This is a genomic window from Erwinia sp. L03-1, from assembly GCF_058686115.1.
Genome location: NZ_CM178762.1, coordinates 2813977 through 2869743, shown reverse-complemented (window position 1 = coordinate 2869743; position 55767 = coordinate 2813977). Strand labels below are relative to the sequence as shown.

Annotated in this window: 59 protein-coding genes and 5 tRNA genes (2 of these 64 cut by a window edge); 31 read left to right on the top strand and 33 right to left on the bottom strand. The window is 53.7% G+C overall.

What is annotated here, in order from left to right; all coding sequences use genetic code 11:
* The 5 genes in view from ssuB to ssuE are tightly spaced (at most 48 nt apart) and all read right to left on the bottom strand, a layout consistent with a single transcriptional unit that may run on beyond the window.
* Positions 1–323: the 5' portion of an aliphatic sulfonates ABC transporter ATP-binding protein gene (gene ssuB / locus AC4PCC_RS13295; protein ID WP_067702906.1), read on the bottom strand. The gene continues 466 nt to the left of window position 1, outside the view; 323 of the gene's 789 nt are visible here — the first part of the coding sequence; it begins with the start codon at positions 321–323; the stop codon falls past the left edge of the window.
* A complete protein-coding gene (ssuC, locus tag AC4PCC_RS13290) occupies positions 320–1111 on the bottom strand; it encodes an aliphatic sulfonate ABC transporter permease SsuC (RefSeq protein ID WP_067702910.1) in 792 nt (263 codons plus the stop codon). The genes ssuB and ssuC overlap by 4 nt, the downstream gene beginning before the upstream one ends.
* 7 nt (positions 1112–1118) lie before the next feature.
* A complete protein-coding gene (gene ssuD, locus AC4PCC_RS13285) occupies positions 1119–2264 on the bottom strand; it encodes an FMNH2-dependent alkanesulfonate monooxygenase (RefSeq protein ID WP_492124833.1) in 1146 nt (381 codons plus the stop codon).
* Positions 2265–2279: 15 nt separating this feature from the next.
* The gene (locus AC4PCC_RS13280) at positions 2280–3203 is read right to left on the bottom strand and encodes a sulfonate ABC transporter substrate-binding protein (protein WP_492124832.1); all 924 of its coding nucleotides are present in this window, start codon (positions 3201–3203) and stop codon (positions 2280–2282) included.
* Between the two features lie 48 nt (positions 3204–3251).
* Positions 3252–3803, bottom strand: coding sequence for an NADPH-dependent FMN reductase (gene ssuE / locus AC4PCC_RS13275; protein WP_492124831.1), 552 nt, complete (start codon positions 3801–3803; stop codon positions 3252–3254).
* A gap of 283 nt (positions 3804–4086) precedes the next feature.
* Between ssuE and pyrD the strand changes: the two genes are divergently transcribed.
* Together pyrD and AC4PCC_RS13265 are read left to right on the top strand one after the other, a co-directional pair.
* Positions 4087–5097 carry a quinone-dependent dihydroorotate dehydrogenase gene (pyrD, locus tag AC4PCC_RS13270; RefSeq protein ID WP_345831283.1) on the top strand — a complete coding sequence of 337 codons (1011 nt, stop codon included), beginning with the start codon at positions 4087–4089 and terminating at the stop codon, positions 5095–5097.
* 320 nt (positions 5098–5417) lie between these two features.
* Positions 5418–5960: a cell division protein ZapC gene (locus tag AC4PCC_RS13265; protein WP_492124830.1), complete on the top strand. Its 543-nt coding sequence runs from the start codon at positions 5418–5420 to the stop codon at positions 5958–5960.
* Between the two features lie 19 nt (positions 5961–5979).
* Here AC4PCC_RS13265 and AC4PCC_RS13260 read toward each other — a convergent pair whose 3' ends face one another.
* Positions 5980–7098, bottom strand: a complete 1119-nt coding sequence (locus tag AC4PCC_RS13260; protein WP_492124829.1) for a YcbX family protein — start codon at positions 7096–7098, stop codon at positions 5980–5982.
* A gap of 146 nt (positions 7099–7244) precedes the next feature.
* Here AC4PCC_RS13260 and rlmKL point away from each other — a divergent pair, with 146 nt between their 5' ends.
* The 6 genes from rlmKL (at position 7245) to rmf (ending at position 15218) form a co-directional block, all read left to right on the top strand.
* Positions 7245–9362, top strand: coding sequence for a bifunctional 23S rRNA (guanine(2069)-N(7))-methyltransferase RlmK/23S rRNA (guanine(2445)-N(2))-methyltransferase RlmL (gene rlmKL, locus AC4PCC_RS13255; protein ID WP_492124828.1), 2118 nt, complete (start codon positions 7245–7247; stop codon positions 9360–9362).
* Between the two features lie 5 nt (positions 9363–9367).
* Positions 9368–11278 carry an ABC transporter ATP-binding protein gene (locus AC4PCC_RS13250; RefSeq protein ID WP_492124827.1) on the top strand — a complete coding sequence of 637 codons (1911 nt, stop codon included), beginning with the start codon at positions 9368–9370 and terminating at the stop codon, positions 11276–11278.
* 22 nt (positions 11279–11300) lie between these two features.
* Positions 11301–12575 carry a membrane integrity-associated transporter subunit PqiA gene (pqiA, locus tag AC4PCC_RS13245; RefSeq protein WP_492124826.1) on the top strand — a complete coding sequence of 425 codons (1275 nt, stop codon included), beginning with the start codon at positions 11301–11303 and terminating at the stop codon, positions 12573–12575.
* Positions 12562–14205 carry an intermembrane transport protein PqiB gene (pqiB, locus tag AC4PCC_RS13240; protein WP_492124825.1) on the top strand — a complete coding sequence of 548 codons (1644 nt, stop codon included), beginning with the start codon at positions 12562–12564 and terminating at the stop codon, positions 14203–14205. Before pqiA ends, pqiB begins: the two co-directional genes overlap by 14 nt.
* Entirely contained in the window at positions 14202–14768 is a 567-nt protein-coding gene (gene pqiC / locus AC4PCC_RS13235) for a membrane integrity-associated transporter subunit PqiC (protein ID WP_492124824.1), read from the top strand. The genes pqiB and pqiC overlap by 4 nt, the downstream gene beginning before the upstream one ends.
* 282 nt (positions 14769–15050) lie before the next feature.
* Entirely contained in the window at positions 15051–15218 is a 168-nt protein-coding gene (gene rmf, locus AC4PCC_RS13230) for a ribosome modulation factor (protein WP_073980969.1), read from the top strand.
* Positions 15219–15276: 58 nt separating this feature from the next.
* Here the strand turns inward: rmf and fabA are convergent, their stop codons facing one another.
* Together fabA and AC4PCC_RS13220 are read right to left on the bottom strand one after the other, a co-directional pair.
* Positions 15277–15795, bottom strand: coding sequence for a bifunctional 3-hydroxydecanoyl-ACP dehydratase/trans-2-decenoyl-ACP isomerase (gene fabA, locus AC4PCC_RS13225; RefSeq protein ID WP_067702941.1), 519 nt, complete (start codon positions 15793–15795; stop codon positions 15277–15279).
* Positions 15796–15863: 68 nt separating this feature from the next.
* Positions 15864–17621: an AAA family ATPase gene (locus AC4PCC_RS13220; RefSeq protein ID WP_492124823.1), complete on the bottom strand. Its 1758-nt coding sequence runs from the start codon at positions 17619–17621 to the stop codon at positions 15864–15866.
* A 184-nt stretch (positions 17622–17805) separates the two neighbouring features.
* Here AC4PCC_RS13220 and matP point away from each other — a divergent pair, with 184 nt between their 5' ends.
* Positions 17806–18261: a macrodomain Ter protein MatP gene (gene matP / locus AC4PCC_RS13215; RefSeq protein WP_345831289.1), complete on the top strand. Its 456-nt coding sequence runs from the start codon at positions 17806–17808 to the stop codon at positions 18259–18261.
* Positions 18262–18325: 64 nt separating this feature from the next.
* Here matP and ompA read toward each other — a convergent pair whose 3' ends face one another.
* Together ompA and sulA are read right to left on the bottom strand one after the other, a co-directional pair.
* Positions 18326–19396 (bottom strand): porin OmpA, encoded by a 1071-nt coding sequence (ompA, locus tag AC4PCC_RS13210; protein WP_067702950.1) that lies wholly within the window; start codon positions 19394–19396, stop codon positions 18326–18328.
* Positions 19397–19744: 348 nt separating this feature from the next.
* Positions 19745–20260, bottom strand: a complete 516-nt coding sequence (sulA, locus tag AC4PCC_RS13205) for an SOS-induced cell division inhibitor SulA (RefSeq protein ID WP_492124822.1) — start codon at positions 20258–20260, stop codon at positions 19745–19747.
* Between the two features lie 214 nt (positions 20261–20474).
* On the opposite strand from sulA, the gene AC4PCC_RS13200 reads away from it, so the two are divergent.
* Complete coding sequence (locus AC4PCC_RS13200; RefSeq protein WP_492124821.1) at positions 20475–21083, top strand: TfoX/Sxy family DNA transformation protein; 609 nt, start codon at positions 20475–20477, stop codon at positions 21081–21083.
* Positions 21084–21097: 14 nt separating this feature from the next.
* Here the strand turns inward: AC4PCC_RS13200 and yccS are convergent, their stop codons facing one another.
* Positions 21098–23242 (bottom strand): YccS family putative transporter, encoded by a 2145-nt coding sequence (gene yccS, locus AC4PCC_RS13195; RefSeq protein ID WP_492124820.1) that lies wholly within the window; start codon positions 23240–23242, stop codon positions 21098–21100.
* Positions 23243–23244: 2 nt separating this feature from the next.
* Entirely contained in the window at positions 23245–23691 is a 447-nt protein-coding gene (locus AC4PCC_RS13190; protein ID WP_067702959.1) for a YccF domain-containing protein, read from the bottom strand.
* Between the two features lie 133 nt (positions 23692–23824).
* Here AC4PCC_RS13190 and helD point away from each other — a divergent pair, with 133 nt between their 5' ends.
* On the top strand, positions 23825–25879 hold the full coding sequence (gene helD, locus AC4PCC_RS13185; protein ID WP_492124819.1) for a DNA helicase IV: 2055 nt from the start codon (positions 23825–23827) through the stop codon (positions 25877–25879).
* Positions 25880–25915: 36 nt separating this feature from the next.
* Here helD and AC4PCC_RS13180 read toward each other — a convergent pair whose 3' ends face one another.
* Complete coding sequence (locus AC4PCC_RS13180) at positions 25916–26374, bottom strand: methylglyoxal synthase (RefSeq protein ID WP_492124818.1); 459 nt, start codon at positions 26372–26374, stop codon at positions 25916–25918.
* A gap of 79 nt (positions 26375–26453) precedes the next feature.
* Positions 26454–27098 carry a YccT family protein gene (locus AC4PCC_RS13175; protein ID WP_067702976.1) on the bottom strand — a complete coding sequence of 215 codons (645 nt, stop codon included), beginning with the start codon at positions 27096–27098 and terminating at the stop codon, positions 26454–26456.
* 188 nt (positions 27099–27286) lie between these two features.
* On the opposite strand from AC4PCC_RS13175, the gene AC4PCC_RS13170 reads away from it, so the two are divergent.
* Positions 27287–27703, top strand: coding sequence for a CoA-binding protein (locus AC4PCC_RS13170; protein ID WP_067702979.1), 417 nt, complete (start codon positions 27287–27289; stop codon positions 27701–27703).
* 78 nt (positions 27704–27781) lie between these two features.
* On the opposite strand, the gene hspQ is transcribed toward AC4PCC_RS13170, so the two are convergent.
* Together hspQ and rlmI are read right to left on the bottom strand one after the other, a co-directional pair.
* Positions 27782–28099, bottom strand: a complete 318-nt coding sequence (gene hspQ, locus AC4PCC_RS13165) for a heat shock protein HspQ (protein ID WP_067702981.1) — start codon at positions 28097–28099, stop codon at positions 27782–27784.
* Between the two features lie 60 nt (positions 28100–28159).
* Positions 28160–29350: a 23S rRNA (cytosine(1962)-C(5))-methyltransferase RlmI gene (gene rlmI, locus AC4PCC_RS13160; protein WP_492124817.1), complete on the bottom strand. Its 1191-nt coding sequence runs from the start codon at positions 29348–29350 to the stop codon at positions 28160–28162.
* Positions 29351–29436: 86 nt separating this feature from the next.
* Between rlmI and yccX the strand changes: the two genes are divergently transcribed.
* Positions 29437–29715: an acylphosphatase gene (gene yccX, locus AC4PCC_RS13155; RefSeq protein ID WP_345831294.1), complete on the top strand. Its 279-nt coding sequence runs from the start codon at positions 29437–29439 to the stop codon at positions 29713–29715.
* A gap of 49 nt (positions 29716–29764) precedes the next feature.
* Here the strand turns inward: yccX and AC4PCC_RS13150 are convergent, their stop codons facing one another.
* Positions 29765–30091, bottom strand: a complete 327-nt coding sequence (locus AC4PCC_RS13150) for a TusE/DsrC/DsvC family sulfur relay protein (protein ID WP_492124816.1) — start codon at positions 30089–30091, stop codon at positions 29765–29767.
* A gap of 346 nt (positions 30092–30437) precedes the next feature.
* On the opposite strand from AC4PCC_RS13150, the gene AC4PCC_RS13145 reads away from it, so the two are divergent.
* The 3 genes from AC4PCC_RS13145 to agp all read left to right on the top strand — a co-directional run bounded on the left by AC4PCC_RS13145 (position 30438) and on the right by agp (position 33001).
* Positions 30438–30525: transfer RNA gene (locus AC4PCC_RS13145), tRNA-Ser, on the top strand.
* Between the two features lie 299 nt (positions 30526–30824).
* A tRNA-Ser gene (locus tag AC4PCC_RS13140) sits at positions 30825–30912 on the top strand.
* A gap of 322 nt (positions 30913–31234) precedes the next feature.
* Entirely contained in the window at positions 31235–33001 is a 1767-nt protein-coding gene (agp, locus tag AC4PCC_RS13135) for a bifunctional glucose-1-phosphatase/inositol phosphatase (protein ID WP_492124815.1), read from the top strand.
* A 111-nt stretch (positions 33002–33112) separates the two neighbouring features.
* Here agp and AC4PCC_RS13130 read toward each other — a convergent pair whose 3' ends face one another.
* The 3 genes from AC4PCC_RS13130 to wrbA all read right to left on the bottom strand — a co-directional run bounded on the left by AC4PCC_RS13130 (position 33113) and on the right by wrbA (position 35514).
* On the bottom strand, positions 33113–34489 hold the full coding sequence (locus AC4PCC_RS13130; RefSeq protein WP_492124814.1) for an NAD-dependent succinate-semialdehyde dehydrogenase: 1377 nt from the start codon (positions 34487–34489) through the stop codon (positions 33113–33115).
* Between the two features lie 172 nt (positions 34490–34661).
* Entirely contained in the window at positions 34662–34892 is a 231-nt protein-coding gene (locus AC4PCC_RS13125) for a YccJ family protein (RefSeq protein ID WP_067702997.1), read from the bottom strand.
* Between the two features lie 22 nt (positions 34893–34914).
* Positions 34915–35514: an NAD(P)H:quinone oxidoreductase gene (gene wrbA, locus AC4PCC_RS13120; protein ID WP_067703001.1), complete on the bottom strand. Its 600-nt coding sequence runs from the start codon at positions 35512–35514 to the stop codon at positions 34915–34917.
* Between the two features lie 442 nt (positions 35515–35956).
* Between wrbA and AC4PCC_RS13115 the strand changes: the two genes are divergently transcribed.
* Positions 35957–36145: a con-10 family general stress protein gene (locus AC4PCC_RS13115; protein ID WP_067703003.1), complete on the top strand. Its 189-nt coding sequence runs from the start codon at positions 35957–35959 to the stop codon at positions 36143–36145.
* A gap of 62 nt (positions 36146–36207) precedes the next feature.
* Here the strand turns inward: AC4PCC_RS13115 and rutG are convergent, their stop codons facing one another.
* The 7 genes from rutG to rutA are packed head-to-tail and all read right to left on the bottom strand — an operon-like array spanning position 36208 to position 41812.
* Complete coding sequence (gene rutG, locus AC4PCC_RS13110; protein WP_492124813.1) at positions 36208–37536, bottom strand: pyrimidine utilization transport protein G; 1329 nt, start codon at positions 37534–37536, stop codon at positions 36208–36210.
* Between the two features lie 48 nt (positions 37537–37584).
* Positions 37585–38109, bottom strand: coding sequence for an NADH-dependent FMN reductase RutF (rutF, locus tag AC4PCC_RS13105; protein WP_345831298.1), 525 nt, complete (start codon positions 38107–38109; stop codon positions 37585–37587).
* 45 nt (positions 38110–38154) lie between these two features.
* Positions 38155–38745 carry a malonic semialdehyde reductase gene (locus AC4PCC_RS13100; RefSeq protein ID WP_492124812.1) on the bottom strand — a complete coding sequence of 197 codons (591 nt, stop codon included), beginning with the start codon at positions 38743–38745 and terminating at the stop codon, positions 38155–38157.
* An 11-nt stretch (positions 38746–38756) separates the two neighbouring features.
* Positions 38757–39554 carry a pyrimidine utilization protein D gene (gene rutD, locus AC4PCC_RS13095; protein WP_492124811.1) on the bottom strand — a complete coding sequence of 266 codons (798 nt, stop codon included), beginning with the start codon at positions 39552–39554 and terminating at the stop codon, positions 38757–38759.
* Entirely contained in the window at positions 39544–39948 is a 405-nt protein-coding gene (gene rutC / locus AC4PCC_RS13090; protein ID WP_492124810.1) for a pyrimidine utilization protein C, read from the bottom strand. The genes rutD and rutC overlap by 11 nt, the downstream gene beginning before the upstream one ends.
* Positions 39949–39974: 26 nt before the next feature.
* Positions 39975–40721 carry a pyrimidine utilization protein B gene (rutB, locus tag AC4PCC_RS13085; protein ID WP_492124809.1) on the bottom strand — a complete coding sequence of 249 codons (747 nt, stop codon included), beginning with the start codon at positions 40719–40721 and terminating at the stop codon, positions 39975–39977.
* Positions 40721–41812 carry a pyrimidine utilization protein A gene (rutA, locus tag AC4PCC_RS13080; protein WP_492124808.1) on the bottom strand — a complete coding sequence of 364 codons (1092 nt, stop codon included), beginning with the start codon at positions 41810–41812 and terminating at the stop codon, positions 40721–40723. Before rutA ends, rutB begins: the two co-directional genes overlap by 1 nt.
* A gap of 301 nt (positions 41813–42113) precedes the next feature.
* Here rutA and rutR point away from each other — a divergent pair, with 301 nt between their 5' ends.
* Positions 42114–42761 carry an HTH-type transcriptional regulator RutR gene (rutR, locus tag AC4PCC_RS13075; RefSeq protein WP_492124807.1) on the top strand — a complete coding sequence of 216 codons (648 nt, stop codon included), beginning with the start codon at positions 42114–42116 and terminating at the stop codon, positions 42759–42761.
* Positions 42762–42791: 30 nt separating this feature from the next.
* Here rutR and cycA read toward each other — a convergent pair whose 3' ends face one another.
* Complete coding sequence (gene cycA, locus AC4PCC_RS13070) at positions 42792–44189, bottom strand: D-serine/D-alanine/glycine transporter (RefSeq protein ID WP_492124806.1); 1398 nt, start codon at positions 44187–44189, stop codon at positions 42792–42794.
* 951 nt (positions 44190–45140) lie between these two features.
* Here cycA and AC4PCC_RS13065 point away from each other — a divergent pair.
* Both AC4PCC_RS13065 and AC4PCC_RS13060 read left to right on the top strand, forming a co-directional pair.
* Positions 45141–45863 carry an autoinducer binding domain-containing protein gene (locus tag AC4PCC_RS13065; RefSeq protein ID WP_492124805.1) on the top strand — a complete coding sequence of 241 codons (723 nt, stop codon included), beginning with the start codon at positions 45141–45143 and terminating at the stop codon, positions 45861–45863.
* Between the two features lie 129 nt (positions 45864–45992).
* Positions 45993–46613 (top strand): autoinducer synthase, encoded by a 621-nt coding sequence (locus AC4PCC_RS13060; protein ID WP_492127521.1) that lies wholly within the window; start codon positions 45993–45995, stop codon positions 46611–46613.
* On the opposite strand, the gene AC4PCC_RS13055 is transcribed toward AC4PCC_RS13060, so the two are convergent.
* Positions 46610–46948, bottom strand: coding sequence for a GlpM family protein (locus AC4PCC_RS13055; RefSeq protein ID WP_492124804.1), 339 nt, complete (start codon positions 46946–46948; stop codon positions 46610–46612). The genes AC4PCC_RS13060 and AC4PCC_RS13055 overlap by 4 nt on opposite strands.
* An 82-nt stretch (positions 46949–47030) precedes the next feature.
* On the bottom strand, positions 47031–47255 hold the full coding sequence (locus tag AC4PCC_RS13050; RefSeq protein ID WP_067703031.1) for a DUF2594 family protein: 225 nt from the start codon (positions 47253–47255) through the stop codon (positions 47031–47033).
* A gap of 239 nt (positions 47256–47494) precedes the next feature.
* Between AC4PCC_RS13050 and uvrY the strand changes: the two genes are divergently transcribed.
* From uvrY to AC4PCC_RS13020, 6 genes are all read left to right on the top strand, one after another.
* Positions 47495–48154 (top strand): UvrY/SirA/GacA family response regulator transcription factor, encoded by a 660-nt coding sequence (uvrY, locus tag AC4PCC_RS13045; RefSeq protein ID WP_067703034.1) that lies wholly within the window; start codon positions 47495–47497, stop codon positions 48152–48154.
* Positions 48147–49979, top strand: coding sequence for an excinuclease ABC subunit UvrC (gene uvrC, locus AC4PCC_RS13040; protein ID WP_492124803.1), 1833 nt, complete (start codon positions 48147–48149; stop codon positions 49977–49979). Before uvrY ends, uvrC begins: the two co-directional genes overlap by 8 nt.
* Before the next feature lie 71 nt (positions 49980–50050).
* Complete coding sequence (gene pgsA / locus AC4PCC_RS13035; RefSeq protein ID WP_067703040.1) at positions 50051–50599, top strand: CDP-diacylglycerol--glycerol-3-phosphate 3-phosphatidyltransferase; 549 nt, start codon at positions 50051–50053, stop codon at positions 50597–50599.
* Positions 50600–50757: 158 nt separating this feature from the next.
* Positions 50758–50833 (top strand) — tRNA-Gly (locus AC4PCC_RS13030).
* A gap of 43 nt (positions 50834–50876) precedes the next feature.
* Positions 50877–50950, top strand: a tRNA-Cys gene (locus tag AC4PCC_RS13025).
* Positions 50951–50961: 11 nt separating this feature from the next.
* A tRNA-Leu gene (locus AC4PCC_RS13020) sits at positions 50962–51047 on the top strand.
* Between the two features lie 125 nt (positions 51048–51172).
* Here the strand turns inward: AC4PCC_RS13020 and AC4PCC_RS13015 are convergent.
* Complete coding sequence (locus AC4PCC_RS13015; RefSeq protein WP_492124802.1) at positions 51173–51628, bottom strand: tyrosine-type recombinase/integrase; 456 nt, start codon at positions 51626–51628, stop codon at positions 51173–51175.
* Positions 51629–51756: 128 nt separating this feature from the next.
* Between AC4PCC_RS13015 and AC4PCC_RS13010 the strand changes: the two genes are divergently transcribed.
* Positions 51757–52068, top strand: coding sequence for an antiterminator Q family protein (locus AC4PCC_RS13010; protein WP_492127520.1), 312 nt, complete (start codon positions 51757–51759; stop codon positions 52066–52068).
* A gap of 36 nt (positions 52069–52104) precedes the next feature.
* Here AC4PCC_RS13010 and AC4PCC_RS13005 read toward each other — a convergent pair whose 3' ends face one another.
* Positions 52105–52431 carry a contact-dependent growth inhibition system immunity protein gene (locus tag AC4PCC_RS13005; RefSeq protein ID WP_492124801.1) on the bottom strand — a complete coding sequence of 109 codons (327 nt, stop codon included), beginning with the start codon at positions 52429–52431 and terminating at the stop codon, positions 52105–52107.
* The gene (locus AC4PCC_RS13000) at positions 52400–53005 is read right to left on the bottom strand and encodes an RNase A-like domain-containing protein (protein ID WP_492124800.1); all 606 of its coding nucleotides are present in this window, start codon (positions 53003–53005) and stop codon (positions 52400–52402) included. Before AC4PCC_RS13000 ends, AC4PCC_RS13005 begins: the two co-directional genes overlap by 32 nt.
* A 291-nt stretch (positions 53006–53296) precedes the next feature.
* Between AC4PCC_RS13000 and AC4PCC_RS12995 the strand changes: the two genes are divergently transcribed.
* The 4 genes from AC4PCC_RS12995 to AC4PCC_RS12980 all read left to right on the top strand — a co-directional run.
* Positions 53297–53935, top strand: coding sequence for a hypothetical protein (locus tag AC4PCC_RS12995; protein ID WP_492124799.1), 639 nt, complete (start codon positions 53297–53299; stop codon positions 53933–53935).
* A gap of 2 nt (positions 53936–53937) precedes the next feature.
* Positions 53938–54159, top strand: a complete 222-nt coding sequence (locus AC4PCC_RS12990) for a hypothetical protein (protein ID WP_492124798.1) — start codon at positions 53938–53940, stop codon at positions 54157–54159.
* A gap of 813 nt (positions 54160–54972) precedes the next feature.
* Positions 54973–55407: a MarR family winged helix-turn-helix transcriptional regulator gene (locus AC4PCC_RS12985; protein WP_067703054.1), complete on the top strand. Its 435-nt coding sequence runs from the start codon at positions 54973–54975 to the stop codon at positions 55405–55407.
* Position 55408: 1 nt separating this feature from the next.
* Positions 55409–55767, top strand: the 5' portion of a protein-coding gene (locus tag AC4PCC_RS12980) for an MFS transporter (RefSeq protein ID WP_492124797.1). 1342 nt of this gene lie beyond the right edge of the window; the window shows 359 of its 1701 coding nt (coding positions 1–359); it begins with the start codon at positions 55409–55411; its stop codon lies off the right edge, out of view.

The window sequence follows — 55767 nt, the reverse complement described above, 5'->3', positions numbered from 1 at the left end:
AGCCCGACGTTATCAATTACGCTTTTCCACGGCAGCAGGCGCGCATCCTGAAACATCAGCCGGGTGTCGTCTTTCGCCTGGCTAAGCGGCGCGCTACCCGCTAACAGTGCGCCGGTCGAGGTCTTTTCCAGTCCGGCCAGCAGGCGCAGCAGGGTGCTTTTACCGCAGCCGCTGCGTCCGACTACCGCCACAAACTGGCCGGAAGGGATATGCAGATTAATGTCATTCAGCACCGTACGACCATTGTACTGCTTGCTTACGCCGTTAATCGCCAGAGGCGTTCCGGCATTAAGACGCGCGGGAGAGGTGTTAACGTCACTCATGCGAAATCCTCCTTCAGTTGGTAAGCGGGATGCCAGCGCAGCCACCAGCGTTCAAGCAGCAACGCGCTGACGTCGGCCAGCTTGCCAAGCAGGGCGTATAAAATAATGGCGACCACCACCACATCGGTTTGTAAAAACTCACGGGCGTTCATGGCCAGATAGCCAATGCCGGAGTTCGCTGAGATGGTTTCAGCCACGATTAGCGTCAGCCACATCAAACCCAGCGCGAAGCGTACGCCAACCATAATTGACGGCAGCGCGCCCGGCAGCACCACCTGAATAAACAGACTCCAGCCAGAAAGCCCATAGCTGCGTGCCATCTCCACCAGCCCCCGGTCAATGTTGCGGATGCCGTGGTAGGTGTTGAGATAAATGGGGAACATGGTGCCGAGGGCCACCAGGAAAATTTTGGCCGATTCGTCGATGCCGAACCAGAGGATAACCAGCGGGATCAGCGCCAGATGCGGAACGTTACGCAGCATCTGAATTGAGGTGTCCAGCAGACGCTCCCCCAGGCGGGACATGCCGGTTATCAGGCCAAGAATCAGCCCGATGGATCCGCCGATGCCGAAGCCAACGGCGGCACGCCAGCTGCTGATGGCCAGGTGCTGCCACAGTTCACCGCTGACCGTCAGGTGCCAGAAGGTCACCACGATCGCCTCCGGCGAGGGTAAAATCCGGTTGGAGAGCCAGCCGGTTTGTGAGGCAATCTGCCACACCACCACCAGCGCGATCGGCAGCGCCCAGGGAATAAGCTGATTGTTGATACGCTTAAGCTGCTTGTTCATGGCTACCTCAGCTCTGGGAGACTTTTTGTGGGGCAAAATCATGGGCTACCGCTTCGCCGTGAGCGACAACGGCCCGGGGCTGCGGGATCTCAGGCACCGCTAAATCCAGATGCGGGAACAGCAGTTCCCCCACGCGGTAAGCTTCCTCAAGATGCGGGTAGCCGGAGAGAATAAAGGTTTCAATGCCCAGGTCGGCATACTCCTGCATCCGGGCGGCAACCGTTTCGCCATCGCCCACCAGTGCCGTTCCGGCACCGCCGCGCACCAGTCCAACGCCGGCCCAGAGGTTGGGGCTGATTTCCAGCTTGTCCCTGCGCCCTCCGTGCAGGGCCGCCATACGCTGCTGGCCGACGGAGTCCGTTCGCGCCAGCGCGGCCTGCGCTCTGGCGATGGTGGCATCATCCAGATGGGAGATCAGGCGGTCGGCGGCGCGCCAGGCTTCTTCATTCGTCTCGCGAACGATCACATGCAGGCGAATGCCAAATTTAACGCTACGGCCCTGCGCCGCCGCTTTGGCGCGGACCTGCTCAATCTTCTCTTTAACCTGCGCGGGGGGCTCGCCCCAGGTCAGATAGACATCGACCTGTTCGGCGGCCAGATCCTGGGCTGGCGCTGAGGAACCGCCAAACCAGAGTGGAGGACGCGGCTGCTGTACTGGCTTAAACATCAGGCGCGCACCGCGCACCCTGACGTGTTTACCTTCATAGTCCACCGTCTCGCCCTCCAGCACGCGACGCCAGATGCGGGTAAATTCCGCCGATTCTTCATAGCGCTCACGATGATCGAGGAACACGCCGTCACCGGCCAGCTCGTCGGCATCGCCGCCGGTGACCAGGTTGAACAGCGCACGACCATTCGATAAACGGTCAAGCGTGGCGGCCTGACGGGCGGCCTGGGTGGGTGAGACCACGCCGGGGCGCAGCGCCACCAGAAAGCGCAGCCGCTGGGTGACCGGGATCAGTGATGCCGCGACCAGCCAGGCATCTTCACAGGAGCGTCCGGTAGGGATCAATACCCCGCCAAAACCCAGCCTGTCCGCAGCCTGCGCAACCTGTTGCAGATAGCCGTGGTCGACCGGGCGTGCCCCTTCGGCGGTACCCAGATAGTGACCATCACCGTGGGTAGGAAGAAACCAGAAAACGGAAAGACTCATCGCGTAACTCCTTAATCAGTTCACGGTGGGGGCGTGCCAGATGCGGCTGGAAATATCCACCTTCACCGGCATTAAATGGTTGGCATAGAATAAATCGGCGGTCTGCTGCTGCGTTTTTTCCGTTTTGTCGCTGACGGGGGTAATGGTCGTTGGCGGACGGTGATCCAGATAGCTGGCGATGACCGCTTTAGGCAGGCCCATGGTGCTGGACAGCAGGGCGATACTGTTATCGCGGTCGCTTTGGGTCAACGCATCTGCCTGGCTGAACGTCTCCAGCACCTGGCTGATAAACGCGCCGTGGGCCTCGGTAAATGAACGCGTAGCCAGATAGAACGAACCGGTTTGATTAAGCTGGCTGCCGTCGGTAAGCACCCGCACGCCGCCCTGCAACAGCGCGGCGGAGTAGTACGGATCCCAGATGGCCCAGGCATCGACATCGCCCTGCTGGAAAGCCGCGCGTGCATCGGCGGGCGTTAGCCAGACGGGTTTAATGTCGCTGAATTTCAGGCCGGCTTTTCCCAGCGCCCTGAGCAGCAGATTGTGCGAGCTGGAGCCTTTCTGTAGCGCCACTTTATGGCCTTTCAGATCGGCAACAGTTTTATAAGGGCTGTTTTTCGCCACCAGAATCACTTCAGCCCTGGGCTTGGGGGGTTCCTGGCCGACGTAGAGCAGGTCGGCCCCGGCGGCCTGGGCAAAAATGGGTGGAATATCGCCGGTACTGCCGAGATCGATACTGTTAACGTTAAGCGCTTCCAGCATTTGTGGCCCCGCAGGGAATTCGACCCATTTGAAGTGCGTGTCAGGGAAGCGCTTTTCCAGCAGCTGGTGCGATTTTGTCAGCACCATACTGACCGACCCTTTCTGATAACCAATCCGGAAGGTTTCAGGGGCAGGGGAGTCGGCCGCCAGCGCGCTATGCAATATTATGACGACGAGCATCAAGGTGCCCGTTACTTTTGCAAACAGCTTCACGATCGGGTTCCTTAATCAGACGGCAACGGCCAGCGGCTGATGGCGACGAGACAGCGCCTGCCAGAAAGTTTCAATGGACTCGGCAATACGCGCCTCAAGCACCGGAGACAGCTCTGGCTGGCGATCGTAATGGGTCACCTGCGTATCATCGGCGAACACGCCGTGCAGGACTTCCTGCGCCTTAAGCGCGCTCAGTACGGGCTTAAGGGCGTAATCCACCGCGAGCATATGTGCCACAGTGCCGCCCGTTGCCAGCGGCAGAACCACTTTATGCTCAAGCGCCCGCTCGGGTAGAAGATCGAGAATGGTTTTCAGGGCACCGGAAAAAGAGGCTTTATAGACCGGGGTGGCAACGATCACGCCATCGGCACCCGCAAGGTCTTCCTTAAATGCCAGCAGCGCAGGGGAATCAAAGCGGGCATTAAGCAGATCTTCCGGAGGGAAATTGTGCAGATTCCACGGAATAACGTCCACGCCGCGTTCCTCAAGCGCATGCTGACAAAGGGTCAGTAACGCCGTTGAGCGTGAGGGATAGCGAGGACTTCCCGCCAGAGTAATAACGCGCATCGCCTCTCCTTATAACTAAAAGTTATTGATTAAACATATTAGATAACGAACAGGCTTATCCTGACAGAGTGAGGAAACAGGCTTAAATGATTTATCCGGCATTTATAAGTTACTTTCCGAATAAGAGTCGCCCGTGGATTTAGGGCGGGATGCGCGCAATCGTTTTACATTAAGTCAAAAGGACTTTACCATTTTGCCCCGCGCACAGCGTCACGCCACTGACATGCAGTTCGGCGTATACCTTTTTAATCAGCCCCACTGCTGGGGTCATTCAGGAGCCTTTATGTATTACCCTCTGGTCCGTAAGGCGCTTTTCCAGCTTGATGCTGAGCGCGCGCATGAGTTGACGCTCCGGCAATTGCACCGCATTACCGGGACGCCCCTGCTGCCTTTGATCCGCCAGTCGCTGCCTTTCAAGCCCGTTAACTGCATGGGGCTGACGTTCAAAAATCCGCTGGGTCTGGCCGCAGGACTGGATAAAAATGGTGAATGTATAGATGCACTGGGCGCACTGGGCTTTGGCTTTATAGAAGTGGGTACGGTGACCCCGCGTCCGCAGGCGGGAAACGATAAGCCAAGAATGTTCCGCGTGCTGGAGGCTGAAGGCATCATTAACCGTATGGGATTCAATAATCTCGGTGTCGACCAGCTGGTGGAAAACGTTAAAAAGTCGCATTTTGACGGCGTGCTGGGGATCAATATCGGTAAAAATAAAGACACACCGGTTGAGCAGGGTAAGGAAGATTATTTAATCTGCATGGAGAAAATTTATCCTTATGCAGGCTACATCGCGATCAATATATCTTCTCCCAATACCCCTGGCCTGCGTACGCTGCAATATGGCGAAGCGCTGGATGATTTGCTAAAAGCGATTAAAGAGAAGCAGAAAGATCTTGCCGCGCGCCATCATAAATATGTTCCTCTGGCGGTAAAGATCGCCCCGGATCTTTCCGAAGAGGAGCTAAGCCAAATTGCCGACAGTCTGGTGCGCCATAATATTGAGGGTGTTATTGCCACCAATACGACGCTCGATCGTTCTCTGGTCGCCGGATTAAAACATGCCGACGAAGCGGGAGGGCTAAGCGGTCGTCCCGTTCAGTCACGCAGTACGGAAATCATTCGTCGCCTGTCGCAGGAACTCCAGGGGCGGCTACCGATTATCGGCGTTGGGGGCATAGATTCACTGGTCTCAGCGCGGGAAAAATTAGCGGCTGGCGCTTCGCTCATTCAGGTGTATTCCGGGTTTATTTATAAAGGCCCGCCGCTGATAAAAGAAATTGTGAACCACCTCTGAGGGTGAATGCCATCCCGGCGCCTGTCCCGACGGCGCTATTTTATTGGAAAGGATAAATCGGACCCTCTCCGACATTTCACCCGTCGCACTGCCGCTTTTATGTGCGATATCCTGCCGGAATTATCTCGAAAATATTGCTTCGGGTCCCAGGTTATCTGCCTGGGGCTTTATTTTCCCCGCTGGCTCGTTTATATTTTATCCTGTTTAACCGCAATGCTTACTCTCAGGACGCGATGGACTCTATTTATTGCGGTTTCGCCCGACGTTCTTATGCTAATTTTGCGTCCGTAATGTAAATAAGTATTACAATGGAATACATCATGAGAAATAAACCTGACGACAGCTGGCGCTGGTATTTCGATGCAGAGCAGGATTGCATGATGCTGGATTTTGCGGACGGCTCGATGTTCCGATCGCGCTTTACGCGCAAGGTATTGACGCCGGATGCCTTTAGCGCCGCAGGCTTCTGCGTTGACGATGCCGCAATGTTTTTCAGCTTTGAAGAGAGCTGTCGGCGCTGCAACCTGGATAGCGAACAACTCACGCAGCTGGTGCTGAACGCGCTGGTGGCCTGCCGCTTCCTTAAGCCCCTGATGCCCAAAAGCTGGCATTTTGAAACGCATCCAGGCCACTGCCATCCGGCAGAGGGCGAGCTGGTGAGTGTGAAACTCTGTGAAACCGGCGAGTGGGCGACGCTGCTGGTGGCGGAAGCGGGCGAAAAGGCTGCGCTTTGCCTGCTTGCGCAGCCTGAGCTAACCGTGGCCGGTCGCAGCATGGCGCTGGGTGATGCAATTAAAGTGATGCACGATCGCCTTATTCCGCTGGCGAAAGAGTCCGCCCACAGCTTTGCCAGAGCCGTCTAACGCCTGAGATTAGGCGCTATCATCCGGCAGAACGCAGCACCAGGTCGCCTGCAGGAATGCAGCTGCAGCTGAGGATTGTGCCATCGTTGCGCACTGCGCCTTTTTTAAGCGGCGTGACCTCTCCGGCGACCAGCCTGACTTTGCAGCTGCCGCAAATGCCCGCTCTGCAGGAGTAGGGCACCCGATAGCCCTTCATCTCCAGCTGTTCCAGCAAAACCTGCTGGTTATTGCCGGTAAAACGCTCATCCTCCCAGCTTACCGACAGGCTACCTTCCGCAACCGCGGCCACATCAAGCGTCTCAATCACTTCGCCGGGCCCATAGCGGCGGGCAGGTTTGCTCGACAGCACTTCCAGCTCGTCTCCGACGCGAAGGATGCCGCTATTTTTGGCCAGTAAGTTAAGGCCAAAATCAATATCGCCGCTGCCGTCGGTGGCGCTGCGGAACGTTTGCAGCGTGGCCAGAGGCTCTCCGCTCGGGTGTTTGCGACCTCGCTCCGGGCTAACGGTCGTGAGTACGCAGCGGCTGCAGGGCTTTGGCACTTCAAAAATGATTTCGCCAATGCGCAGCGTTGACCAGCTGTCTTCCGCCCAGGCGGCGGCACCGGTCACCACCAGGTTAGGGCGAAACTGCTCAAGCCTGACACCTGCGGGGCAGCGCTGACGCAGATCCTGTAGCGAAGCCTCATTAATCAGTAAAAAGGGAAAGCCATCGGCAAAGCTCAGCGGCACCTGCGCAAAGTCTTTTACCCGCCGGCTCATCTCAGGCCCTACCCAGCGTAGCTGTACCGGGCGGGGGAAAAAGCCGCTCAGCCACTGGTTAATAGCCTCGGGGGCAATCTGCGAGGTAAAGGTATTGCCCCAAACCATCGTCGTTGCGGGAGTCGGCTGAAAATCCGCCAGGCGGATACTGGCGCTGCTGCCATCCGGCGCAGAAAGAAATAGCCCATCCGGCGTCAGTGCAGGTGTGAACAGCACCATATCCGGATACTGACGTGCGGTGATAAAGGTTCCGTCCGGTTCGGTTATCATAAAGCTACGATCAAATACCAGACCGCTTTCCCGCGCCTGGGCCAGGGAAACCTGCGTTCCACGCATTGATTTTACCGGATGGATAAACAGGCGGGACAGGCTCAACATAATGCACTCCAGGCATAAACGGTTAAATAAAGGCGTCAGATAGCCGGGCAATTCACCTGGCGCAAACGAAAAGAAGCTAACTTTATGACATGGGCCTGTGATTAGCTATAATGCGCAGCAATTTTCTGAAGACGACAAGTGACACTATGAATTCTCTGTTTGCCAGTACGGCGCGTGGGCTCGAAGAGCTATTAAAAAGTGAACTGGAAACCCTGGGGGCCGAAGGCTGCCAGATTGTCCAGGGCGGCGTACATTTCCAGGGTGACGATCGTCTGATGTACCAGAGCCTGATGTGGAGCCGCCTGGCATCGCGCATCCTGCTGCCGCTTACCGAATGTGCTGTCTACAGCGATCTGGACCTGTATCTGGGCGTCCAGGCTATCGACTGGCCTGCGATGTTCGGCAGCGATAAGACCTTTGCCGTTCACTTTAGCGGCCTGAATGAGGTTATCCGCAACAGTCAGTACGGCGCGCTTAAGGTGAAAGACGCCATCGTTGACAGCTTTACCCGTAAAAACCTTGCGCGGCCGGATGTGGATCGCGAGCAGCCGGACATTCGTGTCAATGTCTGGCTCAATAAGGATACCGCCAGCATTGCGCTCGACCTGAGCGGTGAAGGGCTGCATCAGCGCGGCTACCGTCAGCAAACCGGTCAGGCTCCCCTTAAGGAAAATCTGGCAGCCGCCATTGTTATGCGTTCCGGCTGGCAGGCGGGCACACCGCTGGTCGATCCGCTGTGTGGTTCTGGGACGCTGCTGATTGAAGCAGCGATGATCGCCAGCGATCGTGCGCCGGGTCTGCACCGTACCCACTGGGGATTCACCGGCTGGGCTAAATTTGATGAAGCGCTCTGGCGTGAAGTCAGCAGCGAAGCCCAGGTCCGCGCGCGGCGTGGCCTGCAGGAAACGTCCTCCCGCTTTTACGGCTACGACAACGATTCCCGCGTTATCGAACGGGCGCGGGCGAATACCCGCCGCGCCGGACTGGCCGATATCATCAGCTATACCGTGCAGGATGCGCTTAAGCTGCAGAATCCTCTGCCGGATGGCCCAACCGGCACCGTGCTGAGCAACCCGCCCTACGGCGAGCGCCTGGAAAGCGAACCGGCGCTGATTGCGCTGCACAGCCAGCTGGGTCGCATTATGAAAAACCAGTTTGGCGGCTGGAATCTCTCCCTGTTCAGTGCTTCACCCGAGCTGCTGAGCTGCCTGCAACTGCGTGCCGATCGCCAGTTTAAGGCGAAAAACGGCCCGCTGGACTGCGTGCAAAAAAACTACGCGCTGGCGGTTAACACCTCGCCAAACGCGGTGGGGCAGATTGCCGAGGATTACGCTAACCGCCTGCGTAAGAACCTTAAGAAACTGGAGAAGTGGGCGCGCCAGGAAGGCATTGAATGCTACCGCATTTACGACGCGGATCTGCCAGACTACAACGTCGCGGTAGATCGCTACGGCGACTGGGTGGTCGTGCAGGAGTACGCGCCGCCAAAAACCATTGAACCGGCGAAGGCGCGTCAGCGTCTGTTTGACGTTATTTCTGCCACCCTCAGCGTATTGGATCTGCCGCCTAACCGGCTGGTTATGAAAACGCGCGAGCGGCAGAAGGGTAAAAGCCAGTATCAGAAGCTGGGCGAGAAAGGCGACTTTTTTGAGGTTACCGAATATAACGCCAGGCTGTGGGTGAACCTGACCGACTATCTGGATACCGGACTGTTCCTCGACCATCGCGTGGCACGAAAAATGCTCGGTCAGATGAGCAAGGGCAAGGACTTTCTCAACCTGTTTGCCTATACCGGCAGCGCCAGCGTCCATGCGGGCCTGGGCGGTGCACGAAGCACCACCACGGTGGATATGTCACGTACCTATCTGGAGTGGGCAGAGCGTAACCTGCGTCTGAACGGGCTAACCGGCAGACAGCACCGGCTGATGCAGGCCGACTGTCTGAACTGGCTGCAAACGTCAGATGAACAGTTCGATCTGATCTTTATCGATCCGCCAACCTTCTCCAACTCCAAGCGAATGGAAGAGAGTTTTGACGTGCAGCGCGACCATTTGTCGCTGATGACCGATTTGAAACGGCTGCTGCGGAAGGGCGGTACCATCATGTTTTCTAATAATAAGCGTGGGTTCAAAATGGACCACGATGGGCTGGCAGGGTTGAACCTGGCCGCGCAGGAAATCACCGGCAAAACGCAGTCTCAGGACTTTGCCCGTAACCGTCAAATTCACAACTGCTGGCTGATAACCCACGCCGGTAAGGAATAAGTTTTATGTCTCTGATCAGTATCCATGGTGCCTACCTGTCATTCAGCGATGCACCGCTGTTGGACAACACCGAGCTTCACATTGAAGAAAACGAGCGGGTCTGTCTGGTCGGCCGTAACGGCGCGGGCAAATCCACGCTGATGAAGATCATCAACCGCGAGCAGCCGCTCGACGATGGCCGCATCATCTATGAGCAGGATCTGGTTGTGGCCCGTCTGCAGCAGGATCCGCCGCGTAACGTAAAGGGGTCGGTGTATGACTTTGTCGCGGAAGGCGTTAATGAGCAGGCCGAGTACCTGAAGGCTTATCATGCCATCTCACATCTGGTGATGACCGATCCGAGCGATAAAAACCTGAATGAAATGGGGCGCCTGCAAAGCATTCTGGATCATCAGAATCTGTGGCAGCTGGAAACCCGTATTCACGATGTTCTTAAGCAGATTGGACTTGACGCCGATGCGCCACTTTCATCGCTTTCAGGCGGCTGGCTGCGCAAAGCGGCACTGGGACGCGCGCTGGTTAGTAACCCTCGGGTACTGATGCTGGACGAGCCAACTAACCACCTGGATATTGAAACCATTGACTGGCTGGAAACCTTCCTGAAAACCTTCCAGGGCAGCATTATATTTATTTCCCATGACCGCTCATTTATCCGCAATATGGCGACGCGCATTGTCGATCTCGATCGCGGTAAGCTGGTCTCATGGCCGGGAAATTATGATGAGTACCTGCTGGGTAAAGAGGAAGCGCTGCGCGTTGAAGAGATGCAGAATGCCGAATTCGACCGCAAGCTGGCCCAGGAAGAGGTGTGGATCCGTCAGGGCATCAAGGCCCGCCGTACGCGCAACGAGGGCCGCGTACGCGCGCTTAAGGCGCTGCGTAACGAGCGCTCCGAGCGGCGTGAAGTGATGGGCAAAGCCAACATGCAGGTCGAAGAGGCGAGCCGCTCCGGTAAAATCGTCTTTGAGCTGGAGAACGTCAGCTACCGCATGGGTGAGAAACAGCTGGTGCGCGACTTCAGCGTCCAGGTTCAGCGCGGCGATAAGATTGCCCTGATTGGCCCTAACGGCTGCGGGAAAACCACGCTGCTGAAGCTGATGCTGGAACAGCTTAAAGCCGACAGCGGACGCGTGCATATCGGCACCAAGCTGGAAGTGGCCTACTTTGATCAGCATCGTGCCGAACTCGATCCCGATCGGACGGTAATGGATAACCTGGCCGAAGGTAAGCAGGAGGTGATGGTTAACGGTAAGCCGCGCCACGTACTGGGTTACCTGCAGGAGTTCCTGTTTCACCCCAAACGCGCCATGACACCGGTTCGCGCACTTTCGGGTGGTGAACGTAACCGTCTGCTGCTGGCGCGCCTGTTCCTTAAGCCCAGCAACCTGCTGATCCTCGATGAACCGACCAACGACCTGGATGTTGAAACGCTGGAACTGCTTGAAGAGCTGATTGACGGCTATCAGGGAACGGTACTGCTGGTCAGCCACGATCGTCAGTTTGTGGACAATACCGTAACCGAATGCTGGATTTTCGACGGGCAGGGTGACATTGGTACCTTCGTGGGCGGATATCACGATGCGCAGCGTCAGCGCGCGGCCTGGAAGCAGAATCGCGCGGCGGCGAAGGCCGTGGCAACGACTTCGCGTCAGGAAAGTGTAAAAAGCGAGCCGGCAAAGCGCGGAGCCAGTAAGCTAAGCTATAACGTCCAGCGAGAACTGGAACAGCTACCGCAAAAGATGGAAGATCTGGAGCAGCAGCTTGGATCCCTGCAGGCTCAGGTGGCCGATGCCAGCTTTTTCAGCCAGCCCCATGAGGTGACGCAGCCAGTTCTGGATGCGCTGTCGCAGGCGGAGCAGGCGCTGGAAGTGGCCTTCGAGCGCTGGGAATATCTTGAATCGTTGAAAAATGATTAATTAAGTCACTCAGAGGTCAACAATGTGTTCGAATCACCACGCTGAACGATGGATGCTTTGCCCGCAGTGTGATCTGATGACGCAGTTACCGGAACTTAAGCCGGGCAGCAAGGCCAGCTGCCCACGCTGCGAGACCACGCTGGTCTCGCGCTGGGTGGAGCCGCGAAAGCGGCCCACCGGCTATGCGCTGGCTGCCCTGTTTATGCTGGTACTGGCCAACCTTTTTCCCTTCATCAATATGAATGTTTCGGGTCTAAGCAGTGAAATAAGCCTGCTGCGCATTCCCGAGGTGATGGTGTCCGAAGACTACAGCAGCCTGGCGACGCTGTTTATTCTGTTTGTGCAGGCGGTACCCGCCCTCTGCATGATCATCATCCTGCTGCTGGTAAATGCTGTTCGCCTGCCGGAAACGTTCAGGCGGAGCATGGCACGCATGCTGTTCCGGATGAAAAGCTGGGGAATGGCTGAAATTTTTCTTGCCGGGGTGTTAGTCAGCTTTGTGAAGCTGATGGCCTACGGCAGTATTGGCGTGGGCACTAGTTTTATCCCCTGGTGCCTGTTTTGCATTATGCAGCTGCGGGCGTTTCAGTGCGTCGATCGCCGCTGGCTGTGGGGGGAAATTGCCCCGGTTCCTGCGCTCCCTGCCGCGCCGGAGGCCGGTATCAGCGGGCTGCGTCAGGGCATGCGCTCCTGCCGCTGCTGTACGGCCGTGCTGGCCGCCGATCGTTCGGTCTGTCCGCGCTGCGGCACGCCAGGGCATGCAAGGCGGCGGCACAGCCTGCAGTGGACCATGGCATTACTGGTCACCTCGGTGCTGCTTTATATCCCCGCCAACCTGATGCCGATTATGATCACCGAAGCGCTGGGCAGTAAGATCACCTCAACCATTATGGCGGGCGTCGTGCTGCTGTGGGGCGAGGGGTCCTATCCGGTCGCGATGGTGATCTTCATTGCCAGTATTATGGTTCCCTCGCTGAAAATGATGGCGATTTGCTGGCTGTGCTGGGATGCTAACCGGCAGGGGCCGGGGCGTCACGACAGTGAAAAGATGCACAAGATTTATGAGGTGGTGGAGTTCGTCGGTCGCTGGTCAATGATTGACGTCTTCGTTATTGCCGTCCTCTCCGCACTGGTCCGTATGGGGAGATTGATGAACATCTATCCCGCGCCCGGCGCGCTGCTGTTTGCCATGGTGGTTATCCTGACGATGTTTGCCGCCATGACCTTTGACCCCCGTTTGACCTGGGATCGTGTACGAGAAAAGAGTCTTGAGGAGCCTGCAATTGAAGGAAAATAATCACGACGTGGCGACGGTTGATCAAATCAAGCGCTGGTCACCCGTCTGGATAATCCCCATCGTCACCGTGCTGATTGGCGCGTGGATCCTTTTTTATCACTTCAGTCATCAGGGACCGCTGGTGACGCTGATAACCACCAATGCTGAGGGGATTGAAGGGGGGAAAACCACCATCAAGAGCCGCAGCGTTGACGTGGGTGTTGTGCAGAGTGCGGTACTGACGGACGATCTGCATCACGTTGAGATAACCGCCCGCCTCAATTCCGGAATGGAAAAACTGCTTAAGGATGACAGCGCCTTCTGGGTGGTCAAGCCGACCATCGGTCGTGAAGGCGTGACTGGACTGGGTACGCTACTTTCCGGGGCCTATATCGAATTACAGCCCGGCAATAAAGGTGAAAAGAAGCAGGAGTATCAGCTGCTTGATGCACCCCCGCTGGCGCCACCCGATGCGAAAGGGATCCACATTACGCTTGATAGCATCAAAGCGGGCCAGCTTAATCCGGGCGATCCGGTACTGTTCCGGGGCTATCGCGTGGGTTCGGTTGAAACCAGCCACTTTGATGCCGATAAGCGCATGATGACCTACCAGCTTTTTGTCGCAGCGCCTTACGATCGGCTGATTACCACCAATGTGCGTTTCTGGAAAGACAGCGGCATTGCGGTTGATATGTCAGCGTCGGGGATGCGCGTGGAAATGGGGTCGCTGACCACGCTGTTTAGCGGCGGCGTAAGCTTTGATGTGCCAGACGGCTGGGAGCTGGGCAAGGTCGCCGAGAACAAAAGCGAATTTACCCTGTTTGACGATCAGCGGAGTATCCAGGATTCGCTTTATACGGTGCATAAAGATTTCGTGATGTTCTTCAGCGATTCGATTCGCGGCCTGCAGGCGGGCGCCCCGGTTGAATTCCGCGGCATACGTCTTGGAACCGTGGCTCAGGTGCCGTTCCAGTCGAAGGAGATCGCTCAGCGACTGAATAACGACTATCGCATTCCGGTGCTGATCCGTATCGAACCAGACCGCTTCCAGAGCATGCTGGGCAAAGACTTTGATATTGAGCGTCATCTTAAAGACGGCATCAAAAGCGGCCTGCGCGCATCGCTTAAATCGGCGAACCTGATCACCGGCTCGCTCTATATCGACCTTGATTTTTACAATAACGCCAAACCTTTCACCGGTCCGGACTCCTTTGCGGGTTATGAACTCATTCCAACCACCAGCGGCGGCCTGGCGCAAATCCAGCAAAAGCTGATGGATGCACTGGATAAGATCAATAATCTGCCGCTGAATCCGATGATTAATCAGGCAACCGGCACGCTGAAGGAGAGCCAGCGGACGATGCGTGAATTGCAAAAAACGCTGGATAACGTTAATCAAATCACCAGCAGTCAGTCGATGAAGGATCTGCCAGCCGATATGCAGAAAACCCTTCGCGAGCTGAACCGCAGCATGAAGGGCTTCCAGCCTGGCTCACCGGCCTACACCAAAATGGTTGGCGATATGCAGAGGCTCGATCAGGTGATGCGCGAACTTCAGCCGGTCCTGAAGACGCTGAACTCGAAAAGTAACGCGCTGGTATTTCAGGCTAAACCAGGGCAGGACCCACAGCCGAAGAGGGCGAAACAATGATGAAATGGATCCCCATTGCGCTGGCGCTGACGCTGGCCGGATGCAGCAGTACGCCGGAAACGAACTACTACCAGTTGCCGTCGGCCAGTAAAAGTACGGTGGTAAGCAGCCGTGAAGATGCCAGCCGCCCGGCGGTTTGGGTTGAGCACGTCGCCGTGCCGGACTACCTTGCGGGCAACGGCGTGGTGTTTCAGCGCAGCGATGTGCAGTATGTTATCGCCAGTAATAACCTCTGGGCCAGCCCGCTGGACCAGCAGCTCCAGCAGACGCTGGTAGCCAATCTGGGTGAAGCACTGCCCGGCTGGCTGGTATCTGCTTCACCGCTGGGACAGTCGCAGGACAAGCTCAACGTCAACGTTACCGGTTTCCACGGTCGCTATGACGGTCATGCGGTGATTAGCGGGGACTGGATCCTTGAGCATCAGGGGCAAATCATCAAGCGCAGTTTTTCTCTGACGCTGCCGCAAAACAAAGATGGCTATGATGCGCTGGTGAAAACCCTGGCGGCAGGATGGCAGCAGGAAGCACGGGTTATTGCTAATTCGATAGTTAGCAATAATTAAAATAATTTAATCTTTGCCCTTAAGCCTTTGATCTTTGCAAGCGGATGTTTGCCAGGGTCGAAGGCTTTTTTAATGTTTAAACAGCGCCTTAAAGCCTTAAAGTGCCAATTTTAAGGTGTTCTCATTCCCGGCTGACGTGTCATTTTGATGACGCTGGCGTGAAAATTGCGCATTGATTTTTGTCTCTGATGGCGATAGAACTTAAGGGTGGTTGCGCAGTAAGTAACCGCTGATTTCTTTCCACCAGAATCCACCTGACCTGAAGAGGGGACAACAGGCATGATGAAGAGACAGAAACGAGATCGACTCGAACGGGCACATTCACGCGGTTATCAGGCCGGTATTACCGGACGGTCCAAAGAGATATGTCCCTATCAAACGATAGAACCGAGGTCTCACTGGTTGGGAGGGTGGCGACAAGCCATGGAGGACAGGACGGTTTCGGTATAATCATCCTGTTTAACCAACGAATAACCTCCGCCCGGGCGGAGGTTTCCGTTTCTGCATCTTAGAAAGCGTTGGTGTCTTTAAACAGGCCCACTTTCAGATCGCTGGCGGTATAGATAACATGACCGTCGACCAGCACTTCACCATCCGCCACGCCCATGACCAGCTTGCGATTAATCACCCGCTTGAAATGGATACGGTAGGAAACTTTCTTAGCCGTGGGCAGTATCTGACCAGAGAATTTCACTTCGCCAACGCCCAGCGCACGGCCTTTACCTTCGGCCCCCAGCCAGCCCAGATAAAATCCTACCAGCTGCCACATGGCGTCCAGGCCCAGACAGCCTGGCATAACCGGATCGTTGATAAAGTGGCAGCCGAAGAACCAGAGGTCAGGACTGATATCCAGTTCGGCTTCAACAAAGCCTTTACCGTAGTTGCCGCCGTCTTCGGTCATTTTGACCACGCGGTCCATCATCAACATGTTGCCCGCGGGTAACGGTGGGCCTTCAGCCCCAAATAATTCTCCGCGACCAGAGGCAATGAGGTCTTCTTTTGTATAGGATTCGCGTTTATCTACCATGTTGTCAATAAGCCTTATTTTAGTGAAGCACGAAGTTTAGCGAACAGGTGTACGCTGAACAAGCCCAATCAGCTCTGGTTAAACCAGTTCAGCCAGCGCAGGGGCCACGGGCGATGATGGCGCAGCTCCTGCTGATTAATTTGCGCAATGCGCTCCTGTATGGTCCGTAACAGGCAGGGGCCTTCTTCTTTGTCCCATTCTGCGCCGGTCAGTAAAGGCAGGGCTTCATCCACGCTGGCCACTGCCCAGATATGAAATTTTTCTTCCCGTACTGCATCCACTACGTCCTGCTGCAGGGAGAGATGACGCACGTTAGCGGCGGGGATAATAACCCCCTGCTTGCCGTTAAGGTCACGCTGATTACAGATATGGAAGAAGCCTTCAATCTTTTCATTCAGTCCGCCGACCGGCTGTACGCGACCAAACTGGTCGACCGAACCGGTAACGGCAATTTGCTGAGTCAGCGGCTGGCTGGAGAGTGCGCTGATTAACGCGCAGAGTTCAGCCAGGGAGGCGCTATCGCCGTCAACTTCCGAGTAGGACTGTTCAAATACCACTGACGCAGAAAAGGGCAGCTGCTGCTCCAGTTCCAGCTCTGCAATCAACCACGCCTGCATGATCATCATGCCCTTCGCATGAATATTGCCACCCAGTTCGGCTTTGCGCTCGACGTCGGTGAACTCGCCGTCGCCAACATGAACCACGCAGCTGATGCGCGACGGTTCGCCGAAGGCACGGGGATGGCCAGGAAACTCAATCACTGACAGGGCATTGATCTGCCCAATCATTTCGCCTTCCGTCTCTATGAGTATCTGATCGAGAAGAATTTCATCCCGCACGCGCTCGGCCAGAAAGCCTTCGCGCCACTCGCGCATTTCCAGGGCGTTAAGGATATTTTCCCCGCTCAGGCTGTTATCCTCGCTGTACATCGCTGCTTCATGGAGCTGGCGTGAGATCCAGGCCGGACAGAGCGGTAACGTGTCCTGATCGCCGGTATAACGTACGGCTTCACGGATCATTACCGGCCAAAAATCTTCTTTAATCGGCCCATAATCATGACTGACGGCGATGTCACTAAACCATCTCAGCCAGAGGATGAACTCTTCGGCATCGACGATTTGAATATTATCTTCAAATTCGCCATACAGCGAGAGAGCGGCGAGTTCTGGCTCCATTTCCTGGAAATCTGCCAGTACATCGCGGTCGCCGGTGAGGACCAGACGGAACTGCATCGGCATTGAAGGAATAGCCGCGGGTAACGGGCGGGTTTCATCAGGAGAATGCCAGTCGAACTGACCGGTGGCCATGATCTTTTTCAGTCGGAGCCAGAGCAGCGGCTGAGCCAGCAGTGCGCGCAGCGAGAGAATCAGCGTGCCGCCGTTAGCCTTGTGAACCAGGCCGGGTTCTGGAATGAGGGTAGTCTGCTGCAGACGAATGCAGCCAAAAAGCTGTTCAGCTTCAATCCAGTCTGCACGATGAATACCGCCCGTGCTGGCGAAATTATCTTCAGGTGTGACGGCAGTCTGCCAGCTGACTGACATCCCCTCAACCTGATAGTGACCGCCATAGAGCGAATCGTCATCCTCCTCAGCGAGGCGGGTGAGCTCGTCCTGCAGGAGTTTTTGATATTCAATATTTTCTGGCGTCTTGATTAACATCAGCGGAAATGCCGCTGGCGTTTGCAGAAGCAGGCTCAGACCGTTAAACAGGCGCGCTTGCACCAGAGCAAAACAGCTGCCGTCGGCTTCAAAAGCCTGCGAAAAAAGGGGCTGGACGCTTTCGATATCGGGCTGTAAAGCACGCCATTCTAATCTGTTATTGGTCAAAGTTATCGTATTTTTCTAAAATGAGTAAAAGCGGCATTATACAAGATTTCAGCCTGTTAAGCACCGGGGACATGTGTTTCACCTGATGTTCAGATCGCAATGGCGCGAACATCCTTGTTTTGTGTGCGGCTGCGCGATAAAAACTGTTATTCTTAACCCGTTATATAGTCAGCATGAGATTCCGATGAAATATCAGCAACTGGAAAATCTTGAAAGCGGTTGGAAATGGAAATACCTGGTAAAAAAACACCGGGAGGGTGAGGCGATTACGCGCTATCTGGAAAACAGCGCGGCACAGGTTGCTGTCGACGAACTTCTGGCTATGGAAAACCGACCGGTGGATGTGCTTATCTGGATAAGCAAGCATATCAATCCTGCGCTTGAAAACAGAATGAAGCAGACCATTCGCGCTCGTCGCAAACGGCATTTCAATGCTGAGCATCAGCACACCCGTAAAAAGTCGATCGATCTGGAATATCTGGTCTGGCAGCGACTGGCGGGGCTGGCCCAGCGGAGAAGCAGCACGCTTTCAGAAACCATCGTGCAGCTGATTGAGGATGCAGAACGAAAAGAGCAGTATGCGAACCAGATGTCATCTCTCAGGCAGGATCTTAAGGCCATATTAGGTAAGCCAGACTGAATTCCAGCAAGAGTTCTAAAAAGAAAACCCCGCCGGAGCGGGGTTTTTTTATCAAAGAAAGAACTTAGCTCTGTGGCTGAGTTACAACGTCTTTGATACCTTTAACTTCGATTTCTACGCGACGGTCCGGAGACAGGCAGTCGATCAGAGCCTTACGGCCTTTCACGCTGTCACAGGTGTTGCCGGTAACTGGGTTAGATTCGCCCATACCGCGTGCAGAGATCTTGTTAGATGGGATGCCTTTAGAAACGAGGTAGTCAACGACGGACTGAGCACGTTTCTCAGACAGTTTCTGGTTGTACTGCTCAGAACCGATGCGGTCTGTGAAGCCCAGAACGACGACTGAACCGTCTTTAGGATCCAGTGAGCTCAGCTGGGTGTACAGCTGATCCAGAGCCTGCTGACCTTCTGGCTTCAGAGTAGCCTTGTTGAAGGTGAACAGAACGTCAGACTTCATGGTGAAACGCTTGGTTTCAACAACTGGAGCCGGAGCAGGTGCTGGAGCCGGAGCTGGAGCAGCATCATCCTGACCGAAACGGTAAGAAACACCAACGCTCAGCATGGCGTTATCAGGACGCGTACCAACGGTACCTGCATCACCGATGTTGTTAACCCACTGGTAGTCCAGACGGGTTGCCCAGTTTTTGGTCAGTGCGTATTCAACACCAACAGCTGCCAGCGGAGAAACGCCGGTGTCGTGGTCGCTGATACGGTTGCCAGTCAGGGTGTTCTGCTGAGTAGAGTCTGCACGCCATACCATACCACCCAGACGTGTATAAACGTCCAGATCGTCAGCAATTGGGTAGCTCAGTTTAGCAGCCAGCTGAATGCCCTGTGCTTTGAATGCGCCGTTTACGTTGTTGCCTTTGTGAGGCATACGACCCAGCCAGTCATAACCCAGTTCGAAGCCCAGGTACTGATTAGCCTGATAACCACCGAATGCACCAGCGCCAAGCTGGCTCTCGTGAGTTGGGCCATCATTGTTGGAATAACCGTTACCGTAGTAACCAGTGTCGTGGTACTGAGACCAGCCCAGTTTAGCACCGGTGTACCAGGTGTTATCTTTCGGGGCGGCCTGCGCTACGGTAGCGAAGCCAGCCAGTGCCACTGCAATTGCGATAGCTGTCTTTTTCATTTTTGCGCCTCGTTATCATCCAAATAGGCAATGAGCTTTCATTAGCTCTTTGATTAAATCCTTCGCCGGGTTATGAAGCTCGATTGTGACTCATCCAAAAAATGGTGGTTATTGAGCACCCTGGCGACGTAAAGTCTACAACGTACCAGCAAAGTTACAAGTATGATGTGAGCGACAACAGCAAAAAAAGTTCCTTCCGCACACAAATTTTCACATTTGTGGACAGGTTTCATCCTAAAAGAAGAGGTTTTAAGAGCTGCTAAACCATTGTTGTGCCGCGCCAGCCCATTATCAGCCGCTATTCGCGGGCCTGATGGAAAATAATCATGAGAAAATTCTTATTTTTACTTAATGATACAAAGTAGAGTGAATTTTTATCCCGTTGCACGGTCTGGAGATAACGATTTTTGTCCGATCGGGCCGCATGATCAATCCCAGAGCATTTCCTGCAGAAGCCGCATGCTGAAGTCTGAGGCGATCTTCCAGCGTAATTTCACCGGGCAACCAGCCCAGAACCACACTGTAATTGCCGGTTTGCAGCGCTTTAATCATCGCTTCAACGGTAGTGATAGCGCCTGACTGACTCACCTGCATGACTTTATCCAGCGGTAAACCCGATTGCATTAGCCAGCTGCGGCTCAATTTTTGCTGAGGCGTTAGCCATAGCTGCCAGCGCGATTGCGTACCAAGCTGCTGAAGCAGAGGCAGTAACAGCATTTGCGTCATGCCTGGCTGGTTTTCACTGTAGTTCAGTTCGCTGATCAGGCCTGTTGCGCCCTCAGTCTGAGATGTGTCACCGGCACAGGCTGAAGTTGAATTAAAAGCAGCGGTGCGAACACGTGGCTTCAGAGAATGAGTATACATAATGGCTTCGCTCTCAGGGTTACTGTATGAATATACAGTATAGGCAGGGTGGGTAAAGATCAACCTTATTTTTTTGAAAATGCCTCGCAAAAAAGAAACGTAAATGTCCTTCCAGGCAATTATTCATTGAACCCTTAACGTCGATTGCATACTTTCTACAGCGCAGGAAAGAAAAAGTTTTACGTAAGGACGGCTTTGGCACAAGGAGAGAGAAATGCATGATTCAAAAGTAAAAATTGAGCAGGCTAAGCGTGACCTGGCCGCATTAGGACATATCGACAGTCGCAGCCAGTTTGGCGGTTACAGTCTGTCAGTGGGGAAAGTGGTTTTTGCGCTCATCGCCGAGGGGGAACTTTATCTGCGTGCCTGTGAACAGGCTAAGCCCTATCTGGTTGAGCGCCAGATGGAACCTCTCTGTTTCAACAAAAGAGGAATACCGGTGACGCTGGATTATTATCGCGTTGATCCGGCGCTCTGGTGCCAGCAGGAGCAACTGATCGCTTTGTCCAAACTTTGCCTGCAGGGGGCGCGTAAGCATCGGGAAGGGGTTTTACAGAACCGGAGACTGAAGGATCTGCCCAACCTGAGCTTACGTCTTGAACTCGAACTGAGAAGGGTAGGGATCAGCAGCGTACAAATGCTGAGGGAACAGGGGGCTAAGGAGAGCTGGTTAAAGCTCCGGGCCTGTAATAAGAACCTCAGCATCAGCGTCCTGTTTGCGCTTCAGGGGGCGATACTGGGGCGTCATCATCAGGCGCTGCCTGATGACATTAAAGAAGAACTTCGGGAGTGGCACCGGATGACGCTCCGGTGCTCACAATGAAGGTACGGATACCCCTAAATCTTATTAATGAGGACCTGCTTTCTCAGCTGCGCTAGTTCGGGTAGGAGCGCAATAAGTAAGCCGACCTGTTGCAGAATGAGAGGCTCTTTCGTCTCCGGGTCGGCTTCCATGGTTTCAATTCGCTCAGAAAGGCATGCCAGTGCGTCTGTGGCTTTTACCTCATCAACGCTTTTAACCTGTAGCACGTCGTCAACATAGCAGACAGCATCCTCCAGTACTTTCAGCATCAGTTCATGCTGAATTTTTTCCCGGTGAGCGCCCAGCGCCGAGATATAGCTGAGAAAGGAGTGATTCAGACACATCAGACGAAAGGCCGCTTCCCGCAGGGGGGCATCCGCATTTTTCTCGGCAGAAATCGCCGACACGACAGATGCCAGCTCAGCGTCGCTGTTATGCGCATCACGGCGCGCAATACGATAAGCAAGGCGATTATCTTTACCCTGATGGTATTGCACCAGGATGGCATCAAGATAGCGACAGTTGGCGCTCACCGCCTGCTCAGCGACGGCGGAGAGCCGCCTGAAGCGCCAGTCGGGCCAGATAAAGGCAACAGCCAGCCAGGCGAGCGCGCATCCCAGCAGCGTATCAATAATTCTCGGCAGAGCGACTTCATATCCCTCACCCAGTAGATTGAAGCAAAACAGTACCAGTAAGGTAATAAACATGGTTGCATGGGCATACTGAGACTGGCGGAAGGCGAAAAACAGTACGCCGGTCACCACGATAAGGATCAGTTGCCCCTCAACCGAAGGCACCAGCCACAGCAGCGGCAGGCCGATGATGATACCGATAACCGTGCCCGCGATACGCAGAGCCAGCCGTCTTTTGGTGGCATTGTAATTAGGCTGGCAAACAAACAGACTGGTTAGCAGTATCCAGTAGCCATGTTGAAGTCCAGTTACCTGAATAAAGGTATAACCTGCGCAGAGCAGAAGTGACATGCGAACGGCGTGTCTGAATAAAGGCGATTCAGGGGAAAGGTGTCGACTCAGCCGCAGCCTGATATCGGCCCAGCCCGTGAGCCCTTCACTGGAAAGCGTGCTGTCGTGGCTTTGCGTGCCAGCAGCCTGAAGCTGTTCGGATTCGATTGTGGCCAGCTGTGCGTCGACGGCCCGCAAATTGTTCAGCAAATAGTGCATGGCTTTCACTTCACCACTGGCGGGCTGTGTGTTCTTTAGCCTGTCCAGCGCGGCCTGAAGATGAACAAACACCCGCTCAAACCGGCCATCGTGCTGGTAAGTTTCCCGCATCAAAATGCAGTTGGCCAACTGACGGCAGGCACCGGCCTGCATGGATAGCAGGCGCTGAAAGCGGAAAAGAATATCGCTGTAGCGATACTCCTGACGCAGCGCGTGATACTGGACGTGCGAGGAACTGGCGCGTTCATGGATATCCTGAGCCACAAAATAGTAGTGCAGCGTCCGACGCGTACCACGCTGCCCCCGGTCTCCCCGCAGGCGGGACTGGATTGAGATTTTTGCCTGATTCAGCGTGGCAACCAGCTGACTGTTTGCCATTGCAACCTCTATCAGGGTGTCGCTGTCGCCCTCTTCGGCATCAGGATCGAACAGGCCTGCCTTGGCATCAAGATAAAGTGCCAGCCCCTCATAGCATCGGGCCATATTCTCCTGGAGCGGACGAATAGGGAAAATGACGTGGCCGGTCAGCGTTAACAGGTTGTACCAGGCAGCGCCCACCAGCAAAAGCACGGGCTGGAGATACCACTGGGGGAACAGACCTATCCCTAACAGGGTATAGATAGCAATGAGCAAGGCACCAAACGCAATGGTGGCGTAGCGCTGGCCAAGCGCTCCCAGCAAAATAAACCCCCAGGTTGACACCGCCAGGCCAGCGGTAAACAGCCAGGGCTGGGGGGAAAGGAGTTCGACGGAAACCGACGCTACGCAAAAACAGACCAGGGTGATAAGCAGGTTTCGCAATCTGCCGCTCAGGCGATCGTCCAGATCGGCCAGCGCAGCGGCGACCACGCCAAGGGTTAGCGGAATGGTCCAGGTTATTTGATTTAACCACCAGGGTAAGCCGGTGGTCCCCGCAAGGGCGATAAATATCCGCAGGTTGTAAAGCAGGGCACTATTGTAGGCATAGCGCCGAAGGCCGCGCGTAAGCGTGATTTGCATAGTCAGTTAAAACGGCGGCGGGCATTGGCTTCACGGGCAGCCTGAGCCACTTCAACCGGAACCACACGGCGGCCCACTGGCCAGAGCGCGATAGCAGCAATCTTAAAGTTGGCAATGCCCAGAGGGATGCCAATCAGGGTGATGCATTGAGCAATGCCGGTCAGAACATGCATCACGCATAGCCACCAGCCGAAAAGAATAAACCACAGCACATTTAGCAGTGTTCCGCCCGAGTTCAGCACCGCGCTCTTCCGGTCAGGATACAGCTCGTCAACGTGCACCGCTTCATTGCCAAAAGGCACAAGGGAAAGTCGGGTGATTTCCCAGCAGGAGCGGGTTAACGGCAGCGTGACGATAAAAACCACGCTCAATACCGTGGCCAGCAGCCAGCTGAGCGTGGTGAGAAAGCCACCTAAAACAAAGTTAAGAATGTTTAAAACAGTACGCATGGGGACAATCCTTAGGGTAAATACGAGTCGCATAGCTTAATGGACTGATTATACCGTTTTTTAACTCTGGAGCGGTACACCCCCGCCGGGTAAACTACCGCCTGGAGAATTCAACAGTAGCCAGGGTCTCGTCATGGAACTGAAAGCAACGTCGCTGGGTAAACATCTGGCGCAACATCCCTACAATCGGGTGCGGCTGCTACGCGCCGGCGTCGAGGTCAGTGGCGAAAAGCATGAATACCTTATTCCGTTTAATCAACTGTTAGCCATCAAGTGCAAGCGAGGTCTGGTCTGGGGGGAGCTTGAGTTCTCACTGCCGGATGACAAAGTGGTGCGGCTGCATGGCACCGAATGGCAGGAAACCCAGCGCTTTTACCATCATCTCAGCCACGCATGGCAGCTCTGGAGCGAAGAGATGAGCCTGGTCGCTGCTGACGTACTGGAGAGTCTGGTCGAAAAACTCCACACCTTTGAACAGCAGGACAAATGGCTGAAGCGCAGTGATGTGGCTGACTGGCGCAGCGTGATTACAGAAGCCTTTTCCTCTTTACCGCTACCCGTTGCGCGATTAGAAGAGTTTGATAACTGCCGGGATGCGGCCCTGTTTTGTTTGCGCTGGCTGGAAAGCGGCGATGCACAGCGCCAGCAGCGCAATACCAGCTGGACAGAAAAAATGCTGGAGCAGTATGCAGACTTTTTTAACAGGGTTGAAACCTCTCCGCTCAATGCTTCTCAGGCGAGGGCGGTGGTCAACGGTGAGGATTCACTGCTGGTACTGGCGGGAGCAGGCAGCGGCAAAACCTCAGTACTGGTCGCGCGAGCGGGATGGCTGTTAATGCGGCGACAGGCCGCGCCAGAGCAAATCCTGCTACTGGCCTTTGGTCATCAGGCCGCTGGTGAGATGAACGATCGCATCCGAATACGGCTGGATGCGGAAGGCATAGAAGCCCGTACTTTTCACTCCCTGGCACTGAATATCATCAGCCAGGGGAGTAACAAATCTCCGACGATAAGCAGGCTTGAGACCGACAGTGGCGAGCGGCATAAGCTGCTAATTGCGGTTTGGCGTCAGCAGTGCAGCGAGAAAAAAGCGCACGCGAACGGCTGGAGACAGTGGCTACAGGATGAACTGGCGTGGTCGCCTGGCGAAGGGGAATTCTGGCAGGATGACCGACTGGCTAAAAAGCTGGCGGGCCGGCTGGAACGTTGGCTGGGGTTAATACGTATGCACGGCGGGGCGCAGGCGGAGATGATTGCATCCGCACCGGAGGCGATACGTGACGTTTTCTCTAAGCGTGTAAAACTGATGGCCCCCCTGGTTAAGGCCTGGAAAAGCGCGCTGAAAGAGGAGGGCGCTATAGACTTCTCTGGCCTGATCCATCTGGCGGTGAATATTCTGGATAAAGGCCGTTTTATTAGCCCCTGGAAGCATATTCTGGTTGATGAGTTTCAGGATATCTCGCCGCAGCGTGCTGCGCTGCTGGCCGCACTAAGAAGGCAAAACAAACAAACCTCGCTCTTTGCCGTTGGCGATGACTGGCAGGCGATATATCGGTTCAGTGGGGCAGAAATGACGCTGACCACCGCGTTCCATCACCATTTTGGTGAAGGCGATCGCTGCTTCCTTGATACGACCTACCGCTTTAACGATCGCATTGGTGATATTGCAAACCGCTTTATTCAGCGTAATCCCCATCAGCTTAAAAAACCGTTGAACAGCCTGAGCAAGGGGGGCAAACGCGCCGTTTCACTGCTGCCAGAAGGACAGCTGGAGGCGTTGCTGGACAAAATGAGCGGCTATGCAGCGCCGGATGAGCCGATTTTAATCCTTGCCCGCTATCACTACCTGCGTCCACAGCTGCTGGATAAGGCGAAAACCCGCTGGCCGAGGCTGAAGATAGATTTCACCAGCATCCATGCCAGTAAAGGCCAGCAGGCAGACTATGTGATTTTACTGGGCCTGCAGGCGGATAAAGAGGGCTTTCCCGCCGAGGCAAGAGAATCGGTGATTGAACAGGCGCTGCTACCGCAGCCAGAGGCATTTCCCGATGCCGAAGAGCGGCGACTGGCCTATGTGGCCCTTACCCGCGCGAGGCAGCAGGTCTGGCTGCTGTATGAAAAAGAAAATCCGTCGGTCTTTGTGGAGGAGTTCAGAGAACTTGGCGTGCCGGTATTGCGTAAGCCATAACGGTTGCAGCGGCTACGATGGGCCGCTGCAACACAATCAGTCCAGGCGTTCCTGCAGATAGCGCTGGTAGTCGGGGATGATAATCTCGACCGGCCCGGTAAATAGGGGCGAATGGATAATGAAATCAGCCGTTGCGCGATTCGTCGCTACCGGAATATTCCATACGGTCGCCAGGCGCAGTAATGCTTTTACATCCGGATCGTGGGGGACGGCGTTTAACGGATCCCAGAAGAAAAAAAGCACGTCGATTTTAAGTTCTGCAATCAGTGCGCCAACCTGTTGATCGCCGCCCATTGGTCCGCTAAGCATCGCCGTTACCGGAAGTCCGGTCGCGCGCTGCACCAGGTTACCCGTAGTGCCGGTAGCGTACAGCGTGTGTGCGCTGAGTATCTCTTTATGGATACCGACCCACTCCATCAGCGACGTTTTACAGTGGTCATGCGCGACCAGCGCAATATGTTTTTTTTCCTGAATAGTGCGAGTGGTTTGTTCCATGCCGGTTTCCTGGTTTCACAACAATAGGTGAGGGAGATAACCCTGTACCTGCCGATTTTAAGCGGCAGGGCAGCATACATCAACTGGTACGCAGTGCCTGCATGAGGACCATAAATCGCTGACGCGTAGCAGAGTCAACCTGCTGATACCAGAGATAGAGCAGCCGTCCACCGGGATGTTGACTGCTGGCGAGATCGTCCGGACTTTCGCTAGCCGCTGCGCCCGGCTTTGGCTGACGGGCAAAACGCGCGACCGACGCGACGTTCCCTTTCAAATTGTAGATAACCATCGCCTGTTCAAAATCCATACTGCCCGCCGTGTTCAAGCGGTCGCGCTGACTCTCAATCAGTACCCCCTTTTCATCGACCAGCTGAAAATCTGCATTTTTGTCAAAAGCCTTCCTTAAAGGATGGCTGGTCAGAAGGGGGAGTTTGATAGTGACCGAACGGGCATGCACCGTGTTGAAGGTGACGATCATCGGGGCCGAGAGCCACATCTCATTTTGCTGTGGCCCTTTTTGCAGATTTTTTTCGACTCGAAACAAAAACTGGTGCTGACCGCGTTCCAGTTCAAGGCCCTCGGCACCTTTTAATAACGAACCCGATATTTTATGACCATCAAGAACCAACAGATCGATATCAGGCGAAAGCTTCAGGGTGGTGGCCTGCGTGCTTATCGCAACCAGCATCGCCAGTAGCCCTGTCAGGGACAGACGCAGCTTCATTCTTTCTCCAGCCGGCGGGAATGCGAGTACAGTGAATGTATCAAAGTCTTTCATTATGGCACAGCATTAACATTTTTACATACTCTTAGTGCGGTTTAGTCCAGCCAGTACGCAATAAACCGGCCCAGTCATTAACGAAGTACTCAGAAGGGCATAAAATAAGAGGATTAAATAATGAGGAGGATGCTATGCAGGATAAAATGATTGCGGAGATTTTAGGCGGTACGCAGCATATTGCGCTGGTGGGTGCGAGTGATAAACCCGCGCGTGCCAGCTATGGAGTCATGTCCTATCTGTTATCTCAGGGCTATAAAGTGACGCCGGTCAGTCCAAAACTTGAGGGGAAGGTTCTGCTGGGCCAAAAGGCTTATGCATCGCTTGAAGACATTCCCGAACCGGTAGACATGGTGGATGTTTTTCGCAATTCGGAAGCCGCTTACGGTGTGGCGCAGGAGGCGATTGCCATTGGGGCGAAATCGCTCTGGCTCCAGCTCGGGGTGATCAACGAGCAGGCTGCGGTGCTGGCAGAGAGTGCTGGCCTGAAGGTGGTGATGGATCGCTGCCCCAAAATTGAAATACCGCGCCTCGGCCTGGAAAAAGCGTAACAGGAGCCGCGTCCGGCTGGAAAAAATAAAAGCCCGCAGCACGGGCTTTTAAGGGGAGTAATGGTCTCTGCACGACAGTTAATTTCTCAGGCGCGGTGCCTGGAGCTGCTGGCGTATAGAGGCGGCCAGCTCGTCCATGGAGGGCTGTTCGGGGTGATCGCCGGGCAGCGCCCATGAGAGCTGCGCCTCAGCGAGATAGGTGTGTACCGTTTCCCCCTCTTCATTTTCCATGACGACATGGTACCAGGGCGCATGCCGAAGCGAGCCGCTGGTGGTGGTATCATCGACCTCCTGATCCTCCAGAGAGTATTCGGGGTCGACATCAACTACCACGCCTAAGAATCCATGCAGCTGATGCCGCACCTGCTGACCGAGTCCAAATTTGCTGGCAATCATCGTAATCTCCTGAGAAACATGCCCTGTTAATAACATGGGGGCAGGGGCGATGTTTTCAAGTCACAGTACGTGGCAGGCAAAACCCTTCAGATACATTCCTTCCGGGTAGCTGGCAATCACCGGATGGTCGGCGGCCTGACGGAACTGCTCGATAAACTGAACGTCACGCTGCGCATCAAGCGCGGCATCGGCGATAATTTTCTGAAATAAATCAGTCGGCATCAGTCCCGAGCAGGAGAAGGTGAGCAACATGCCGCCGGGGTTCAACAGCTGCATGGCCAGCATATTGATATCTTTATACCCCCGACAGGCACCCGCAAGCTGATTTTTGTTTTCAACAAATTTCGGGGGATCCATTACGATAAGATCAAATTTCTCTCCCTCATCGCGATAGCGCCTGAGCAGCTTGAAAACGTCATCACGCAGGAATTCGGCTTTTGACACGTCAAGGCCGTTGAGTTCGATGTTCTGACGGGCCACGTCCAGCGCACCCTGTGAGGTATCCACGCTAATGACCTGCTTACAGCCTCCCAGCAGCGCTGAAACCGCGAAACCTCCGGTATAGGAGAAGCAGTTGAGCACGCGGCGATCCTTTGCGTAGCTCCGCGTCGCGAGGCGGCTGTCGCGCTGATCGAGATAGTAGCCCGTTTTATGGCCGGTCTGGATATCAACCAGCAGCTTCATACCGTGTTCAGTGATCGGCAGCAGGTCGGGAGGCGTGTCGCCCAGCACCGTACCCTGCGTCAGAGGCAGACCCTCTTTTTTACGCACGCTAACGTCGGAACGATCGTAGATAGCACTGCTGGGGTAGCAGATTTGTAACGCGGAAATCAGGGCAGCACGCTGGTATTCAGCCCCGGCTGAAAGCAGCTGAAGCACCAGGAAGTGGCCAAAACGATCGATGGTGACACCCGGTAAACCATCGGACTCGCCCGCAATCAGGCGGTAGCTGTCCAGATTATCGCGTGCAGCAAGCCAGTCACGCAGCTGCTGAGCGGCGTTAAGGCGACGGACAAAAAAGTCGACATCAATGACTTCGTCCTGCTGCCAGCTCCATACGCGGGCGCGGATTTGTGACGAGGGTGACCAGGCCGCGCGGGCCAGCCATTTCCCCTGGCTGTCACAGACATCGATGGTTTCGCCCGACTGGGCTTTTCCTTCCATTTTGGCTATCGCGCCGGAAAAAACCCAGGGGTGACGACGGAGCAGTGACTTTTCACGCCCTTTGGCAAGAATTAAACGAACACTCATATTTGCTATGCTTACAGTCAGAAAAACAGCGTTTATTGTCCGGTGCCAGCCGGGAAAATGCAATCTGCGTCTTTACGGGAGGGAATATGGCGATAGTGTGTACACGAGCCTGGGTTCATGGCCTGGTACAGGGGGTAGGTTTCCGATACAGCACCCAGCGTGAAGCGAAGGCGCTTGGCCTGAAAGGATATGCAAAGAATCTGGATGACGGCAGCGTTGAGGTGGTTGCATGGGGAGAAGAAGAACGGGTTGAGGCGTTGTTGACCTGGTTAAGAGCAGGGGGCCCTCGCAGCGCACGCGTGGATAAGGTGCTCGCTGAACCCTGCCCGCCGGGCGACGAACCGGGCGGTTTTACGACAAATTAGTCATTACGCGCCTGCGGACGCGGGTGTGAATATTGCACGCCTGTGGATATCAAAGGCATCTGGCGGGTTTTGGCAGGCCCGCTATTTTAGTGGCCTGTTTTGCCGGACCCTGAGGGAAAAGGCGGAAGAGATAACGGCTGTTGCCCTTTTCTTCACCGTACTCTTTCGCCATCGCTTTCACCAACATACGGACGGCAGGGGAGGTGTTGAACTCCAGATAGAAGCTGCGCACCAGCCGAATAACCTGCCAGTGGGCCTCAGTGAGTACAATCGCCTCCTCAGCGGCAAGCAGGGGCGCTAACGCCTCATGCCAGTCACTCGTCGATTTCAGATACCCCTGCGCATCGCGCTCAATTTCTTTACCTTCAAAAAACACCCTGTAACCTCTCTCTGGTTGATCGGCGGCCAGTGTAGCAAATTTTCCGGGTAAAAAATAAAGCCCGGGGCGCGATGTAAAGGGGTTTAGCTTCGCTGCCCGCTGCCCGCTGCCCGCTGCCCGCTGCCCGCCACATGATGTCTGGAAAGAGATCTGAATTCTGGCCGTCAGATATATTGAAGGGTTCACAGGGGAGGACGCGAGCCGCCAGCACGATTAATTGCTGGTTTAGTGCGCACTCTGGCGGTTTTAGCGGCAAATGAAAAGCGAATGACTGTTTTTAAAGCAACTGGATTAAAACCTGCTTTACATCGACAAGGCGGATGTTTATAGTGCGCGTCATTGCGGAGGGGTGGCCGAGTGGCTGAAGGCACCGGTCTTGAAAACCGGCGACGGGAAACCGTTCGAGAGTTCGAATCTCTCCTCCTCCGCCATCAAATTTAACGGGTCAGCGAAAGCTGGCCCGTTTTGCGTTTATAACCGCATACCTTATTGATGCCAGACTCCAGACTCCAGACTCCAGACTCCAGACTCCAGACTCCAGACTCCAGACTCCAGACTCCAGACTCCAGACTCCCGTATTCCCCCTCATTTTAAAATTAATTGCATAAAAGCGCATAATTTCAACAAAATACGAAAAAAAAGCTTGGCAAGCTCGGTAACAATCCCTATACTGCGCCCCATCAGTTGCTCAGGACGTTTTCTTAAACCGAATGAGTAAAGGATAAAGTGCGGAGGGGTGGCCGAGTGGCTGAAGGCACCGGTCTTGAAAACCGGCGACGGGAAACCGTTCGAGAGTTCGAATCTCTCCTCCTCCGCCATCAAATTCGACGGGTCAGCGTAAGCTGGCCCGTTTTGCTTTTATCTCCCTGCGCCATCCGGTGAAGCCCACATTCCGTTCTGCACTTCATTATCCTCCCGAAATGATTAGAGCATTCCTAAAACATCTTGTATCTTTTCAATCTCCTGATGCGTCTTAAGCGTAAAAGCGATAGTCTGCTATAAACTCAACACGGTTAACGAATGCCCATGCCTGCCTGTGTTCTGGTGGGTGCCACTGCGAGTGACGTCTGCGCTGTTGGCGTTTTCAACCGCATCGCCTTAAACGGCTGGGCTAAACACCCTTGAATTGATGGAAAAAACATGATTAAAAAATTTAGTCTCTGCGCGTTAGCAGTTTGCTCGGCACTTACCGGGGTGTCAGCCTTTGCAGCTGACGGTGACTACCAGCTTGAACAAGTCCTGATGATGAGCCGCCATAATCTTCGCGCGCCGCTGGCCGATAACGGCAGCGTACTGGCGCAGGCAACCAAAAAAGCCTGGCCAAAGTGGGACGTTGCTGGTGGTCAGCTCACCACCAGGGGCGGCGTGCTGGAAGTGTATATGGGGCGCTACACCCGTGAATGGCTGGCGCAGCAGGGCCTGGTGAAGGATGGCGAGTGCCCGGCAAGCGATGATATCTACGCCTATGCCAACAGCCTACAGCGAACCGTCGCGACGGCACAATTTTTTACTACCGGCGCCTTCCCTGGCTGCGATATTCCTGTCACTCACCAGGATGCGATGGGTGAGATGGATCCGGTATTCAACCCGATCATTACCGACGGCAGTGATACCTTTAATAAGCAGGCGCTGACCGCGATGAATAGCGCAGGCGATAAGCTGGCGCTTAAGCCCGCCTTCCAGCGTCTGGAAAAGATCATTGATTATAAAAATTCACCGGCCTGTCGTGATAAAAAGCAGTGTGACCTCGCTAGCGACAACCAGAATAAATTTACCGCTGAAAATGGTAAAGAGCCGGGCGTCTCCGGGCCGCTGAAAGTCGGAAACTCTCTGGTCGATGCTTTTACCCTGCAATATTATGAAGGCCTGCCGCTGGATCAAATTGCCTGGGGACAGATCAAAACGCCTGAACAGTGGAAAGAGCTGTCGGCCATCAAGAATGCCTATCAGGATACGCTCTTTACATCACCTGAAGTCGCTCGTGATGTAGCCGCTCCGCTGGTGGACTACATTCGCAGTATGCTGGTGGATGAAGATAAGGCGAGTGCGCCTAAGGTCACGCTGCTGGTGGGGCACGACTCCAACATCGCGTCTTTGCTGACCGCCCTGGATTTCAAACCCTATACGCTGCCCGGTCAAAACGAGCGCACGCCGATTGGTGGGATGATTCAGTTCCAGCGCTGGCATGATAAGAAAAATAATCAGGAACTGGTGAAGGTGGAATACGTTTACCAGACCAGCGATCAGTTGCGTAATGTCACCCCGCTCTCGCTGGACACGCCACCCCAGCGTGTGACGTTGCAGATGAACGGCTGTACGACGGATGCTAATGGCTTCTGTCCATGGGATCAGTTTACTCAGGTCCTGAATAAAGCCATTCAGGGAACGCCAATGGCAGCCAGCGCTGCCCAGTTGGCCGCCGCTCCCGCCGCCCCAGCAGACAAAGCCGAAGCGGATAAGGCTGCCGCCGATAAAGCGGCTGGCGAAAAAGCAGCTGGCGATAAGTCAGCGGGCGATAAGTCAGCCAGCGATAAAGCCGCTGTGACAAAATCTGCTCCTGCGAAAGCCTCTGCTGAAAAAGCAGCTAAAGAGGGTGCAGCAGGTGACAAGCCTGGTAAGGATAACCTGACGTCTGACCGCGCCGCCGCCGATAAAGCGGCTGAGGATAAGCGCGCCGCAGATAAGATTGAGAAGGCGAAGGCCAGCGAGAAAGCAAAAGCCGATCAAAAGGTTAAGGCTGACGAGAAAGCCAGTGCCGATCAGAAAGCCAAGGCTGATGATAAAGCCAGTGCCGATCAGAAAGCCAAAACTGATGACAAAGCTAAGGCGGATGATAAAAATAACGCGGCACCATCAGATGCCGTTACGCCAGCGCAGCCAGTGCCACAGACTGATAAAGCGTCCTGATTCACAGTTAATGGCGTAAAAAAAGGCCGACGATGTCGGCCTTTTCTCTGTCTGTCAGTCTGTCGTCTGTCAGCGGGGCGGGATGCCAGTTCGACACGCTGACATTAACGGTCAGTCAGCGCTGACGACAACCAGCTTCTGATTCACAAACTCTTTAATTCCCAGATCGGACAGTTCACGCCCAAAGCCAGAACGCTTCACGCCGCCAAAGGGAAGCTCAGCAGAAGTATCGGTAGCGGAGTTGATATACACCATGCCGGTTTCAATCTGCGAGGCCAGCTTCTTACCGCGTTCGATATCACGGGTAAATACTGCACCGCCCAGGCCATAGTGTGAGTCATTCGCCAGCTTCACTACTTCCTCATCATCTTTTACGACATAAACCTGCGCCACCGGGCCAAAGAACTCCTCGAACCAGGCAGGATTATCACGCGTAATGCCAGAGAGAATAGTTGGCTCGAAGAAACAGCCTTTGCCATCTACTGCCTTGCCGCCCACGTGCAGTTTGGCCCCTTTTGCTACCGCTTCATCCACCTGTTTCACCAGGGTGTCGCGCGCAGAAGAAGAAGACAGAGGGCCAAGCGTGGTGCTTTCGTCCAGCGGATCGCCGATTTTAACGTCACGGAATGCCTGAGTGAATTTTTCAAAGAAAGCGTCAGCTACTTTCTCCTGAACGATAAAGCGTTTTGCAGCAGTACATACCTGACCACAGTTATTCAGACGCGCACCGACACCTGCCTTAATCGCTTTATCAAGATCGCAGTCATCAAGCACCACAAAGACATCATTACCGCCCAGCTCAAGGGTGGTTTTCTTCAGGTATTTACCTGCCTGTTCGGCAACGGCACTGCCTGCACGTTCTGAACCGGTTAGCGCGGCACCCTGCACGCGGTCATCGGCAATCAGCTCTGCCACCTGATCGCTGCTAATAAACAGATTTGTCCAGACGCCCTCAGGCGCGCCCGCTTCGTTAACCAGCTGTTCAAACAGAGAAGCACAGTGAGGCACGTTTGAAGCATGCTTAAGCAGTACAGGGTTACCTGCGGCCAGGTTAGGGGCCAGCACGCGCATCAGCTGATAAAACGGGAAGTTCCACGGTTCAACGGCCACCAGCACGCCAATCGGGTGATTTTCAACCCAGGCTTCGCCCAGCTCACTGGGATAACGCACCGGCGCAAGAAAGCGTTCAGCATTTTCAGCATAATAGCGGGCAATCTGCGCACACAGCTGGACTTCGCTGCGGCTCTGACCAATGAGTTTGCCCATCTCGACGCTTGCCGCTTTGGCCAGCTCTTCAACGCGGCCTTCAATCAGTTCTGCAAGCTTCTTCAGCACCTGCAGACGCGGCTGGATGGGGCCTTTCGACCAGTTGGAATGGTAGAGATCGTCGGCGGTAGATAATGCCTGCTCGACCTGATCGGCACTGTGGGCGGGCCAGGTTTTGATAAGTTCGTTACTGGTGGGATTAATTGTCTGATAAGACGACATATTGCGCTCCTTTACGAATAAGCTGCCTGGCTCTCAGGCCTGAAATGTGGATTAAGCGTAGTCGAAAGAACACTAATTTCACAACGTTATCAGTTGACAGAAAAAGCCGGAATATTCCGCTTTAATGCAGCAAAAAGGGCGGTAAAACCCGCCCCGGGATGATTTAATGACGTTATACGTTTTTTCTTTCGACGGTTTTGTTGTCCCAGGTGAGGACGTCTTTATCGGTTTTTTCAAAGGCGCGAAGTAAAACATCATCGCTCCCCTGTTGCTCCCAAATCTCCTCGGCCAGCTTTTCGTCGTAGTTAGCCACTTCGAATATGGCTTCAGCAATCTCCGGAGAGGTTGCGCGCAGGCTTGCCCATTCTCCAACGTGATGTTCTTTCGATTGTTGCGTTGCCATGTTTACTCTCCTGTGAAGTGTGTTATCCGTTCAGCTTAACGGCCAGTCCGGCGACGTATTCGCCCTGAAAACGCGCTATATTCAGCTCGGTTTCGCTGGGCTGGCGGGAGCCGTCCCCGCCCGCAAGGGTGGTTGCGCCGTAGGGGGTACCACCACGCACCTGTGAAATATCAAAGAGTTCTTTCGCCGCATACCCAATCGGCACGATAACCATGCCGTGATGAGCGAGGGTGGTCCAGGTAGAGGAAATAGTGTGTTCCTGACCACCACCGGTACCTGTGGATGCAAAAACGCTGCCTAATTTGCCGTGCAGAGCACCCGACGCCCAGAGGCCGCCCGTTCTGTCAAGAAAGGTGCGCATCTGTCCCGTCATGTTGCCGAAGCGTGTCGGCGTACCAAAGAGAATGGCATCGTAATTTACAAGCTCATCGGGGGTGGCAATAGCAGCAGACTGCTGCGTTTTGCCGCCAGCCTGAGCAAAGTGTTCGTCATCCATCGTTTCAGGTACGCGACGTATAGTCACTTCGGCACCGCTGACGCGTTTTGCCCCTTCGGCAACCGCATTTGCCATGGTCTCAATATGTCCATACATCGAGTAGTAAAGCACCAGTATTTTGGCCATTGACTCCCTCCTTGATAAAATTAAAGGCACTTGCCGGGCGGCTTAAGCCGGGCCAGCCTGTAAAAGAACCGGAAAGCTTGCCAGCGTACTCACAACAAACTTCCTTTCTTATCTTCAATGAATTGTCAGGGAATAAGTATAGAAGAGGATCACAGTTTTGCTGGGATTTGCTTGTTTCAGGCACCCGGCGAAGAGGTTTGTGTCATCACGGGGAACTAATACATTAGACTATTTTATACTATTTGCTGGCGCTGATTAATAATTGCGTCGTAATTAATTTATCTTAAATCTCACCATTGAGTATAAATATTCGCCAACTTTACCCGGTAATCTATGCTTAATAACGCGGCGGCAGCAAATAAACGTCGTCGTCCCTGGGCAGCTTTCAGCCGGGTGAAATAATCAACGCAGTATGATGGCTTAACTATAGCGGAGGTAAAAGATGGCAGAGCATCGTGGTGGATCGGGAAATTTCGCTGAAGACCGTAAACGCGCATCAGAAGCAGGCCGTAAAGGAGGGAAAGCCAGCGGGGGTAATTTTAAGAATGACCCTAAACGTGCCTCCGAGGCGGGCGAGAAGGGAGGCCGCAACAGTCACGGTAATCGGGCAAAAGCTGATGACGCGTCGTAATCGGCAATGATCCAGCGTGCAGACCCCGTCAGGCCGCCGGGTTCACCCGGCGGCGATAACCTTTAGTGCTCCGGTTCAACCGCCGGGCTGTCAGCCAGTGACGCCTTACGTTGATGATTTAACAGGGCATTAAGCAAAATAGCGCCAAAGGTCGCGGTACCGATACCGCCGAGGGTAAAGCTTCCAATCCGCAGTGAGAAGTCCCCCGCACCGGCCACCAGCGTGACGGCAGCCATGATCAGATTGCCGTTCTGACCCAGGTCGACGCCATTTTGTACCCAAATTCTTGCGCCCGCGACCGCAATAAGTCCGAAGACCACGATTGACGCTCCACCGATCACCGGGCCTGGGATAGTGTGGATCAGTGCGCCAAACTTAGGTGAAAACCCGAGCAAAATGGCAATCACTGCCGCAGCCACAAAGACCAGCGTCGAATAGACCCGGGTCACAGCCATCACGCCAATATTCTCGGCATATGTCGTGACTCCGCTGCCGCCGGATGCCCCTGAAAGCAAGGTTGCCAGACCGTCACCCACAAAGGCCCGCCCCATCCAGGGATCCATGTTTTTACCCGTCATCCCCGCCACCGCTTTAATATGCCCAAGATTTTCTGCTACCAGAATCACCGCCACCGGTGCTATCAAAAATATGGCATGGCTGTCGAATGAGGGGGCCGTCGTGGCAGGCAGACCAAACCAGGGGGCATTCTCGATCAGAGAGAAGTTTACCGGTTGCCCAAGCCCCAGGCCGTTGGTTAACAGCATATCAATCGCACAGGCAGCAATCAGACCGACCAGAATCAGCAGCCGCTGCACCATACCCCGGGTAAAAACGGCGACAGCGCCAATGCAAACCAGCGTGATCACCGCCATCCAGCTATCAAACTGGGAAGCAGACACGCTGCGAATCGCAATGGGCGCCAGATTCAGCCCGATGGCCATCACTACCGCGCCGGTGACCACCGGCGGCATCATCTTTTCGATCCAGCGCGTACCCGTTTTCATCACCACCAGGCCAATCACGGTATAAATCAGGCCGCAGGCCATAACGCCCCCCAGCGCCACGCTAAGGTGGGGGTTAATTCCCTGTCCCGTAAACCCGGTGACGGTAATGACCACCCCGACAAAAGCCGCGCTGGAACCCAGGTAGCTGGGAACGCGGCCCCCGGTGACCAGGAAGAACAGTAGCGTCCCCACGCCCGACATCAGCACGCAGAGATTGGGGTCAAGCCCCATTAATAGCGGCATCAGTACCGTCGCACCAAACATGGCGACCGCGTGCTGAAGTCCCATGATTATCGTCTGACCCAGCGGTAGCGTTTCATCCGGGGCTACCACCCCCTGCGCCGACGCGGAATGTTTCTGCCATTTTGGAAACCAGGAAGCTGCCATCGTTTTCTCCAGTAGAGTGAATAGTGCCGTGACCGCCGGGCGCAGGGATCAGACGAGCTGTCGCCGTAAAGGGTGATAGCGCCGATCGAAGTAGATCAGACCGTGCGTATCATCATTTGAGATCAGCGCCTGAACTTCGCAGATCAAAATGTCATGGGTGCTGACATTCATGACCTGAGAGACGCGACAGTCGAAAGAGGCGACGGCACCGGTGAGGATCGGCGAACCCGTTATCAACGTGGTCCAGTCGGCGGCGATAAAGCGCTCTTCCATCGGCGTTTTACCACCAAACAGGGTAGAGAGATCTTCATGATCGGAGGCCAGCGTATTGATGCAGAGCTGCTGATTTTTTCTAAAAATCTCATAGACCGAGGCGGAACGGTTCAGGCAGACCAACAGCGTTGGAGGCGTATCGGTCACGCTGCAGACCGCCGAGGCGGTAAAGCCCGCCCGGCCAGCCGGACCATCGGTGGTGATAATATTGACCGCAGCCCCAAGGCGGGACATGGCATTGCGGAAATCCTGTTTTTCAACCCCGCTGATAGCGGCTGTTACGGGCGTAGCCAGAGTCATATTGTTTCCTTTATTCACAGGGAGAGCGATGGTGATGTTCTGCTATCACTCCAGGGTACAGGCGGTAGCGAAATCCAGCCGCGGCAGACGGGGATAAACACTGTCCGGGTCGCCGTAGCCGATGTTGATCAGCAGGTTACTTTTCCAGCCACTCTCTGCGAAGAAGGCCGCATCCACCGCCTCGCGGTCAAAGCCGGACATGGGACCGGTATCCAGGCCGCTCGCTCTGCATGCCGCGATTAAATAGGCCGCCTGCATTGAGCTGTTGCGAAAGGCGGTCTCCACGGCAAGTTCAGGACTGCTGGTGAACCAGGCGCGGGCATCCGCATAAGGAAAGAGTTCCGGCAGCCGGTTATAGAAAAGCGGATCCCAGGCAACAATGGCCGTGACCGGTGCGGTCATGGTTTTTTCGAGGTTGCCGCTGGACAGCGCAGGTTTAAGGCGTGCTTTACCGGCCTCGCTGCGAATAAAGGAAAATCTTGCTGGGCCACAGTTAGCCGAGGTTGGGCCCATCTTCACCAGGTCGTAAATCGCCCGGATCTCCTCGTCGCTGACGGGGCGATCCTGCCAGCCGTTACAGGTGCGGGCGGCGGTGAACAGCGTTTCTAATACCATCGTATTCAGCTTCTCTGCCATCGTGGCTCCGGTTATGCGTTTACATCGTGAGTCGGTCTTTCCTGCAGCCAGTTCAGCAGCAGCAGATTGAATTCATCGCGGGCGGTAACGCTCATGGCATGACCTCCCCAGGGCATTTTGACCACGCTTGCGTGGGGGAGCGCCTGCTCCAGCTTCTGCGAACAGGTCCAGGGCACCAGCAGATCGTCCTGTGAACAGATAAGCAGCACGGGCTGGGTAACAGACCGCGCCTGCATCGTAAAATCACAGGCCATCAGGGCGTGCAGGCGGCGCAGAAGATTGTCGCGGCCCTGAAAATGCGCCACGTGCAGCGCATCCTCCGCCTCAATGCGCGCCTGGTTCTCCGACAGCCAGTCGGCAGGATAGAGGAACAGCGGCTGGGCCTGGACAAAGCTCTCCACACCCGCCCTGAGCAGCAGAGTCTGACGGACGTCAAAGCAGCGGCGGGTATGGGCATCCAGCCGAAGCCAGCCGTTAACAATGACCAGTCCCTGCACCCGATCGGGAAAGTCGAGCGCCATCTGCATGCCGATTGCGCCGCCAAGCGCATGACCGATAACCTCATAGCGTTCAACGCCTTTTTCAGCCAGGGCCTGCGCAAGTTCTGCCGCCATATCCTTTATGCTGTAGCCTTCTGGTAGCGTATCGGCACTGCGCCCCGTGCCACGCTGGTCATACACAGCAACCTGATAGTCACTCGATAACGCAGCCATTTGCGGGCGCCAGAAGCTCCCTAAACCGCCGAGTCCGGCAGAGAGAACCAGCGTCCTGACGCCGGCATGCGCCGGCCCGGTCAGTTCAATATGCATGCCTGTCTCCGCCTCCGATATGCGCCACGCTGGAGATTTCAATCAGCGCATCCGGCTTGACCAGCCCGCACTGGATGCAGAACCGTGCCGGTTTCTCGCCGGGAAAGTAGTCGGCATAAACCTGATTGACTGCCGCATAGTTGCTCCAGTCGGTAATAAAGATGGAGTTGAAGGTGACGTCATTCAGCGTCCCTCCGGCGGTTTCAATCACGCTTTTTATGCTCTCCAGAACGTGACGCGTCTGGGCAGCGGCATCGCCGATGTGCACCACGTTGTTATCTTTATCAAACGGCAGCGTGCCGGAGACATAGACGATGCCGTCGGCCAGCGTACCTGGCACAAAAGGGGCGATCGGATTGCCGCTACCCGGCGGGGTGATAATGGTTTTTGGCATGTGGGGTGCTCCTTTATCGGGCGAATTTACGCCGACTGTTCTACTGAAAGCGTTTCAGGCTGAAGCGCGGAGCAGAAAGCGTTGACATCCGACACCCAGCCAAAAAAAGTTTCTATATTGAAAAGCGCTGCCTGCTGGGCAAAGGCAGGCCCGGCCTGGTGAGTGGCGTCCGCCAGCACAATGCCGAAATACTCCAGAAAGAAGCCGTCGCGCAGCGTGGCTTCAACGCAGACATTGGTCGCTATCCCGGTAAAGACCAGATGGCGGATACCGCGGCTGCGTAACATGCTGTCGAGCGACGTATTGAAAAAGCCGCTGTAGCGGGACTTAGGCAGCACAATGTCATCCGGCTGGGGCTGGAGCCGATCGACCAGCGCATAATCCCAGCCGCCTTTAGCGAGCAGCTTACCTTCCAGTTCGGGACGCGAACGCATCGTTTTAAGCGCGTTAGACTTGTGCCAGTTTGGCGAGCCGGGGCCACCTGCCTCCACATAGCGGTCATCCCAGCCGTTTTGAAACCAGATAATCTGGATACCCGCGTCACGGGCGGCTTTCACGGCGATATTGATATTTTCTATTACCGGGCGCGTGCCGGAGACGTCAAAGCCAGCGAGGTCCAGATAGCCCCCTTCGGTGGCATAGGCATTTTGCATATCCACCACAATCAGCGCAGTCTGGCCGGGAGGGAAAACGATGGACTCCGGGCGTGCCTTAAGGGTGATGTTATCGAGGTTTGAGGCGGTAGTGCAGACGACCGTTTCTGAACTGTTCATTATGCCACCTCCTGCGTAGCGTTAAGCAGGGCGTGACGACAGGTCATGAGCGGCTGGATACGCTGACCAAAGTTTTCAATTCCCTGAAGGAAGTCATCAAAGGTCAGCAGCACGCCCTCTGTGCCTTCAACCGCCGCCACTTCATCCAGCATACGCGCCACATGGGCATAAGAACCGACCAGCGTGCCCATATTGATGTTGACTGCCGAGGTAGGATCGGCCATTTGGCGTACGTTGGTATCGCTGCCGGAACGTTTGTCCTGCTGACTTTGCGTCGTTAACCAGGCGAGCGCGTCCTCATCGGCACCGGCTTTATAGTGCTCCCATTTCGCGCGCGCGGCCTCGTCGGTTTCATCGGCAATGATCATAAAAAGGACATAAGAACCGACATCCCGGCCTTCTTTATCCGCAGCAGATTTCATGCGTGCTGCGGTGGGGGCAAAGGCTGCGGGCGTATTGACGCCTTTACCAAAGCAGAAATTATAATCTGCATGCTTTGCCGAAAAAGCCATTCCGGCATCGCTCTGACCGGCGCAGATCACCTTCATGGGTTTTTGCGGCTGTGGGCTGAGTCGACAATCGTTCATGGTGAAAAACTCCCCCTTCAGGTCGGATTTACCGTTCCCCCAGAGATCGCGCAGCACCGACACATACTCGGTCAGATAGTCATAGCGTTTTGAGAAGTATTCATCGCCGGGCCAGAGTCCCATCTGATCGTATTCCGGTTTTTGCCAGCCGGTTACCAGATTGACGCCAAAGCGGCCATTGGAAATGGAGTCGATTGTTGAAGCCATGCGTGCCACGATAGCTGGCGGCAGGGTTAGCGTGGCCGCAGTAGCGTAAATTTCGATGCGTGAGGTCACGGCCGCCAGGCCAGCCATCAGGGTAAATGACTCAAGGTTATGGTCCCAAAACTCGGTTTTACCGCCAAAGCCGCGCAGCTTAATCATCGATAGCGCGAAGTCAAAATGATAATGCTCCGCCTTAAGCACAATCTCTTTGTTCAGCTCAAAGGTGGGTTTGTACTGGGGGGCATGAGTTGAAATCAGCCAGCCGTTATTGCCGATAGGGATAAATACGCCAACTTTCATAAAGATACCTCGTATTTTGCATAAAGGATGTTGTACGCGCTGCGGTGCATCCTGCAGTTCCCGTTTCGGCGGCGCATACTGATGAAGTAGCAAAGGCTGTGCCAGGTTAGTAATACGCTATATATTCAGCAGGTTGAGAAATTTTGTTAAAGTAAAGTAGAGTGTTTGGTCCGAAATGGACCATTTGGTAAAAAGAATGTGCACAGAAAACAGGCAGGTCTGTTCCATGTCGGTGCAGGCCACCTGTTTTTTCCGGTGAGGGCGGTCCAGGCTGGCCTGCGAAACAGATGATGGAGTCACGGTGAATTCAACAGATAAATTACCGCTTAAAACGGCTACGCGTCGTTCCAAAGCGGTGGCCGCGAAGCGCACGGCGATTGTAAATGCGGCACTGGCGCTCTTTTCTCAGTTTGGGCTACACGGAACAACGCTGGATAAAGTGGCGGAGGGGGCGGACGTGTCGAAAACTAATCTGCTTTACTATTACCCCTCAAAAGAGGCGCTTTATATTGCCGTGCTGAAGGATATTCTCGACGTCTGGCTGGCACCCCTTCGTGCCCTCAACAATGAGCAGCAACCACTGGAAGCGATTCGCGATTATATTCGTCTCAAGCTCGAGGTTTCCCGCGATCATCCCCAGGCATCGAGGCTGTTCTGTATGGAGATGCTGCAGGGGGCGCCATTGTTAAAAGGCGAGCTTGAAAGTTCACTCCGGGCGCTGGTGGAGGAGAAGTCGTCGGTGATTGATGAGTGGATCCGACAGGGCAGACTGGCACCCGTTCAGCCGGATCACCTGATCTTTATGCTATGGGCGGTCACGCAGCACTACGCGGATTTCGCCACTCAGGTAGAGGCCGTCACCGGCAGGACCTTAAATGATGAGAGTTTTTTCAGGCAGACGCTGGAAAACGTGCAGCGGATGGTGATTGAAGGCATTCGGGTACGCTAACCGGCGGGCCTGTTCGGCCCGCCGCTAACATCAGCTGGGCCTGCGGCGCTGGCGAAGCCACCAGCCAATAGCCAGCAAAATAAACCACACCGGGGTCACCATAAGCGCTTGCCGTGTATCCTCCTGAAGCGTAAGCAGGACGAGAACAAACGCAAAAAAGGCCAGGCAAACCCAGCACATTACCTTGCCAAGGGGCATCTTATAGATGGACTCTGCGTGCAGCTGCGGTCGCTTTTTGCGGTAGACCAGGTACGAGCAGAGAATAATGCTCCAGACAAACATAAACAGAATGGCCGACACGGTGGTGACCAGCGTAAAGACTTTCATCACGTTGGGGATCAGGTAAATCAGCGCCACGCCGCCCAGCAGACAAAAGCAGGAGAAGAACAGACCGGCAGTCGGCACCGCACGGCGTGACAGTCTGCCGAAACTGCGATGCGCGGCTCCCTGTTGTGCCAGGCCGTAAAGCATACGGCTGGTGGAGAAAATACCGCTGTTAGCCGAGGAGGCCGCCGAGGTCAGCACAACGAAATTAACGATACTGGCCGCAGCGGGCAGACCGATAAGCATAAACATTTCCACAAACGGACTGCGATCGGCGACGACCTTATCCCACGGCGTGACCGCCATAATGACTACCAGCGACAGCACATAAAACATAATAATGCGCAGTGGAATGGCGTTGATGGCCCTTGGCAGCACCCGTTCAGGGTCCTGCGTTTCTGCCGCTGCGGTACCCACCAGTTCAATGCCGACAAAGGCGAAAATCGCTATCTGAAAGCCAGCAAAAAAGCCGCTCAGGCCTTTAGGAAACATCCCGCCGCGATCCCAGAGGTGTGTCAACGAGGCCGTTCCGCCGCCGGGGGAAGGGTAGTGCATGGCAATGAGTACGATGCCGGTAACGATCAATGCAACAATGGCGACAATTTTGATAATCGCGAACCAGAACTCCATTTCACCAAACAGTTTGACCGTCGCGATATTGAGCGACAGGAAAACGAAGATACAGAGCAGGGCGCTCATCCAGATTGAAAAGTCCGGGAACCAGAGCTGAAAATAGGCGCTGATCGCGACCACATCCGCAATTCCGGTCACCACCCAGCAGAACCAGTACGTCCATCCGGTAAAAAAGCCCGCCCAGGGCCCGAGCAGATCTGCTGCGAAGTCGCTAAAGGATTTGTACTCTAAATTGGAGAGCAGCAGTTCGCCCATGGCGCGCATCACGAAAAACAGCATAAAGCCGATGATCATATACACGAAAATGATCGACGGACCCGCCAAACTGATGGTTTTACCGGAGCCCATAAACAGGCCCGTGCCGATGGCACCGCCGATGGCAATGAGCTGGATATGTCTGTTGTTGAGGTTACGCCGGAGCTCGCCCGGCGCCTCTGATGCCTGGGGCGCGTCTTTAGATTGGTCAACCATAACGAAGTTATTGTCCTTTAGTGATGTTGTCTGAGCTCTGTGGGCTCTTAGTGGGTCGTTTAAACAGCGAATGCAGCACTACCTTAAGGTAACTCAGCTTCAGGTCGCTAATATTTTTTCATCGCGGTCAACCACGTACTGGATTCAGGGAAGCTGAATTCCGGCCTGACCTGCGTTTTGGGGCGCAAAGCTTAACGTAAAAGCGACCCGGATACAGGGAAAGTTCAGTTAAGCCCCTCCCAACTGCGCAAAAACGAAACGACACCGCTAATCCCGTGTCGCAGCTTACTGTGCTGCAGCATCTGTTCGTGACTGACTGGCTGGAAGATAGCTCGCGATGACCACCCGCGAAACGGAAAGGGCACAGCCGCCATTGTTAACGGTCAGGGAAGGTGACAAAATTTCACTATAAATTAACCTTCGATATCATTAAGGCAGGGTAACGCGCCTGAGAGAGCGCTAACTGTATAGCTATTATTAAGTAAAATTAATATTATATTACCATTGGAGTAAAAGCCAAATTAGCCATTTTTTAGTATTTAATCTATTTATATCAGGCAATTAAAAACGTGTTTTTTGCTTTTATTACGCTTTCATCCGCGTTAACCATGAGTAAAAATAAAAAATTTTATATTAATTTTTGGTTTATGGCTGGGTCAAAATTATTGAATGTTTCCAGGAAAAATCCTATTCTAGGCGGGATGGCAGGTTTTTGAAAACAGGTTGGCAAGCTGAACAGCTCGGGTAGAGTGAAAGACTGCAAGGTCTTTGCCGGTCAATAATCCAGCGAAGCGCGCTGCATAAAAATGTTCATTCCGGGGTTATTATCACAGTTGTGGTTTTTATGGGATTGCAATGCGGTCTTGCTCTTTTTTATTCATTTTTTTACCCCATATTACTGTAAATAACCGGAGCAGGAGGGGATAGCGACTCTCCTCCGATGAGGCATTAATGATTGGCAGTAACTATTTTAGCTGGCGTAATGAAATGCGAGCAGCTCTGGATGATGTTAGCGATGCCGCCGAAATAATGTGCGTCATTGAGCAGCAGGCGATTAAGCTGGGACTTAAGTTTTACGCGTTGTATATCCGACATCCCATACCTTTTACCCGACCCAAGACCTTTATTTATAGTAATTATCCCAGGAAGTGGGTCAGGCTATATGAGAATGAGGATTTTGCGGCCATAGACCCCGTCATCAATTACTGCAAGGTGCCGGGGAAAATATTTTTATGGAACGATCGTGTCAGCTGCGGAGATAGCAGAGTACTGATGACCGCGCGGGAGTACGGGATTTGCTCAGGTTTTTCCTGTTCCACCATGGCACTAAACAGAGCCACAGGGATATTATCTATGGCTTCGCATGAACCTGTTGAAAAAATAAGATTAGTGCAGGAAGATCAGCTAAAGCTCCAGCATTTAGTGGTCCTGGTGCTTGAAGCGTTACAGCGTGTAAAAGATATTTCGATGTCGGTTATGAACATGGAATTAAGCCAGCGTGAGCTGGAGATTCTAAAATGGACGGCAGAGGGTAAAACTTCAGCGGAAATATCCCTCATACTCTGTATTTCGGAAAATACCGTTAACTTTCATCAAAAAAATATGCAAAAAAGGTTCAATGCACCTAACCGAACCCAGGTGGCCTCCTACGCGGCTGCGATGGGATTAATCTGAGGGGTAATACAACTACTAAATTTGGTAGTTTCGAATTGCTAATAGGTTGTCTACCCTGCGCTCAGGGTAACAACCCTGAGCGGGCCGTCAGGAGCGGCATCCACGAGGGAATGCGTCAGGGGAATAATGATGAAAATTATACAAACAAAACTTAAGGACATGCCTTCCTCCTTACTGGTTGAATTGGGAAGCTACCGCTACAGCGTTTTTGCCAGGGGGGAAGGGTGGTCGATTCCATCACGACTCAGTACGCCAGGTCAGGAGTACGATCGCTTTGACCGCTCAGACGTGACATGGCTGATTGCCTGGACGGCTCAGCATGGCATTTGTGGCTGCGCACGACTGATGGAGTGGCATGAGCCAGAGGCCAGTCTGGCCTCGGAGAATCGAAGCAGTAAAAATCAGCTGCCTGCGTGGGAAATGTCGCGCTTCTCAGCCCGACTGGAAATCGATTCAGAGCTACCGCTGAGTATTTTGTGGCACTGCGTCCAGCTGGCAGAACAGTCAGGGATCCGCTTTCTCTACAGTGCGGCAACGCCGATGCTGGAGCATATGTTCGAAAAAAATCAGGTGGTCTATGAGCCACTGACGGCGGGTGTGATTCAGTCTGAAGACAACCTTTTCGCCGTACGCATTCCCGTGCAGCAGCCCCACCTTGCGGAGAAGTTTCGCGGCGCGCGGCGCTTCAGCCCGGAGGAAGTACTGCCCACGCTGGGCGTTTCCGTTAGCTGGGGTTCCAGGGGGCGCTAGCCCTGGAATTTTGCCCACAGCGAAATCAGCACGCCGGCAGCCACGCACCAGCACAACACGCCGCTGCCTAACGCCACAGGCAGCCGCATGACTCCCACAAAGTACCAAAGGGAAAGCAGATAGATAAAGTAGGGAATAATCGCCCACATGCCAAATATCAGGGTAGTGCGCAATGCCTGAACACCACGTTCACTGCCCACGATATAATGTGCAATCAGCGCAAAGGTAGGAAAAAGAGGCAGGAGCCCTGCAATATAATAGCTGCGCGTTTTAGACAGGATGCCGATCAGCACCACGACCAGCGCACCCAAAAACGCCTTAAAGAGTAAGCCCATTGTTTCCTGTATTCTCTGTGGAAAAAACCCACAATCTAACATTCGTGGGCGAAAATCAATGGGCTGAGAATAGGATTATCCGTTACTGGCGATAAGCCTGCTTGATCTGCTTAATCGTGCCGCTGAACACTTCAGCCTGCTCTTCATCGGTTAACTGATTAATGTACCTTTCCATATTGATAATGACTTTACCGGCATCAGCCTGGCCCATACCCTTTAACATAAATGTCACCAGTGCTTTCATACATGCCACTTCTTTGGCCAGAGTTTCAGTTTCTTCGCTGGTTGAAAAGTCTGTATTGCTCATGATTTTTCCTTATAAGTCATCTCAACTTCACCGGCCCGACAGCTGCCGCTGGTACTGTAAACTGGTAACAAGTATACCACAGAAGAAACGCCCGCGATCGCCTCGGGGAGCGGACCGCCGTAAATTTCATCCGCGGGATATGTCAATTTTTTCTGTTCTATCGGGGGTTAAAAGAGGTAAGATCGTCCATCGGAAAATCCCTAAATGCCGTAGCTGATATCCCCTTTTGGAGAGAACCCTTGATAAGCGTTCTGCTTGTAGATGACCATGAACTTGTCCGCGCGGGCATCCGCCGCATACTGGAAGACATCAAAGGTTTTCAGGTGGTGGGTGAATCCAACTGTGGCGAAGATGCGGTGAAATGGTGCCGTGTAAACAGCGTAGATATCGTGCTAATGGACATGAATATGCCTGGCATCGGCGGTCTTGAAGCCACACGTAAAATCGTGCGCTACAATCCCGATATCAAAATTATCATGCTCACTATTCATACCGAAAACCCTCTGCCCGCGCGAGTCATGCAGGCCGGGGCAGCGGGCTATCTGAGTAAAGGTGCGGCCCCTCAGGAAGTGGTCAATGCTATTCGTTCCGTCAATGCCGGGCAGCGCTATATCGCCTCTGATATTGCCCAGCAGATGGCGTTAAGCCAGATTGAACCGCAGAAAACGGATTCCCCCTTCGATAGTTTGTCGGAACGTGAATTACAGATTATGCTGATGATCACACGGGGTCAAAAAGTGGCAGATATTTCAGAGCAGCTGAGCCTGAGCCCCAAAACAGTTAACAGCTACCGCTACCGGATGTTCAGTAAGCTCAACATCAGCGGTGACGTAGAGTTAACGCACCTGGCCATTCGCCATGGCCTGTTTAATCCGGAGTCGTTGATCAGTAGTGAATGATGTATTTGATGCTAAAACCTTCCTGAAGTCTGTGACCAGCCAGCCAGGCGTCTACCGTATGTATGATGCAGGCGAAACGGTTATCTATGTCGGAAAAGCCAAAGATCTTAAAAAGCGTCTCTCCAGCTACTTTCGCGGCAACCTCGGGAGCCGTAAAACGGAAGCTCTGGTTGACAGCATTCGTCAGATTGATGTCACGGTAACGCACACAGAAACCGAGGCGTTACTTCTCGAACATAACTACATTAAGCTGTATCAGCCTCGCTACAACGTGCTGCTGCGGGATGATAAGTCTTACCCCTATATTTTCCTCAGTGCGGATGCCCATCCACGTCTGGCCAGTCATCGCGGTGCAAAACATGCGAAAGGTGAATACTTCGGCCCTTTCCCTAATGGTTACGCGGTGCGTGAAACCCTCTCGCTGCTACAGAAAATATTCCCGGTCAGGCAGTGTGAAAACAACGTCTACCGCAATCGCTCCCGTCCCTGCCTGCAATATCAAATCGGACGCTGCCTGGGGCCGTGCGTGGCAGGCCTGGTGTCGGAAGAGGAATACGCGCAGCAAATTTCCTGGGTGCGGCTCTTTTTATCCGGTAAGGACGATCAGGTTCTTAATCAGCTGGTCGGACGGATGGAGCAGGCCAGCCGCTCCCTCAAATTTGAGGAAGCGGGGCGGCTACGCGACCAGATTCAGGCGGTGCGACGCGTCACCGAAAAGCAGTTCGTCTCCAATAATGGCGACGATCTGGATGTTATCGGCGTGGCTTTTGACTCGGGTATGGCCTGCCTGCACGTCCTCTTTATCCGCCAGGGTAAGGTTCTGGGCAGCCGCAGCTATTTTCCGAAAATACCCGGCGGCACCGAGCTGGCCGAAGTGGTGCAGACATTTGTTGGACAGTTTTATTTGCAGGGGAGCCAGGCCCGCACGCTCCCTTCCGATATCCTGCTGGACTTCACCCTGCCTGAAAAGGATCTGCTGGCCGAGTCGCTGACCACCCTTGCCGGACGGCGGGTGACCATCCAAAGTCGTCCGCGAGGCGATCGTGCCCGCTACCTGAAGCTGGCGCGCACTAACGCCAGCACCGCATTGGTCAGCCGCCTCTCGCAGCAGTCGACGATTCATCAGCGGCTTCACGCGCTGGCGACGGTGCTTAAGCTGCCGGAAATTAACCGCATGGAGTGCTTTGATATCAGCCACACCATGGGCGAACAGACCATTGCCTCCTGCGTGGTTTTTGACAGCAATGGTCCGCTGCGTGCGGAATACCGCCGCTACAATATTACGGGCATCACACCGGGCGATGATTACGCGGCAATGAATCAGGTGCTGCGTCGGCGATACGGTAAAGCCATTGAAGAGAATAAAATCCCGGACGTGATCCTTATCGACGGCGGCAAGGGTCAGCTAGGACAGGCCAAAACGGTTTTCGCGGAGCTGGATGTGGAGTGGGATAAGAGAAAGCCAATTCTGCTGGGGATTGCCAAGGGAACCGATCGTAAGGCCGGGCTGGAAACGCTGTTCTTCGAGCCAGAAGGCGAGGGGTTCTCTCTGCCTCCTGACTCTCCGGCGCTGCACGTGCTTCAGCATATACGTGACGATTCTCACAATCATGCCATCACCGGGCATCGTAACAAGCGTGCTAAGGTCAAAAATACCAGCGCACTGGAAACGATTGAAGGTATTGGCCCGAAACGCCGCCAGCAGCTGCTGAAATACATGGGCGGCCTCCAGCCGTTGATGAATGCGTCGGTGGACGAAATCGCCAGGGTGCCGGGGATTTCGCAGTTACTGGCGGAGAAAATCTTTTATTCGCTGAAACACTAAGCATTGCAACGGTCCGGGCAATGTAGGAACATAGGGACAAATTCTACCCTGCCCAGACAGTTAGCGTACCTATGCATTTTAACATTCCGACCTTACTTACTCTGTTTCGTGTCGTTTTGATTCCGTTCTTTGTGTTGGCATTCTACCTGCCATTTCAATGGGCTCCGCTGGCTTGCGCGCTTATTTTTATCGTGGCGGCCATCACTGACTGGTTCGATGGCTACCTTGCCCGACGCCTGAAACAGACCACTCGCTTTGGCGCGTTCCTCGATCCCGTGGCGGATAAAGTGATGGTGGCAATTGCCCTGGTGCTGGTTGCCGAACACTTTCACGCCTGGTGGGTTACGCTGCCCGCAGCAACGATGATCGCACGTGAAATTATCATCTCTGCCCTGCGCGAATGGATGGCAGAAATAGGCAAACGCAGTAGCGTGGCCGTTTCATGGATCGGTAAAGTCAAAACCACCGCCCAGATGCTCTCTCTCTTTGCGCTGCTCTGGCGCTATGACAGCACCGTTATTGGCATTGGCGTGGTCGCGTTGTATATCGCTGCGGTGCTGACTTTTTGGTCGATGTTCCAGTATCTCAACGCTGCGCGCGGTGATTTGTTCGAACGGTGATCGATACGATTTAAAAAGCAGCAAACGGATAAAATATGAGGATAATTTTATTGACTCATTTCTCCAGGTCAGTAGAATGCAACGCATCGAAAGGCAGTCAGGCTGCCAGAAGATAAAATAAATCAGCATGTTCTGTGAAGCTGGCAGAAATGATGAAAGCGGGAATAGCTCAGTTGGTAGAGCACGACCTTGCCAAGGTCGGGGTCGCGAGTTCGAGTCTCGTTTCCCGCTCCAAATTCAGTTTATCAGGCAGAGCCTGGTGGCTAAGCAAGATTAAGGCGCGTTGGCAGAGTGGCCATGCAGCGGATTGCAAATCCGTGAACCTCGGTTCGACTCCGGGACGCGCCTCCACTTTACACCCTGCCCGGGTGGTGAAATCGGTAGACACAAGGGATTTAAAATCCCTCGGCTTATGGCTGTGCGGGTTCAAGTCCCGCCCCGGGCACCATACTTTTACTACCGATTAAACGAATAAAATCAAAGCAATAAGCAGTGATGTCGTAACCGCCCAAGGGCGGTTTTTTTGTGGTTATAGTAAGTTTCAGAATACCCCTTCAGAATATTTTCCCCACCTTACTGGTTGCCAACGACCGGAACTACAGCAATTATCCTGTTGTACCTAACAGTGTGCTCGACATTTTTATGCCCGGAAATTGCCTGTTTGTCGTAGATGTTACCGGAAAGATCGGAGATGCCTTTTGCCTTCAGGTCGTGAAATGTGAAATCAAATTCCAGGTTTGGGAATGCCACCTTTGCATCTTGCTTTGCCTTCATCCATCGACTATTGAAACCATCACGCCTATAACTGGCACCGGATTGCTGATGAATAACAAAAATCGAACTCATCCCTTTATTGAGAGGAAGGGAAGTGGAAGCATGTATTACGCCTTCCAGTCTCGGGCTCCAGCCTTTGATTTGAGAAACGCTGGTTTTGCTTTGCTTTATTAATATGCCGTTTTTAATGATCTGGCTTTTCTTCATATCCAGAACATCTGCCTGCCGCGCACAGCAAAGATATGCCAACTCCATAGAGATCTGGACGATTGGTGGTGAAACGCTGTAGAGGGCTGCATATTCATCATCGGTAATGTAGCGATCGCGTGCTTTTCAGTAAACTACTTGACCCCTTTGGAAGGGTTAACTGGCCAAAGCATCACATTGAAAGCGAGGTAGGCTATTCCTCGATTGCTGCCGGTTTCAAAGGTCTGCTTCCCGAAAGCGCCAGCGGCATTAGTTGCACAGAGAACGACGCACTCATCATTGATACAAGCGTAGGTCGGCTGAAGCAAAAACGTCCGGATGAGTACTCCTTGCTGGTGGATCACTATATTAAGGATATTTCAAAGCGGGCGCTGGTCAGAAAGCTGAAGCTGTCAGAAGGTATGATCCGGATAAAGTTTCAGATGGCCGAGGGATTTATTGAAGGCTGTCTGTCGATGCTGGATGTCAGGCTGGAAATGGATAGCTGAAACTGAGATGACAGCCCGCGATAGGCGGGCATAAGATTAATGATCCCTATTGAGAGTCACCATTGCTCTGTTCAAGAAACTACGCCATGTTTCGCCCCAAGGTTCGGGGCGAAATTCATCACCAGCGATTGCTACCATGACAGCGCTGAGCTCATTATCTTTCTCGATCTGCAGCAAGCGGTTTATTTCATTCATGGCATCAGTAACAGGCATCTGATGGTCAATATAGTTTTTAAGAACTTCCTCAATAGAGTTGCCGAAGTCGTCGTGATGACAGCTTAAAAATACCCTCAGCATCCCGGTTAGGGCCGGGTATTCTTTTTCGGTTTTTTTACCCCATCCAGGGATAAGACGTGAGAACATAATAAGGCTTCCCGTTATAAGTTTGCTTAAGCAACACCACACGCGCAGCGTAACAGGTTTCTTTTACCGATTTACCCTGTCTGAATCCGTAGCCTACTGCGGAACCACTACGATATACCAGTTCAAGAGGGCCGGAGTTTTTACCCCAATTCGCCCAATGAATAATTTTAAGTCGGTTAGCTTTCAGGGCTGAGCTTATCGCTTTCTCTGCATGCTGGAGTGAATAATATGAAGAGACTGACTGCATTTGCGGACTACGCGCCAGCCTGGCAAGTAAATCATTATCAGCAATTGCCACGTGCTTAGCTACTGTGTGTCCGCCAGCCTTTACAGAGCGCATTGCCTCATGCTCGGCAATTTTAAAAGTCCCGGCACGGACATACACAATACGGGCAGCACCAACGATAAGGCCAAACGCTGCAGGTACGCCAACATCTACAGCCAGACCAATATTCCAGGCTGTTTTGTCGTCAGCACCAAATTGTTTGGCGAGAGCAACGGCTGTCTGATATGTCGCTGTGCGGGTGTCCTGACCGGTTAGCACCCGGTTAGCCGCTGCGTTAATGCTATCCATGCTATGAGCACCGACCACAACACACGCCGCTTTGGTTAATCCGGTAGGTTCCGGCACCATACAGAGTGCTAAGAAGGATCAAATGCTTTCCGTGAGGATCAAACCGGGCGGCACCGTATTATGTCAGTTGTGGCGAAAATTTGGCGGAGGCCAGAGTGGGCGGGGGATGCCGGGAGGTTTACACTCACTATGATAATCGCAAAATATTGCATAAAAGATCAAACTGTAGATCCACTGCGGTATACTAGCCCCTCGCGCGCAAAGTTACTTTTGTGGACAAGGACGAATTTTATGATTAGTGCCAGAAAACTTGCAGATGAGATGGCTAATGCGATTCATGTAGATGGAAATTTTTTCCGTGGATTTCTCAAGGGTTTCGTGAATTGGCCGGTAGACATTTATTATCTTGGTCGGGATTATCTTGATACAGATAACAGGAATATCAATTCCTATGATAAAGAGCGAATAGCCAGGATGGTGAAGCATGGGATGGCTTCAAGACGGAACCTTGAAAAAGTCCTGCATCTGTTTATGGATAATTTCTTTAAACATGTTGATTTTAATAAAGTAAAAGAACTTTCTGCTAAAGGAGGTGGTAACTTCCTGGGTAAGATGGCATTCAATCAGTTAGCAACTGCTAATATGGGCTACGTCTTTTCATCCAAATTGATCCCTCGAATGATAACTGGCATGACAATAGGTAGCATCCTGTCGATAGGGGCGGCAATGTCTCGTTCAGTTTATGCTTCAAGAGAGTTACAGCGCCGCAATAATAATGCCTACAATATGCTTCGGCGGCTGGGAGATTTGGATCTTCTATACTTCATGGTTGAAGAGAAAACGAGGCCTTTTGAAGACGCTGCTGCATTATGGTACACAGATCGCAATAAATTTCACCAGACTTGCTGTTACTTTTTCGAGAAAGTTTAGATATGAAGAAATTACTGCTGGCATCATTTTCACGCATCATTCAGGGGATTGGAATGGGTGTATGCGGATTATCACTAGTCTGTATGGGATGGTTCGTGTTTTTCTCATTCAGCGAATACAGATACTACCTGGCAGCTTTAACCGTTTTGGGGTTGGTATCGGGCTACTACATCTTCAAGTTTGCTGTGCGTAAAATCTATGATGAGAGTCCCAGCGATTGGTGATCTGGATGGCGATGAAATCACGCTACAAGCTTGAATACGCAGATATACGCAAATTAAAAAGCCTTGCAGCTCATAACATTATGATTTGTAAGGCTCACTGATAGTTTTTAAACCCCCCTCGGCTTATGGCTGTGCGGGTTCAAGTCCCGCCCCGGGCACCATACTTTTACTACCGATTAAACGAATAAAATCAAAGCAATAAGCAGTGATGTCGTAACCGCCCAAGGGCGGTTTTTTTGTGTCTGAAATTTGGCAGGGGTAGGGTGAAATGACGCTGAGTTGGCAAAGACTCCCCAAAAACAGACCTGCATTCAGCCCTAAGCTCGACGCACAGGTGTATTACCCATACTGACTCCAGGGTATTGATCGTTGGTAACGATCAATACCGCTAAACCGATCGTTTTAAGTGATTGGACTATTAAGGGGCCAGGAAATAGGGTGAACGGGTTCCCGGAACTGGGCGTAGTGATAACCTGATGAAAATTTTAGCCATGAAATATTGCACGGATTGCGGAATCAAACGCCGCCTGACAGCACGCCTGTTCGCAATCGATGATGAACTTTGCGACGACTGCTACTTTGCATTTGTTAAATCAGTGCGTGAAAGGTACGACTGAGCAGTACCATTAGAAAGTGCTAACCCGCCTGTGGACTAATGCTGCTCTCCCTTAAGCGACCGGGGTTAGCCACCGTCCTGATTGTATGGCGGCACAAACTTTGCCTGCAGGTTTGCAATCCTCTTCCCATCTTCTGCCATCCATGATTATAATTACCGCAACTGTATAGTTAGAACCCTAATCATCAGGCGTCTACATGTCGAATGTCTCAGAACTTAACTTCTCCCGGTTGCTGCATATGACTGCCCATGCGTGGCGGCAGGCTATCGATCGCCGTATGAAGGACAGTGGTCTCAGCATGAGTAGCTGGCTGGCGGTCGTGGCAATCGCGGCTGAAGAGGCACCGATGAGCCAGAAAGAGCTGGCGCATCGGCTGGGGCTTGAAGATGCCAGCGTCGTACCGCTGATCGACAGACTGGTCAGGCAGCAGCTGGTTGAGCGCATCCAGCCTGAAGAGGATCGCCGTAAGCGGCTGCTGCACTTAACGTTTAAGGGCGGAAAGCTGTACGAAAAGTTGAAGATTGAGGCGGATAATCTGCGCAGTGAGCTGCTGACCGATATCAATCCGCAGGATCTGGCGGTTGCCGAGCGCGTGCTACAGCGCCTGCTAATCGCAACCGAGGCCAAATAGTATGCGTGGCACTTCCCATGACCCCTTCGCCCCACGGGAGTGGGCACCCGGCGAAAAACCGACCCTGCCGGGATCGCCCTCCACGCCGCTGCATCCCACTCACAGGCGTATCGCCTTCGGGATTATCGGCCTGCTGATCTCGGTCACCGGCGCGCTGAGCAATGCGCTGGTGACCGCCAATTTAACCAATCTGCAGGGCGTGTTCGGCGCGTACAGTAATGAAATCGCCTGGCTTCCGGCGGTATATGTGATGGGAAATATCTCCATCAACCTGCTGCTGGTAAAGTTTCGCCAGCAGTTTGGACTGCGTGCCTTTACTGAGGCATTCCTGGTGCTGTACGTGCTGGTCTCTTTTTTCCA

Bases quoted from the DNA above. Each gene is read 5' to 3' on its own strand.
- ssuC (WP_067702910.1), bottom strand. From the start codon at position 1,111: ATGAACAAGCAGCTTAAGCGTATCAACAATCAGCTTATTCCCTGGGCG.
- ssuD (WP_492124833.1), bottom strand. From the start codon at position 2,264: ATGAGTCTTTCCGTTTTCTGGTTTCTTCCTACCCACGGTGATGGTCAC.
- AC4PCC_RS13280 (WP_492124832.1), bottom strand. From the start codon at position 3,203: ATGCTCGTCGTCATAATATTGCATAGCGCGCTGGCGGCCGACTCCCCT.
- ssuE (WP_492124831.1), bottom strand. From the start codon at position 3,803: ATGCGCGTTATTACTCTGGCGGGAAGTCCTCGCTATCCCTCACGCTCA.
- pyrD (WP_345831283.1), top strand. From the start codon at position 4,087: ATGTATTACCCTCTGGTCCGTAAGGCGCTTTTCCAGCTTGATGCTGAG.
- AC4PCC_RS13265 (WP_492124830.1), top strand. From the start codon at position 5,418: ATGAGAAATAAACCTGACGACAGCTGGCGCTGGTATTTCGATGCAGAG.
- AC4PCC_RS13260 (WP_492124829.1), bottom strand. From the start codon at position 7,098: ATGTTGAGCCTGTCCCGCCTGTTTATCCATCCGGTAAAATCAATGCGT.
- rlmKL (WP_492124828.1), top strand. From the start codon at position 7,245: ATGAATTCTCTGTTTGCCAGTACGGCGCGTGGGCTCGAAGAGCTATTA.
- AC4PCC_RS13250 (WP_492124827.1), top strand. From the start codon at position 9,368: ATGTCTCTGATCAGTATCCATGGTGCCTACCTGTCATTCAGCGATGCA.
- pqiA (WP_492124826.1), top strand. From the start codon at position 11,301: ATGTGTTCGAATCACCACGCTGAACGATGGATGCTTTGCCCGCAGTGT.
- pqiC (WP_492124824.1), top strand. From the start codon at position 14,202: ATGATGAAATGGATCCCCATTGCGCTGGCGCTGACGCTGGCCGGATGC.
- rmf (WP_073980969.1), top strand. From the start codon at position 15,051: ATGAAGAGACAGAAACGAGATCGACTCGAACGGGCACATTCACGCGGT.
- fabA (WP_067702941.1), bottom strand. From the start codon at position 15,795: ATGGTAGATAAACGCGAATCCTATACAAAAGAAGACCTCATTGCCTCT.
- matP (WP_345831289.1), top strand. From the start codon at position 17,806: ATGAAATATCAGCAACTGGAAAATCTTGAAAGCGGTTGGAAATGGAAA.
- ompA (WP_067702950.1), bottom strand. From the start codon at position 19,396: ATGAAAAAGACAGCTATCGCAATTGCAGTGGCACTGGCTGGCTTCGCT.
- sulA (WP_492124822.1), bottom strand. From the start codon at position 20,260: ATGTATACTCATTCTCTGAAGCCACGTGTTCGCACCGCTGCTTTTAAT.
- AC4PCC_RS13200 (WP_492124821.1), top strand. From the start codon at position 20,475: ATGCATGATTCAAAAGTAAAAATTGAGCAGGCTAAGCGTGACCTGGCC.
- yccS (WP_492124820.1), bottom strand. From the start codon at position 23,242: ATGCAAATCACGCTTACGCGCGGCCTTCGGCGCTATGCCTACAATAGT.
- AC4PCC_RS13190 (WP_067702959.1), bottom strand. From the start codon at position 23,691: ATGCGTACTGTTTTAAACATTCTTAACTTTGTTTTAGGTGGCTTTCTC.
- helD (WP_492124819.1), top strand. From the start codon at position 23,825: ATGGAACTGAAAGCAACGTCGCTGGGTAAACATCTGGCGCAACATCCC.
- AC4PCC_RS13180 (WP_492124818.1), bottom strand. From the start codon at position 26,374: ATGGAACAAACCACTCGCACTATTCAGGAAAAAAAACATATTGCGCTG.
- AC4PCC_RS13175 (WP_067702976.1), bottom strand. From the start codon at position 27,098: ATGAAGCTGCGTCTGTCCCTGACAGGGCTACTGGCGATGCTGGTTGCG.
- AC4PCC_RS13170 (WP_067702979.1), top strand. From the start codon at position 27,287: ATGCAGGATAAAATGATTGCGGAGATTTTAGGCGGTACGCAGCATATT.
- hspQ (WP_067702981.1), bottom strand. From the start codon at position 28,099: ATGATTGCCAGCAAATTTGGACTCGGTCAGCAGGTGCGGCATCAGCTG.
- rlmI (WP_492124817.1), bottom strand. From the start codon at position 29,350: ATGAGTGTTCGTTTAATTCTTGCCAAAGGGCGTGAAAAGTCACTGCTC.
- yccX (WP_345831294.1), top strand. From the start codon at position 29,437: ATGGCGATAGTGTGTACACGAGCCTGGGTTCATGGCCTGGTACAGGGG.
- agp (WP_492124815.1), top strand. From the start codon at position 31,235: ATGATTAAAAAATTTAGTCTCTGCGCGTTAGCAGTTTGCTCGGCACTT.
- AC4PCC_RS13130 (WP_492124814.1), bottom strand. From the start codon at position 34,489: ATGTCGTCTTATCAGACAATTAATCCCACCAGTAACGAACTTATCAAA.
- AC4PCC_RS13125 (WP_067702997.1), bottom strand. From the start codon at position 34,892: ATGGCAACGCAACAATCGAAAGAACATCACGTTGGAGAATGGGCAAGC.
- wrbA (WP_067703001.1), bottom strand. From the start codon at position 35,514: ATGGCCAAAATACTGGTGCTTTACTACTCGATGTATGGACATATTGAG.
- AC4PCC_RS13115 (WP_067703003.1), top strand. From the start codon at position 35,957: ATGGCAGAGCATCGTGGTGGATCGGGAAATTTCGCTGAAGACCGTAAA.
- rutG (WP_492124813.1), bottom strand. From the start codon at position 37,536: ATGGCAGCTTCCTGGTTTCCAAAATGGCAGAAACATTCCGCGTCGGCG.
- rutF (WP_345831298.1), bottom strand. From the start codon at position 38,109: ATGACTCTGGCTACGCCCGTAACAGCCGCTATCAGCGGGGTTGAAAAA.
- AC4PCC_RS13100 (WP_492124812.1), bottom strand. From the start codon at position 38,745: ATGGCAGAGAAGCTGAATACGATGGTATTAGAAACGCTGTTCACCGCC.
- rutD (WP_492124811.1), bottom strand. From the start codon at position 39,554: ATGCATATTGAACTGACCGGGCCGGCGCATGCCGGCGTCAGGACGCTG.
- rutC (WP_492124810.1), bottom strand. From the start codon at position 39,948: ATGCCAAAAACCATTATCACCCCGCCGGGTAGCGGCAATCCGATCGCC.
- rutB (WP_492124809.1), bottom strand. From the start codon at position 40,721: ATGAACAGTTCAGAAACGGTCGTCTGCACTACCGCCTCAAACCTCGAT.
- rutA (WP_492124808.1), bottom strand. From the start codon at position 41,812: ATGAAAGTTGGCGTATTTATCCCTATCGGCAATAACGGCTGGCTGATT.
- cycA (WP_492124806.1), bottom strand. From the start codon at position 44,189: ATGGTTGACCAATCTAAAGACGCGCCCCAGGCATCAGAGGCGCCGGGC.
- AC4PCC_RS13065 (WP_492124805.1), top strand. From the start codon at position 45,141: ATGATTGGCAGTAACTATTTTAGCTGGCGTAATGAAATGCGAGCAGCT.
- AC4PCC_RS13060 (WP_492127521.1), top strand. From the start codon at position 45,993: ATGAAAATTATACAAACAAAACTTAAGGACATGCCTTCCTCCTTACTG.
- AC4PCC_RS13055 (WP_492124804.1), bottom strand. From the start codon at position 46,948: ATGGGCTTACTCTTTAAGGCGTTTTTGGGTGCGCTGGTCGTGGTGCTG.
- AC4PCC_RS13050 (WP_067703031.1), bottom strand. From the start codon at position 47,255: ATGAGCAATACAGACTTTTCAACCAGCGAAGAAACTGAAACTCTGGCC.
- pgsA (WP_067703040.1), top strand. From the start codon at position 50,051: ATGCATTTTAACATTCCGACCTTACTTACTCTGTTTCGTGTCGTTTTG.
- AC4PCC_RS13015 (WP_492124802.1), bottom strand. From the start codon at position 51,628: ATGGAGTTGGCATATCTTTGCTGTGCGCGGCAGGCAGATGTTCTGGAT.
- AC4PCC_RS13005 (WP_492124801.1), bottom strand. From the start codon at position 52,431: ATGTTCTCACGTCTTATCCCTGGATGGGGTAAAAAAACCGAAAAAGAA.
- AC4PCC_RS13000 (WP_492124800.1), bottom strand. From the start codon at position 53,005: ATGGATAGCATTAACGCAGCGGCTAACCGGGTGCTAACCGGTCAGGAC.
- AC4PCC_RS12995 (WP_492124799.1), top strand. From the start codon at position 53,297: ATGATTAGTGCCAGAAAACTTGCAGATGAGATGGCTAATGCGATTCAT.
- AC4PCC_RS12990 (WP_492124798.1), top strand. From the start codon at position 53,938: ATGAAGAAATTACTGCTGGCATCATTTTCACGCATCATTCAGGGGATT.
- AC4PCC_RS12985 (WP_067703054.1), top strand. From the start codon at position 54,973: ATGTCGAATGTCTCAGAACTTAACTTCTCCCGGTTGCTGCATATGACT.